Here is a 57,671-nt window from a genome sequence, read left to right as displayed (position 1 = left end):
TGCAATCCCTGGACTGTCGGTAACAATGGCTGTGTCTATTCTGATTTCATTTACTTTTTCCTGGGATCTGAATAATGCTCTTTGTCTGATGGTCGGTGTGTACATGGGGGGCGTTTATGGTGGTTCCCGTACGGCGATTCTCCTTAATATCCCCGGAGCTCCCTCTGCGATAGCAACTTCGCTGGATGGCTACCCGCTCGCTCAGAAAGGGGAAGCCGGTAATGCCATCGGTCTTTCGACTGTTATGTCGGTAATTGGCGGGTTTGTCGGTATTATTGTGCTGTCGTTTGCTGCGCCGGCAATCAGTTCCATTGCTATTAAACTCCAGCCTCGTGACTATCTGATGATTGGTGTATTAGGGCTGATGCTAATCAGTTCAATGTCATACGGCCACTTTTCAAAGGGGTTATTTACTGGTGCATTAGGTGTTGTTGTCGGGACGGTCGGTCTTGATCCGATGACTGCTGAAGAACGTTTCACATTTGGTGTCGTTGAGTTGTGGGAAGGTATCAGCCCGGTTGCTGTTATGATTGGGATGTTCGGCCTGTCTGAAGTTTTGGTTCAGTTACACTTTATGGATAAACCAGTCGTGAAGCAAAGTCTGTCAAAGATTGTGCCTGACTGGGCAGATGTAAGGCGATATCTGCCTCTTAGTATTAAATCTTCTATTTTAGGTGTCATAGTCGGGGCTTTACCGGGAACCGGAGGAGATATTGCCTCATTGATGGCTTACGATTATGCCAAGAGAACGACTAAAAATCCGAAGGTGCCTTTTGGGCAGGGGGCAAAAGAAGGTCTTATAGCTCCGGAATCAGCGAATAATGCTGCAGTTGGTGGTGCGTACATACCTATGTTAACACTGGGAATCCCCGGTGATGCAGTGACAGCCGTGTTTATTGGGGCTTTATTTATTCACGGACTGAATCCCGGTCCATTACTGATGACGGATAATCCGGATATTTTCTGGTTTACCGTCGGTAACTTAGCTCTGGCGAATGTGTTTGTATTAATTTTTGGCCTGACGGGTGTGAAAGTGTTCAGTAAGCTTGTCAGTTGCCCGAAAGGAATATTAATACCATTGATTCTGATACTTTCTGTCGTAGGCGCTTATGCCATTAATAACTCAATTGCTGATGTTTGGTGGATGCTTGGATTTGGCGTCATTGGTTATTTTATGAGAATGTATCACTATCCGGTTGCGCCTGTTATTTTGGGGGTGATCCTAAGTGACCTGATGGATCAAAACTGGCGTAGAGCGATGCTGATTGAGCAGAACGATGTTAGTAGCCTTCTTCATAGCATCATTATTAATCCTATATCTGCCAGTTTGTTTGGGTTGATCGTTTTTATATTATTAACACAGACCCGTCTATGGAAAGCCATTAAAAAAAAGTTTTCGGGTAATGCAGATATAGTGAAAGCCAGAGAATAAAAGAGAAGGCTATTCTTGAAATTAATGAGGTAAGCTCAGTCATTTAAAGTGTGACTGGGCTTTTTTTATATCAGATATTATGTCCCTAAATAGTTTCTGATGCTCTTGTCTGTCAAAGAAAATTCAATCCCGCGATTACTGATGAATTGTGCATTTTTATTGAATAAAAACACAGCTGTATATCTTTTTTAACTAATTGAAAAAATAGCAAAAAATTTATTCTCTCCGTCATTCTAATAAATAGAGTTGTTCAAATTTTATTGTCCTTAGCTAGACAGAATAGCCAATGACATGTAAAATGAATAATAAGTCGAGATTGAATATATATTCAGACCTTTAAGGTGAATTAATCAATAGTCTGAACGATGAGGGTAAAAGTAAATTATGGGTAGTATTGGCTGCTCATTAGACTCGAAAGAGGGATCAATTATGAATCCATATATTTCTTCAATAGAAGAGCTTGAAAAGCATGCAAAATCTATTCGTAGACGAATTGTTGCCTTGAATTCTAATAGCCCTGCTGGCGGACATACAGGGGCCGATTTGTCACAAGTTGAAATTGTCACATCATTATATTTTCGTATTCTCAATTGTGCACCAAATCGCCTTGATGATCCTGAACGTGATATCTATATCCAGTCTAAAGGACATGCCGCAGGAGGATATTATTGTTGTTTAGCTGAGTCTGGTTATATTCCGGAGGACTGGCTACCTACTTACCAGCATGCCGATTCAAAATTACCGGGCCATCCTGTCAGGCAAAAAACCCCGGGGGTTGAACTGAATACCGGCGCATTAGGGCATGGACTACCTGTTGCTGTAGGCATAGCGCTGGCGGCAAAAAAATCTGGAAGTAAACGGAAAGTCTATGTTGTTACTGGTGATGGTGAATTGGCGGAAGGAAGTAATTGGGAAGCCGCACTTGTTGCCGCTCATTATAAGTTAGATAACTTAGTTATTATTAATGATAGGAATCAGCTTCAGTTAGCAGGTTTTACAAAAGACATAATGAAAACCGATCCATTGGATAAAAAATGGGAAGCATTTGGCATGCAGGTAACTCAGTGTGATGGCAACAGTATCGAATCGGTTGTTACAACATTGGAGAGTTTGAAGCAAGAAGGTAAACCTAACGTGGTTATTGCCAATACTATAAAAGGTGCGGGTATTTCGTTTATTCAAGGGCGTCCTGAATGGCATCACCGGGTGCCTAAAGGTGAGGAAGTGACTAGAGCATTGGAGGAATTGAGAGATGAGTAAAGCAGAACATTTAGCCAATGTTATGGTTGAAACTTTTATCGAAGCCGTTGAAAAAGGATTGGATGTCGTTCCTTGTGTTGCTGATTCAACATCAACAGCAAAGATAAAACCTTTTATAGAGAAATTTCCTGACAGGTTGGTTAATGTTGGGATTGCAGAACAGGTTTTAGTTGGAACCGCTGCGGGTTTAGCTCTGGGAGGGAAAATTGCCGTTACCTGCAATGCCGCGCCATTTCTTATATCCAGAGCTAATGAGCAGGTTAAAGTTGACGTTTGTTACAACAATACAAATGTAAAAATGTTTGGTTTGAATTCAGGGGCCAGTTACGGGCCTTTAGCCAGTACTCATCATAGTATCGATGATATTAGCATTATGAGAGGATTTGGAAATGTTGAAATTTTCGCACCATCTTCTCCGTTAGAATGCAAACAAATTATTGAGTATGCTTTAGAAAAGCAAGGTCCTGTTTATATAAGATTAGATGGTAAAGCTCTTCCTGAATTGCACGATACTTGTTACCAATTTGAGCCTGGTGCTGTAGATGTCTTGCGCGAAGGTGAGTATGTGGCATTACTCGCGATGGGCTCAACGGTTCACGAAATTGTTGAAGCAGCGGACAAGCTATCTGAGCTAGGGATTATGGCAAAGGTGATTAACATACCTTCTATCAGACCTCTTGACAGAGACATGTTATCTAAGCAAATTCAAAGCTCTGAAATTGTGGTAACAGTTGAAGAACATAACATTAATGGGGGGCTTGGTTCTGTTGTAGCGGAAGTAATGGCAGAAAATGGTATGACCGGCAGACTAAAACGGCTAGGTATACTGGATGGTCAATATGCACTAGCTGCTGATAGAGCCAGTATGAGAAAGCACCATGGTATTGATAGTGATGGTATTGTCCAATATGTCGAATTGAATATGAATTAATCTGTTTTTAATTTACATGTGTGGGTTTGTTATTCATTTTCTGATGATAGAACTCTTCAGTAAGCCGGATTAAGAATCCGGCCTTTTTCTGGAAATGAAAAAAGATTGCTAAAACAGTATTTGTAATCAAATGCTATCTTTACTTATTTTTATATATATTATATAGGAAACACTTTTTGTGTATAATTCAGAAACGTTTATAGGTAAAAAATCTTTGGAATAATATGTCTCGACAAGATGAACAAAGACTTTTAGTTAAAATTGCCACACTTTATTATCTTGAGGGGTACAAACAGTCAGATATAGCGAAAACTATGTCACTGTCTCAATCTTTTGTGTCTAGGGCTATTAACAGAAGCATCAAAGAAGGTGTGGTAAAAATAAGTGTAGTCCAGCCTGAAAATATGTTTATTAATTTAGAGAAAGCGATACAAAAGAAATATGTCATTGATCAGGCCATTGTTGTTGATTCCGATGAACATCAGGATGAAGCTATGGTTAAAAGGGCTATTGGTTCTGCTGCCGCTCATTATCTGGAAACTCGCCTTCGAGCCAATGATTTAATTGGTATCTCCTCCTGGAGTAGTACGATAAGAGCAATGGTCGACCAAATGTATTCACAAAAGCTGAAGGCAAGTGGTGTTATTCAGCTTTTAGGTGGAGTAGGTGCAAATGGTAATGTTCAGGCAACTATTTTAACGCAGACACTGGCTGAGCTATTAAATTGCCCATCGTGGTTGTTGCCATCCCAGAGTATCGAACGTTCTGTTGATGACAAAAAACGTTTGTTGTCGAGCAATGAAGTGACGGATGTAATAAAAAAATTCGATGATGTAAATATGGCTATTGTTGGTATTGGGCACCTTTTACCCTCTCAGTTTCTTCGTAATTCCGGTAATTATTATGATCAGGAAATGCTGGATACGTTGGCAAAAAGAGGGGCTGTCGGAGATTTGTGTCTTCATTATTTCGATCAAAAAGGGAAGCCAGTATTAAGAGAAGATGAAGATCCGGTTATAGGAATGGCTTTAGAAAAAATAAGAAATTGTCCTCAGGTTGTTGCTTTGGCAGGAGGAGGAGATAAAGTTGAGGCCATAAAAGGAGCATTATGCGGGCAGTATATTGATGTTTTAATTACCGATCGGGTAACCGCCAAACAATTGCTATAGATATTTGAATGATTTGATGAAGAACGGGTATCTTAGTGCTGGCTTCTGAAAGCGATTTAATTGCATGCAATCAAGGTGATTTTTAATCTTTATATCCGGGATGATAGGAGCCTTGATTATTATCTTGTTTAAACAAGTATTGGAGATGAAACACGACAATTACTAATTTTGTTAACTTAATTATCTAAAATTTCCCCTCAAAATTGAACTCGTCTTTTCTGTTTATTATTAATATCTGTGAATGATGCAACGTATTGAAAATGTATATTAAAATTAGGTTAAATGTAAAATAAATGTGAATATTCAATTTTCAACAGATTGATTTTGATAAGCAGGCAATCAGAGTATTTACCATAAAAATAGCATTCTTTTAGAACTTAATTTCCGCAAATAAATAAATGATGAACATATTTTCTGTGAAAATCCTCATGGATCAACATTTGATAACAGTGGTATACATTGTTATCAAATTTTTTAAGTAACACGGATTTTTAACATTTTACGTATTCCAACCTACGATTTTTGAATTTCCACTATTGACAAGAAACCGTATAGGTGACAAAAATTAACCAATATGAATATTGTTTCGATATGGAATATATATTCAATAATCATAAACAGTAAAAATTGATATTTCGGAGAACCAGATGAAAACTGCAATTACGACAGGAATCGATGCTCCCACTACAAATAGTCTTAAAAAGTCTGTGTTAGGTAATACATTAAAATCGATACAAGGACCTTTTGTAGGTTTAATACTATTATGTGTGGGTTTTGCCATTGCTTCCGAATACTTTTTTACCTTAAGAAACTTATTGAACATCCTGGACCAGGTCACTGTGCTCGGAATTGTTTCAATTGGGATGACGGCAGTTATTATTATTGGTGGTATCGACTTATCAGTAGGCTCTGTCCTTGCGTTATCGATGATGATGACGGGGTGGCTGGAACGGTTTATGGATGTGTCTTTGCCCGTTGCTGTGATTTTAGGGATGCTGACCGGTCTGCTATGCGGTTTGGTTTCTGGGGCACTGGTTATATGGGCTAAACTTCCTGCGTTTATTGCAACTCTCGCTATGATGTCAGTTGCTCGTGGTTTAGCAAATATATTGACTGATGGTCGGCAGGTCGTCGGATATCCTGATTGGTTTACCAGTTTGTCAACTGTGCGTTACTTTGGTGTGATATCTACAACAATGTTGATATTTGTACTTTTGGCAATTGTCTCTGCATTTTATTTACGCTATAGGGCGAATGGCCGAAATTTGTATGCTATCGGAGGAAGTGCGGAGGTAGCAAGATTATCTGGTATTTCAGTGAATAAGATTACTCTGGTTGTTTATAGTGTATCAGGTCTATTAGCGGGCATTGCAGGAATGACATTAGCTGCCCGTTTAGATTCGTCTCAGCCAAGTGCTGGGCTGGGATTGGAATTAGACACAATCGCTGCTGTTGTAATTGGTGGCGCAAGTCTGATAGGTGGTATAGGCAGTATTGCCGGAACCATCGTTGGTGTTTTAATTATCGGCGTTTTAAGAAACGGTTTAAACCTTATTGGTGTGTCACCTTTTTTTCAGATGGTGATCATTGGAGTGGTTATAGCTGTCGCTGTTGCTTTTGACACCATGAGAAGAAAAACAAAATAACAATTGATAAAAACTACCCTACAGTGACCGATTAAAAGGTTGCATAAACTCATTTTTTAAGTGTTGTAATGAGCTGAAAAATATGAGTACAAATGGAGATAGAACGATGAACAAACGAAAGTTATTTTCAGTATTCGCTTTTATTATGGCTTCTCTTGTTTCGATTCAAGCAAATGCCAAATCATATACCATTGGTGTCGCAGTCGCTAATTTGCAAGCCGATTTTTTCAATCAAATAAAGCAGTCTGTCGAAGCTGAAACACTAAGGCTGGGAGATAAGATGGTTGCAGTTGATGCTCATGGTGATAGTGCAACTCAAGTAAATCAGATTCAGGATCTTATTACCAGAAAAGTTGATGCGATTATTTATATACCAGCAGGTGCAACGGCTGCGAGTGTTCCAATTAAAGCGGCCCATAAAGCGGGTATTCCGGTTATTGCTGTTGACCGAAATCCTGAAGGTACCCCAGGAGATACCTTTGTTGCTACCGACTCTGTTGCGGCTGCCCATATACTTGCCAACTATGTGGCTAAAATAACTAATGGGAAAGGAAATATAGGGCTGATTCAGGGCCAGATTGGTACGACTCCACAGATTGAACGTGAAAAAGGTTTTAATCAGGGTTTAGCTAACTTTCCTAATTTAAAAATTGTAGAACATCAGGCCAGCACTATGTGGATGCAGGATGAAGGCTTCAAAATTGGTCAGGATATGTTATTGCGAAATCCTTCGATTAATGTCTTTTTCGGTGAAGCGGACGCATTAGCGTTAGGTGGTGCTCAAGCTGCAAAAGTTGCAAACCAGAAAGTGGTAACCGTTGGGTTTGATGGTGATCCTGCTGGTTTGAGGGCTGTTAGAGATGGGGTTTTAGCCGCCACAATTACTCAACAAACCCAATATATGGGAAGATTGGCTGTTCGTTCGGCTATTGATTTGATTGAAGGTCGTTATGTACCTGCGGAACAAAAAACAGCAGGAATTCTGACAACTAAAGAAAATGTTGAACAATTTATTAAGTCACACCCTTAAAAATAAATAGGTAACGTATATGTTATATTCAACAACAGATACCAAACCTACTTACCCCGGACATTCAGGCTCAGTGATGGGCCTGAAGTTAAATAATATTGGGAAAAAGTTTGGTAAAACAAGAGTTCTTCAGGGGATTACTCTGGATGTTAGACCTGGTGAAGTGTTAGCTCTGTTGGGAGAAAACGGAGCTGGTAAATCGACATTATCAAATATTATTTCGGGGGTCATAACCAGTTCAGAAGGTGATATGTTGTGGAAAGGGGAACCCTATTCTCCCTTGACACCCAGTGAAGGGCTTGAATCTGGTATTCGATTGATTCACCAGGAAATACGGTTACTGCCTGATCTGAGTATTGCTGAGAATATTTTTGTTGGTAAGCAGCCAATGAAAGGAGGTTTGCTCGATACCGATACAATGTATGAAAAGACAATGGAACAGCTTGAACGATTGGGCCTACATGTTCCGCCAAACACCTTGGTTAGAGAATTGTCAATTGCAGCACAACAGCAGGTTGAGATAGCAAAAGCGCTGGCTCATCATGCTGAGTTACTGATTCTTGATGAGCCCACGGCAGCTTTGGGTGGCGAAGAAGTTGAACGCTTATTTGAGCAAATCGAACAACTTAAAATGCAGGGTGTTGGCTTCATATACATTTCCCATCGCTTAGACGAAATTGCTAAAATTGCAGATAGAATTGCGGTTATCCGTGATGGAAATCTGATTTCAGTGCACGACTCAGGGATTGTTCCAGTGAAAGAGCTGGTTTCTGAAATGGTCGGAAGAAATGTTGAACGGATGTTTCCACCATTACCCGAACCTCAAAATAAAGAAGTATTGAGAGTTGAATCACTTACATCAAAATTGGGTAAATTCAGAGATATCTCGTTTAGCGTAAATGAAGGTGAAATTTTTGGTATTTCCGGAATTGTTGGGGCGGGTCGCTCAGAGCTGGTAAGAGCGATATTTGGTGCAGATCCTATAGAATCCGGCGATATCTATATCGATGGTAGTAAAGTTAATATTACCCATCCTAAGAAGGCCATCGATGCTGGGTTAGTGTTGGTTCCTGAGGATAGAAAGCAACAAGGTCTTATTGTTGAACAATCCATTGGTGATAATGTTTTATATGGTAACTTTGACTTACTGGATAAGCATGGTTGGGCGTTTCCTTCTGTGTGTATGAAATACTCCCGGGAAGCGATACAAAAAGTCAGGACAAAAGGCCAAACAGAGGATGCGATTTCAAGTCTATCAGGAGGCAATCAACAAAAAGTTCTGATTGGGAAATGGATCGCTCGTAGTCCCAAGATATTTATTCTGGACGAGCCAACAAGAGGTATTGATGTTGGGGCCAGAGCGGCTATATACGAAGTGATTTCGGATTTAGCGAAAATTGGTATGGCAGTAGTTGTCGTTAGCTCTGATTTAGACGAAGTTATAGGGTTATCCAACCGGGTTATGGTTTTGGCTCATGGGGAAAATCAGGGAATATTGAATGCTGAAGATGCGAATCAGATTTCTATAATGGAATTAGCTACACAATAAATAGATATGCCATGTCTTATTAAATATTACTTTACAGTAAGGCGTGGCTTTTTATTATGATTTTATATTTAGCTTAAATATTATTTAAATTTGTTAGTAAGTAGTAATTTAGTTTCTTGGTTCTTGCTTGTGATTTATTAATTAAAGTTAATCTTATTAATTAATAATAAGATGGTTGTTTTTATATAATATATTTAAATGGTAAAATAAAAAGTCAGTTCGTTATCATAATTAAACAAACTGACGTTTATTATATATACCCAAGCAACCTGAAGATGCGGTGTTCAGTGAGATTTGTCCGGGCTTGAAACAAGGCGCTCCTTCTTTATAACGAAAGAGGGAAAACATAGTCGTTCTACGTTGAGAATCAGTAACGCTGGAGCAAGCCCGAACAGACTCACCCGCAGGTCATCAGCCGAAACGCACATTTCTGCGTCAGGCGAATTTGACAGGTGTTTACATGCCTTCATTCTCCTTCCTTGAACTGCACCTTTCGGCTGACGCTGAATCATGCATCTTCAGGTCGTTTGGGTATAAAAGTTGGGGAAGAATATTTAGGACATTATCAGGCCGCCGTCGACATTAATTGTTTGTCCTGTGATATAGCTTGCATCTTCTGAAGCAAGAAAGCGAACCAATCCAGCAACATCTTTAGGTTGACCCGGGCGTTTCATCGGAATACCTTCACACCACTCAGCCATTAGTTCACCTTTCTTATATTGTTTTTCTGGAGTGCTGAGAATTTCACCCCAAACCCGATCATTATAATCCCACATGTTTGTTTCAATGATACCGGGACAGAAAGCATTAACATTTATATTGAAAGGAGCTAACTCATGAGCCAAGCTTTGAGTAATGCCTATCACCCCCATTTTACTTGCTGCGTAATGAGGAGTATAGATAAAGCCATTTCTTCCTTGTCCTGAGGAGGTATTGATAAGACGTCCTTTGCTTTGTTTCATCATATATTTGGCTGCCTCACGACAGCAAAGCCACACACCAGTAGTATTAACTTGCATGACCCTGTCAAATTCTTCCCGAGGCATTTTATCGAGGTATTCGATAGTGATGATACCGGCATTTTGAACTGATACATCTAATTGTCCAAATTCATCGTAAGTTTTTGCATATAAGTCAATAACTTGTTCTTCATTAGTTACATCTACCTGAAAACCAAGAATGCTACCGGTAGAATTTTCGTTAATTGTTTTTGCTGTATCTAAAACCGCTTTGTCATAGTCAGCCAATACAACATTTGCTCCTTCACTTGCAAAACGCGAAGCAATAGCCGCACCTATCCCATGAGCCGCACCAGTAACTAAAATCGCTTTTCCATTAAATTCATTGTTCATATCTGATTTCCCATTTCTCTACTGATGATAGATTTTTGTATTGATATCAATCAGCGTTAATAATAATTTTGAATATTTATTCGATATCGATTTTTTATTTTTAAATTGTAAAATAAGATAGAAAGATCACTACCGCGTGGATATTTATTTGTGTGTAAACTCACAAGTTTATTGAGGGAATATAGATTTAACTCACATTTTTAATTCTCAAAAAATAAAATTTTCTTTTTAAGAAGATTTTTTATTTTTATATAATAATTTAATATAACGATTTTTTGATTAATTTGTTATTGCTTAAACGTCGATATTAATTTTATCTATTGGTATTTGAGCAATTATAAAAATATTTTGTTTTTAATTTCCCCTCAAATGTGAGTATACGCTCAAAAATTGTACTCTAAACTGGTTGTCTTTGATTGCTTATTGTACACTCTGGAATAAGAATTCGTTTATGAATATATATTCAAACTCAGATTAAGTTCAGGGGTCTAGCATGGATAAAGATATAATTATTGCATTAGATGAAGGTACGAGTAACGCAAAAGCGATGGCGATAGATTTTGAAGGTAATATCATTACAAGTCATTCTTTGCCTTTATCAATATTGACGCCCAATGAAGGATGGGTTGAACAAGATGCTCGTTTACTTATTAATGCTTCTTATTCTGTTATTTCAAAAGTGATCTCAGATATTGAGCCGGAAAGAATTGCTGGATTGGCCATAAGTGTTCAACGAGAAACTGCCGTTGGATGGTATCGTTCTAATGGAGAACCGTTAAATGCTGCAATTACATGGCAATGCTCAAGAACCGCTGAATTTTGCGAAAGCCTAAGAAGAGATAATCTATCTGAAAAAATTAGAAGCATCACCGGATTACCTGTTGCACCTTTATTTTCTGCTTCAAAATTCAAATGGCTTTTAGAATCAGTACCAAATGGTGTCGAACTGGCGAAAAATGGTGATATCTGCCTTGGAACGGTTGATTCATGGTTACTATGGAATCTAACCGGTGGGAAAGAATTCTCATGCGATTACTCTAATGCATCCAGAACCCAATTGCTAAATATTCACACTCATCATTGGGATACAGAATTAATTAAAGTTTTTGGTATTCCAGAAAGTTCTTTGCCCGGTATTAAGCCATCAAGTGGTATTTTTGGCTATACAAACGGAAATGAGAACATTCCTGATGGTATTCCTATTTTGTCAATGATCGGTGATTCTCATGCTGCATTGTTTGGGCATCGATTTGGTGAAATGGGATGTGTGAAAGCCACTTATGGAACCGGATCATCGGTTATGGCACCAGTCACAAATGTTTGTTCAAATATTAAGTCGCTTGCTAGTACGATTGCCTGGCACGATGGGCATTCCGTTATTTATGGCTTAGAAGGAAATATTCCTCATACTGGTGATGGCGTTGCTTGGATGACTGAAGTTACAGGTTTAGATTCCATTTCAAAACAAGAGCTTAGTGAACAGTTGAATTCATTACCTGCCAGTGTTGAAAGCACTTTGGGCGTTTATTTTATTCCTGCTCTGACCGGTCTGGGGGCTCCATGGTGGGATGATAGCGCCAGAGGTGTGATTACAGGATTAAGCAGGGGAGTAGAACGTGCACATCTGATCAGAGCTTCACTGGAGGCGATTACCTACCAGATTGCCGATGTAATCACAGCGATGAAGCAACATTCTGACTTTGAATTTATAAGCTTAATGGTTGATGGTGGACCAACTAAAAATGATTGGTTAATGCAGTATCAGGCTGACTTACTGGGTGTTAGTGTCCTACGTAGTAATGTTACTGAGTTGTCTGCTATCGGAGCGGCACTTTTAGCATTAAAAGCCATATCCGAACAACAATTTGAAATTGCCAGAAATTCTGTCTCAAATCATTTTGAGTTTAAACCGAATATGGAAAGACATGAACGCTTACAAAAACGTTGGGCGGAATGGCGTTCTGTTTTGAAAAATACGCTTAGTAAATGACAAAAATAGGTAAATTCATATTCATTATTCGTCAAATTAATAATCCGTAAAACGTATGAAAATAATATTAACCATTTAAATTTAAAAGGTTTAAATAAGGATAGGAGTTGTGTAATGATATCGAAAACGTTTGCTCAGGATATTTTTAGTTTAAAAGACCGGGTTGCTTTTGTGACTGGGTCCGGAAGTGGTATTGGCCAGGTTGTTGCTTGTTCCTTAGCGACAGCCGGTGCAAAAGTTGTATGTTTTGATCTCCGTGATGATGGAGGGTTGACGAAAACAGTGGAAACAATTCAAAGTCTAAATGGAGAAGCGATACCATTTACCGGGGACGTGAGAAATTTTTCTGATCTAAAAGAAGGAGTAGCGAAAGCTAAGAGTGTGTTTGGTCGTTTAGATGTGGCGGTTAATGCTGCTGGTATTGCTAACGCAAATCCGGCTTTGGAAATGCCGGAAGACCAATGGCAACAGTTGATGGATATAAACTTGACTGGAGTCTGGAATTCATGCCGGGCAGAAGCCGAAGTTATGCTTGAAACGGGCGGAGGTTCAATTGTCAATATTGGTTCTATGTCGGGCATGATTATTAACCGGGGCTTGGATCAGGCGCATTACAACAGTGCGAAAGCAGGAGTTATTCATTTATCTAAAAGCCTGGCAATGGAATGGGCCAGTAAAAATATCCGGGTAAATACGATAAGTCCCGGATATACGGCAACTCCTATGAATACAAGACCGGAGATGGTTCATCAAACGAAAGAATTTGAAGATCAAACACCGATGCACAGAATGGCTGCACCTAAAGAAATGGCCGGGCCTGCAATCTTCCTCGCCAGTGATGCAGCTTCTTTTTGTACAGGAGTAAATCTGGTTGCTGATGGTGGATTTGTCTGCTGGTAAATTTATTTTATTTGTAAATAACATATATTTTGCCATATAAAATTCGATTTGATACGGATTTTATATGGTTTTATTTTATATGAGGAAGTCTACGAACTGCTTTTTTATATAATCATTATTCAAAATGTCTGATAAGTTGAAGCAAGAATTCAGGGGTAAAGGTTTCAATTTTCATAGCTTGATAGTTCCTTCTTTATGCAGTCATTAGATTTTTGAACTATGCATCATATCTTAATTCTTATACGGGAATAGTCACCAATTGTGATAGTGCTCAGATTTTGTTCAGTTAGTGCTGGACAGTTTTTTTATTCATTACTAAATTTACTAATGAATAAATAACGTAACGTGAATATATATTCAGGGTGACAATAATGAAAAATAAATTTCTATCGTTCAGTGCACTGATTGCCATGTCCGTATTTTCAGGATTATCCTTTGCAGACAATGGCTTAATAGCAATTATAACACCTTCTCATGATAACCCATTCTTTAAAGCTGAAGCTATGGGGGCAAAAGAGAAAGCTGAAGAATTAGGGTATACGACATTGGTTGCTTCACACGATGATGATGCCAATAAGCAGGATCAACTTATATCAACTGCTATAGCCAGGAAAGCGAAGGCCATTATTATTGATAATGCTGGTTCTGATGTAACGATAGGTGCTGTTGAGAAGGCCAAAAAAGCAGGCGTTCCTTCCTTCTTAATTGATCGGGAGATCAACAAAACTGGTGTCGCTATTTCTCAAATTGTTTCTAATAACTATCAGGGTGCTCAGTTAGGTGCTGAAAAATTTGTCGAACTGATGAATGGCAAAGGCAAATATGTTGAATTGCTTGGTATTGAATCTGACACCAATGCCCACGTCCGGTCTCAGGGTTACCACGATGTTATTGATGATTACACCGATATGAAAATGGTAGCTCAGCAAACCGCCAACTGGAGCCAGACGGAAGCCTTTACCCGTATGGAATCTATCCTGCAAACTCATCCCGACATCAAAGGCGTTATTTCCGGGAATGATACAATGGCTTTAGGAGCAGAAGCGGCTCTGAAAGCGGCTGGACGGTCAGATATTGTTGTCGTCGGATTTGATGGTAGTGATTATGTCCGGGATTCAATTATCGCTAATAGCAATATTAAAGCGACAGTATTACAACCTGCATGGGAACAGGCTCAAATGGCGGTAGAGCAAGCGGATAAATACATTAAAACAGGCAGTACCGGCGTTGATGAAAAACAACTTATCGATTGTATTTTAATTGATAAAAATAATGCTAAAAAACTCGATACCTTTGCACTTCAGTAATTGATTGGAGCTGAGCTTTAAGCTCAGCTCCTGTGAGACACATTATGTGAATGAAAGGAAACCAGTAATGAAACCATATTATTTTTCTAATTTACTGCTGAGTGTTTTTGTGGGACTCATTCTGACCGGATGTGATGTTGTTAAACTTGATGATAATGGTAACCCTATTATTCCAATGACTGCCGAAGAAGCACATTCGATAAAAAACATGTCACCTAAGCAACTCGCGGACAGATTCTGGGGGGATATCATTAAGGAAGCAAACGGTCATTCGAAGAATTTAGACAGCGTCAGTGACCGTAAAAGCCAGTTCGTTTCTTTTCAGGGAATTGTAAACTCTGTTGACGATAGCAGTATGAGAGCAACGATGGATGTTGTATCGGGACAGAAAAATATTGTCTTGCAGATTGGCCCCATTGTCAGGGGAAATTCCGTCAGAGATGCATCAAGTTTTATTAATTTTGATGATTTCAAAAACCAGGTGCAATTTGCCCGGCTATCAAAGGAATTAAATAAGAAAGCTATGGCTAACTTTACCCGACCTGATTCTTCATGGAAGGGCTCAAAAGTCGATGTACTTGCGGCTGTGACGTATAAAGGAAATTCCATTACTGACGTGATTCCACTGAAAATAACCAAAAGGTGATGGTGATGAATGAAGATGACAGAAACATTATCATTAAGGCAAAGAATATCTCGATGATTTTCCCTGGTACAAAGGCTCTTGATGATGTTTCATACAATGTTTATCAGGGGGCTGTTAATGTCATTATTGGGGAGAATGGTGCAGGGAAATCAACGTTAATGAAAATTTTGGCCGGCGTTCAGCAGCCAACAGAAGGTCAGTTATTTATTCGTGATGAACCTGTCATTATCGATAGCACGAGAAGCGCTGCAGAGTACGGCATTGGTATGGTTCATCAGGAGCTTAATCTTTCAGAAAACTTAACTGTTGCCGAAAATGTATTTCTTGGTCGCGAAATTCAGGCAGGGATGTCACCTATTGATAATGAATCTCAAAATGAGGCAACACGGAAACTACTGAAGAGACTGAAACAGGATATTGATCCTAATGAGCTGATATCAAATCTGAAAGTCGGTCAAAAGCAACTTATCGAAATTGCGAAAGCACTTTCAGGTGATGTGGATGTATTAATTCTAGATGAGCCCACATCAGCCCTGAGTAAAACAGAAGTTGAAATCTTATTTGATGTTATCAGAGATTTGACGTCTCAGGGGGTCTCTATTATTTATATTTCTCATCGTCTTGAAGAGCTAATGGAGATAGGTACATACATTACTATTTTGCGAGATGGTAAATTCCAGTGTGAGGCATCAGTAAAAGATATTGACGTGCCATGGATTGTAAGAGAAATGCTGGGTAGTGATCCGGTAACCGATTTTTTGCCAGAAGAAAGGCATTACGGTTTGAAAATGTTGGAAGCGGAGGGCATTTCTTATATTACAGAATCAGAAGTCAAAGCCGTAGATGATGTTTCTTTTTGTGTCCGGGAAGGGGAAATTGTTGGTATCTATGGATTAATGGGAGCCGGAAGGACCGAGCTGTTTGAATGTTTGGTCGGTAAAGCTACGTATTCCGGTCGGTTTTCACTAAATGGAAAAATTATTCAGTCTACAACGAAAACGCCTGACAGAATTAAAATGGGGATTGGTCTGGTACCCGAAGATCGAAAACAATCGGGTATATTCCCTGTCAGTTCAGTGGCTTCAAATTTAACCATATCCAGTCTTTGGAAACGTTTAAAGGGGTGGGTTATTTCTCCCGAAAGTGAGAAGCAGGCAGTTGACGATGCCATTCAAAATTTATCCATTAAAGTTTCGAGTCCGAATGTTGAGATCCAGGCCCTGAGTGGCGGCAATCAACAGAAGGTTGTCATAGGACGCTCTTTGCTAACAGGACCAAAAGTTTTGTTGCTGGATGAGCCAACCCGGGGTATCGATGTCGGTGCCAAGGGGGATGTGTTTGAAATGATGGTTAAGTTATCTGAACAAGGTATAGGAATACTGTTTTCTACTTCTGATCTTAAAGAAATCATGGCGGTATCAGATCGAATTCTGGTGATGTCAAATGGAAAGTTAACTGCCGATGTGGCTAGGAAAAATACATCAGAAGAAGAGTTGGTTTTAGCCAGTGCTAAAGGGTTTTAATTATGAAAACAAAAGTGATTGAGAATACTATGCCGGAAGCGCAGGTAAACACTGCCAGTGTTGGTTTGCTGTTGCTAAAACTCAGAACGTTTATTGCGTTATTTATCATATTAGGTTTTTTTTCTTTTATGGTAGATGGGTTTCTGGCTCCAGCCAGTTTAATCATCATGGTTAAACACATCTCTATTAATGCATTTCTGGCGCTCGGAATTACCTTCGTTATTATTACGGCAGGAATCGATTTATCTATCGGTGCTACTTTAGGTTTCTGTGGTATGGTGGCTGGATTTATGATAGCCAAAGGGATTGTTCTTCCGTTTTTGGGCATTGCTATTTTCCCCAGTGTATGGGTCATTATTCCGGTAGTATTGGTCATTGGAGCTCTCATAGGGGCAGCAAATGGCTTCATTATCACCCGGTATAATGTTGCTCCGTTCATATGCACACTGGGCAGCATGTATGTTATTCGTGGTGCTGCGATGTTGTTATCAGATGGAGAGACGTTTCCCGGACTTCAGGGGAATCCTCAACTGGGAAATACGGGCTTTGATTTAATTGGCTCTGGTACATTTCTTGGTGTCCCCTATGCGATTTGGTTAATGTTTATCGTTGCAGGAGTAATTGCTTATGTGGCTAAGAAATTACCATTCGGGCGTCATGTTTATGCAATTGGCGATAACGAGAAAGCTGCAGAGCTATCCGGTGTAAAAGTTCAAAATGTCAAAATATGGGTCTATACCATTTCGGGCTTATGTGCAGCTATTGCAGGAATTGTTGTGACGTCACAACTTGTAGCAAGTCATCCGGCAACCGGGACGGCATTTGAAATGAATGCGATTGCTGCAGTTGTTCTTGGAGGGACCTCTTTGGCAGGCGGTCGTGGTACAGTCACCGGGACGTTAATCGGGGCATTCGTCATTGGTATTTTAGCCGATGGGCTTGTCATGATGGGTGTCAGCGAGTTCTGGCAAATGGTTATTAAAGGGATTGTTATTATTGTTGCTGTCATTATCGATCAAATGCAGAGTAGAATGCAGTATAAAGCCGCAATAACATCTCAAAAATCAGTTAGTTAGAGGTGTTCAGATAATAGATTTTTAAAGAGTAGTAGGGTTATAGAAATAATTTTTTTGATTTAAATGAATATATATTCGTATTTGAATATATTGGAGGTTTGTATGAATCCTTATCGTTTATCGATCAATGAGCTGAGAGAAAAAGCCAATGATATTCGTAAAAGAATTGTGGTTTTAAATTCCGAAAGCCCGGCGGGTGGTCATACGGGAGCCGATTTGTCTCAGGTCGAAGTGCTTACATCTTTATATTTCCGGGTTTTGGATTGTTCTCCAGACCGACTTGATGATCCGGAAAGAGATGTATACATCCAGTCAAAAGGACATGGTGCCGGAGGATATTATTGTTGCCTTGCTGAGGCAGGATACATTCCGGAAGACTGGTTGCCATCGTATCAGCATTCAAACTCTAAACTGCCGGGTCACCCGGTCAGACAGAAGACGCCTGGAGTTGAGTTGAACACCGGGGCTTTGGGGCATGGTTTGCCGGTTGCCGTCGGACTGGCAATAGCTGCAAAGAAAAATGGTAGTAAGCGGAAAATATACGTGTTGACCGGCGATGGTGAACTTGCCGAGGGAAGTAACTGGGAAGCGGCGCTGGTTGCAGCGCATTATCATCTGGATAACCTGATTATTATTAATGATAAAAATCAACTTCAGCTTGCCGGTTTTACAAAAGACATTATGAATACCGATCCGCTGGATGAAAAATGGAAAGCGTTTGGTCTGGAGGTATCTCAGTGCAACGGTAACGATGTCATGTCGGTTGTGAATACATTAGAGACGTTAACATTTAATGGTAAACCAAATGTTGTGATCGCAAACACAATAAAAGGAGCTGGAATTTCATTTATTCAGGGACGTCCGGAATGGCATCACAGAGTTCCGAAAGGGGACGAAGTAACATTAGCGTTGGAGGAACTGAATCATGAGTAATACCGAGCATTTTGCAAATATTATGGTTGAGCGTTTCATTTCAGCAGTGAACCGGGGCATTGATTTAGTTCCTGTTGTGGCGGATTCGACATCAACGGCTAAGATTGCTCCGTTTATCAAAGAATTTCCCGGCCGTTTAGTCAATGTGGGTATTGCCGAACAGACTATGGTGGGAACTGCAGCCGGATTAGCGCTGGGCGGGAAAGTTGCAGTGACCTGCAATGCGGCACCTTTTCTTATCTCCCGTTCGAATGAGCAGGTGAAAGTCGATGTGTGTTACAACAACACCAATGTTAAGTTGTTTGGTCTGAATTCCGGAGCCAGTTATGGTCCTCTGGCAAGTACACACCACAGCATTGATGATATTTCCGTGGTTCGCGGATTTGGTAATATCGAAATATATGCTCCGGCAACACCTATGCAATGTCGTCAGATCATTGATTATGCGATAGAAAAAGAAGGACCAGTGTATATACGTATGGACGGTAAAGCACTTCCTGAACTATTTAATGATGATTATACCTTTGTTCCTGGCGATATAGATTTTATAACAGAAGGAGCTGATATTGTTTTAATTGGAATGGGGTCAACAACGTATGAAGTTGTTTCGGCGGCAGAGCAACTGAAGTCTCGTGGTATTAGTGCCAAGGTACTATCTATTGCTTCGTTTCGTCCGTTGGATCGAGATAAATTAGCTGAATATCTGTCTGGTATGTCATACGTAATTACAGCTGAAGAACATAATGTCAATGGCGGTCTTGGTACAGTTATATCAGAAGTGATTGCTGAGTATGGACTTTCAACCCATCTGAAACGTCTTGGTATTGATGATGGGGGGTATGCATTAGCTGCAGACCGGAAATCCATGCGGGCACATCATGAAATTGATTCGGCTGGTATTGTCGATAATGCTCTTAGGTTATTACTAAGGGATAAGTAATCGTCTCGGCCTGAAATACCTAAGCAACGGATGCAGAGATGAGCAACCTGTTTTCCGCAGAGTGACAGCTATTTTGCCGAATGAAAAGGTAACCTACAAATACAAGAAAAGTATCGTTTATGAGAACAAGCTAAAATTAGTCAGTTTTCAATCCAATAACAATGAGGATGAATGATGAACAGGACAATGGAGCAAACAACACTAGCGGTTCTATTTGGAAACCGGAATTTTTTCCCAAGCTATTTATTGGAGGAAGCTAGGGCTGAAGTATTATCTTTGTTTGAATCAAAAAATATAAAGCCGGTAATGTTAAGTGAGTCTGATACGCAATATGGTGGTGTCGAAACTTATAAGGATGCAAAACTTGCGGCAGAATTGTTAAAAAAACATAAAGAGGAAATTGATGGTATCTTAATTGTATTGCCGAATTTTGGTGATGAAAAAGCGTTAGCAGATTCGATTCGTTTATCTGGTATTCAGGTACCGGTTTTAGTTCAGGCGGTATCGGATGATCTTGATAAAATGGGGTTGGCAACAAGAAGGGATAGTTTTTGTGGAAAAATTTCTCTTTGTAACAACCTTAGACAATATGGAATCCCATATTCATTGACAACACAACATGTCTGTGAACTTTCTGGTGATGTTTTTGAGAAAGATTTAGATAAGTTTGAGTCGGTATGTCGGGTTGTCAATAAAATGAAAGGCTGCAGGGTTGGTGCAATTGGAGCAAGACCTGCAAGTTTCAATACGGTTCGTTATAGTGAAAAAATGCTTGAACGCATGGGAGTGACAGTAGAAACCATCGATCTGTCGGAAATTTTTGCCAGCGTGGACAGTTTGGAAGACGGTGACCTTAGAATTGAAGATAAAATGGCATTATTAAAAGCTAATGCCGACACTGCCGAAATTGGAGACGATAAACTGTTAACCATGGCAAAATTGTTTGTCGTGATAAGTCAGTGGATCATTGATAATGATATTAATACAACCGCAATTCAATGTTGGACATCACTTCAAAAAACGTTAGGTGTTAATGTTTGTTCTATTATGAGTGTGATGTCCGGTCAGTTAATACCAAGTGCCTGTGAAGTTGATGTCATGGGAGCACTTTCTATGTATGCTTTGTCAATGGCTTCTCTGAAACCAGCCTCAATTGCTGATTGGAATAACAATTTTGGAGATGACAGAGATAAATGTGTTCTTTTTCATTGCGGTAACTTTGCTACAAATGAATTGGAAAATCCTTTTATGAGCACCGCTGATATTATTGGAACAACCGTTGGTTGTGGTAATACATGCGGTGCAATTAATGGTCGTATGAAAGCCGGGCCGTTAACGTATTTCCGCCTGTCTACTGATGATTTTTCCGGTCAGGTCAAAGCTTATGTCGGGCAGGGAAAATTTGTTGATGATGAACTGGATACCGTTGGGTGTCGTGCTGTTGTTCAGGTTGATCAACTAGAAGGTTTGCTCGCCTATATTTGTGAAAATGGTTTTGAACACCATGTTGCAATGAACCATTCTTCGTCAGGCGATATTTTGCAGGAAGCCTTCACAAAGTATTTGAATGTTGAATGTTATCAGCATAGCTAATCGTTATTTTATAATAACGTCGTAGGGAATCTACAAGCCAATCTATATGGATTGGCTTTTTTATGATTAATTTCTGAATATATTTATAAATAAGTGTTAAGCCAATGACTTAATTGTAAGTCAATGTCTGTTTCTTTTTTTGAGCATGAAAAGAAGAATGATAAAAATGGTATCTAATCAAACCGGAATGCATCCAAAGCCAGTATTTCAAACTCCATACCTTGATGAATTCTTTCTCCTTTCGCTGCATTGCTTGCTCCCCATGCAGCCATTAATGGTAAGAAATGATCCTGGCTAGGGTGATTAAACTGAGTAAAGGGCGCCTCGTCTAAATAATGAAACATGGCATTTTTATCTTGTTGTAGCAATTTGTTATTGATCCAATCTGTAAAGGCTGTAACTTTGGTTACCCGGTCTTTATCAGGTACTGGATTAAATACTTCTCTCAGATTATGGCTGATGCCCCCTGAACCAATAATCAGAATATTGTTGTCACGAAAGTCAGATAAGATTTCACCATATCGATAATTCACTTCTGCACCAAGCAAGCTGTTGATGGATACCTGTACTACCGGAATATCGGCATCCGGGTACATTAGGATGAGTGGAATCCAGACTCCGTGGTCCCATCCTTGTTCATCCGATAAAATGGGCTTCAAACCGTAAGACTCAAAGCGATTGGCGATTTTTTTTGCCAGCTCCGGAGAACCAGATGCAGGATATTTAATATCGTATAGTTCTTGTGGAAAACCATAAAAGTCATGAATGGTTTTCGGTGCTAATCCGCTGGTTATGACAATATCTTTTCGAAGATCAAAGTGCGCGGAAAACACAATGATAGCATCCGGTTTTTCGATGGTTTTGTCCAGACCGGCAATAAAATTGGAAGTCGCGCTGTTTTCAACGGCCATCATTGGTGAGCCGTGAGAGATAAAAAAGCTGGGCTGTGTTCTTGTGTTCATAATTCTATCTCCGGGCCAACAGGAACAATTCCGGTTGGATTTAATGCTTTAGCTGAATAATATCCTTGTTTTATATGGTCAATGTTGACCGTTCGATCGATGCCTTCAAGTCTGTAGATGCGTTTCATATACTGATTCAAATGAGGCATATCAGAAACCCGGTTTCGATTGCACTTAAAAATACCGTGATAGGCCACATCAAACCGGATCAGTGTGACAAATGTCCGGATGTCAGTCTCTGTCATACGGTCTCCAAACAAGAAATCCCGGCCATCGCTTAGCTGTTGTTCGAGCTTATCCATGGTAGCGAATACGCTCTGGTAGGCTTCTTCATAAGCAAACTGAGAGGTCGCAAACCCTGCCTTATAGACGCCATTATTGAAGTTGTGATAAATGTCTTCATTCCAGCTATCGATTTGCGCGCTGAGATCCGCGGGATACAGGTTTAGCGATGAATCTGTCAGGTGATCGAATGCCGAGTTTAACATTCTGATAATATCGGCGGATTCATTGTTGACAACGACTCCCTGCTTCTTATCCCACAGAACTGGTACAGTTGCTCTGCCAGTGAATTGAGGATCGGCATGAGTGTACAATTCGTGCATGTAGTGGAATCCATTCAGTACATCATCATCGCTGCCGGGATATCCGCCGAACTCCCATCCCTGATCGCTGAGTTTAGGGTTAACAACGGATATGGAAATGTAGTTTGTCAGTTGTTTCAGTTCTCTGACCATCAGCGTTCTTGATGCCCATGGGCAGATAAAACCAACGTAAAGATGATAGCGATCTTTTTCCGCTTTGAATCCCCCGGTTCCGGTCGGACCGGCCGAACCATCTTTGGTGATCCAGTTACGAAAGCTTGATGTCTGGCGAATGAATCGCCCCTGTTCGTCTTTTTTCTGTACTGGTTGCCAGTCTTCTGTCCAAACGCCATTTACTAACATCGCTTCCTTCCTCTTTTGTTGATTAAATCTGTGTGAATCTGCCCATGAATGTTTTACTGGTTTTTTACCGGTTCTGTGCGCTTAACTTAGTGAATAGCCATTGGTCAATGGAGTAACGGCCTGCGCCCTGAAACAATAAGGTTGTGGTGACAGCAAGCAGAGTTAATGCGTATTCAAAGCCATCGTTTGCCAGGAATAATCCATTTGGATAATGGTGTGTAAATGCCATCAGCATTGTGAATGCAGTAACCAAAGCTGCCGGCCGGGTAAACAATCCCAGAACAAGAGCCAGTCCGCCAAAGAATTCAGCACTGCCAGCCAGCAACGCCATCAGGAAACCAGGGTGGAAGCCTATGCTGTCCATCCATTGTCCGGTGCCGGTCAGTCCGTATCCACCAAACCAGGCAAAAAGTTTCTGAGAACCGTGGGCGGCGAGAGTCAGTCCCACAGGTACTCGTAAAATTAATGAAGATGCGCCTGATTTAGAGTCCAGTAATTTGGTGATGATTGAATTAGCCATAATGATTTCTCCTGCTTGAATATCGTGTGTTTTTATTCGATGTGTTAACTATATTCGTAAATAATTAATTGATAAATGACGCTTCTGTGTAATAATTATCAACATTATGTTTATAATGAGGTAAAGATGGATAAGCTTGATACCATGAGAGCATTTACCGTTGTCGTGCAGGAGAACTCATTCTCGAAAGCCGCTGCAAAGCTGGATATTTCTCCTCAACTGGTTAGTAAATATGTATCGAATCTGGAAGACAGCTTACAGACAAGATTGCTTAACAGGACAACGAGAAGAATCAATGTTACTGAAGCAGGGCAGGCTTATTATGAAAGGTGTCTGCAAATTTTAGTCGATATCGATGAAATGGAAAATTCACTGGCTAATTTACACCAGAATGTGTCCGGTCGTCTTTCGGTCAGTGCTCCTATGTCATTCGGGATAACGCACCTGCCCAGATTGCTGACAGCTTTTCACAAAGAGTATCCGGATGTTTCGGTTGATATCAATCTTACCGATAAAAAGATCGATCTAGTGGAAGAAGGGGTAGATGTCGCTTTGCGGATTGGTCGATTGACCGACTCATCTCTTATTGCTAAGAAGATTACCACAATTAATCTCTGTATTTGTGCGGCACCCGATTATCTTGCACGGTACGGAGAGCCTAAAACCCCGGAAGAGTTAATCCAACACCGGTATTTACGTTATACCTATGCTGACATTTCTGCTTTGTTGTCCGGACTGGAACAGGGGAAAGGAGTTTTAAATCAAAAAGGGTATCTATCATCAAACAATGGCGATATTTTGGTGAATGCGGCGATAGAAGGAGAGGGCATTGCTATTCAGCCGACTTTTATTGCGGGAAATGCCATTGAAAAAGGACAGTTAGTCCGTATTTTAAAAGAATTCGAGCCTCAACCATTAGGGTTATATGCTGTCTACGTTAACCGGAAATTTCTGGCCGGAAAAGTTCGGAGTTTTATTGATTTTGTCGATGGGTTTTATCAGGACATTCCATATTGGGATGAGGCAATAGCAGAAATCAAGTAGGTTATCTCCCACCGATGGGTATCATCAGTGGGAGAACGATATCAGGATGTAAGCTGGGCTTTTTGTGAGACGACCACTTTTCTTTTTTCCGAAAAAACCGTTAGCAGCCGCTGTAATCCGATAAAGCTGAAAAGCAGAATTCCGATGATGATTTTTGTCCACCATGAACTCAGGGTACCGTCAAAGGTAATGTAGGTTTGAATGACACCCTGAATCAACACACCGAATAAACTGCCAAATACGGTTCCGACGCCACCGGACAGCAATGTTCCCCCAATAACAACAGCAGCGATAGCATCCAGTTCAACTCCGACTGCTGCTAATGGGTAACCTGCTGATGTGTATATGGCAAAAACAATTCCGGCGACGGTTGCCAGCAGACTGGATAACATATAAATCCCGACAGTCGTCTGTTTAACCGGTATGCCCATCAGTTCAGCGGATTGGTAATTTCCACCAATAGCATAAACGTTGTTGCCAAACCGGGTACGGTGGGCCAGCATCATGCCAATTGCAACAACACAGAGCATAATGACAGCAATCAGGCTGAGCCTCCCGCCACCGGTTAACTTCCAGGATGCTCTTGATAAGTCGTAAAAAACCGGATTATCAATGGGAAGAGATTGTTCTGAAATCAAAAAGCTTGCACCACGCAAGAAGAACATGCCGGCCAGTGTCACGATAAAAGCGGGAATTTTCAGTGTATGGATGATCCATCCCATCAGAGCCCCGAAGGATGCGCCGAAACAAAGCGCGAATATGACCGCAAGATAGGGAGACAGGTGGTAATCACCGATCAGTTTAGCCAGAAAAATCCCGGTAAAAGCAATGACTGAACCGACTGACAGATCAATGCCACCGGATAAAATAACAAAAGTCATTCCAACCGCGACAATACCAAGAAAAGCATTATCAGTCAGAATATTACAGATAATTCTTGTGGAAAAAAAAGTGGGATATTCCATTGCACAGAATAGGTAGCTGACCACGAAAACCATCATAGTAATAAATAAGGGAAGGTGACGTTTAATCATGATGAACACCTCGGTTTAATTTTTGTAAAAGAGCAGGAGATTGCATAATGAGAACGGTTAACACGACAATTGCTTTTACAATCTGGTTCCATTGTGGCTGATAACCGGACAAAAGAATACCTGTGTTGACTCCCTGAATGATGAGCGTTCCGACAATAGCGAGGAAAATGTTAAAACGTCCGCCCATTAGCGAGGTACCGCCAATAACAACAGCCAGAATGGCATCCATTTCAAGCCAGAGTCCTGCATTGTTAGCGTCTGCGCCTTTAATATCCGCTGCAACAATAATACCTGCTATAGCAGCCATAATCCCACTGATGACATAGGTACTCATCACGATTACGGTGGTATTTACACCGGCATTCTTTGCTGCCCGGATATTGATTCCAATGGATTCTATAAATAATCCTAATGCGGTTTTTTTTGTTATTAACCAGACACATATAGCCATGAGAATCGTGATAATGACCGGGGTTGGGAAGAGAAGAAGGGAACCGCTGCCAATCCATGAAATAGCATCATTGCTGAAGGTGACAATTTGCCCTTCGGTAATTAACTGGGCGACGCCTCTGCCGGCAACCATTAGTATAAGTGTGGCGACAAACGGTTGTATTTTTAGCACCGCCACAAGCAGACCATTCCAGAGTCCGCAGGCTACCCCGGATGCCAGAGAAAGAAGGAGCACCATTTCAACCGAATGACCGCTTCGGATTAGACTGGCCATAGTGGCCCCGGAAATGGCCATCACCGCACCAACGGAAAGGTCGATTCCACCAGTAGCAATTACCAGCGCCATTCCGATACTGAGCAGAGCGACCGGAGCACACCGGTTTAAAATGTCAATCAGGCTGCCAAATAAACGGCCGTCCTGTAACTGGATGGAAAAAAAGTTGTCAGCAACCAGGCTGTTAACTAATAAAACGACAACTAAGGCCAGTAATTGAGGTGAACCGGTTGGAAGTTTAAACCGGGTTTGGGAGCCAGGTGTTTTTTTAGGAAGTATAGAGGTATTCATTATCGCCTCCTTATACTGCAATGGCGTTCATGATGGCGGGGACAGACAGTTCCTCTGAGGAAATTTCTGCTATTTGCTTACGGTCTTTAAGCACAATAACCCGGTCGGCATAACCGACCAGCTCTTCAAGTTCAGAAGAAATAACCAATAAGGCCAGTCCATCAGCACAGAGAGATTCAATCAGCCGGATGATTTCTGAGTGTGCACCGACATCAATTCCCCGGGTTGGCTCGTCTAAAATCAAGAAACGCGGTTCGGTCAGTAACCACCGGGCCAGGAGTACTTTCTGCTGGTTACCTCCGGATAAGAATCCTAAAGGTTGTTCGATGTCAGGCGTTTTTATTCCCAATTGTTTAACGAAGCGTTCGGCCAGTTTATTTTGCTCTTTTCTGGAAATCGGACGATACCAGCCCTTCTGGGCCTGAAGGGCGAGAATAATATTTTCTCTGACCGTTGCACTGGAAATAATGCCATCTGTTTTTCTGTCTTCCGGACAAAAGCCAAATCCTAATAGTGAAGCTTGTTGCGCAGAATGGATTTTTACTGGTTTTTCTTCTATTTCGCAGGTTCCGGAGTCATTCGGTGACATACCAAAAATTACCTGAGCAGTTTCTGTTCTACCGGATCCAAGCAGGCCCGCCAGTCCGATAATTTCTCCGGGATAAATATTCATATCAAACGAATTAATTGTGCCGCGTTTGCCGAAATTTTTAAGTTTAATCAGAGGCTTTGATGAGTCACGGGTTTTACTGGTGCGTTTTAATGCGTTACTGTCAAGTTCGCGGCCTAGCATCATTTTAACGAGTTCAATCTGGCTGGTTTCCGCGGTAATGCAGGTTCCGACCAATTCACCGTTTCTTAGCACAGTTATCCTATCCGATATTTCGTAAACCTGATCTAAAAAGTGAGTAATGAAAATGAGGCTGATTCCCTTGCCCCGGAGATCGTTCATTATTTTGAATAACAGTTGTACTTCGTTAGCATCAAGGCTGGCTGTCGGTTCATCAAGGATAAGTACTTTTGCCGAGAGAGATACGGCTCTGGCAATAGCGATAATCTGTTGCATGGCAACAGAATATTGATTTAACGGAAGCGTTACGTCGATATCAAATCCGAAGGACGCCATGATGTTTTTTGCTTCTCTGGTCATTGTTTTTCGATCAGTGAAACCAAATTTGCGTATTTCCCTGCCAATAAACAAATTATCGACAACTGACATGTTGGGTAACAGGTTGACTTCCTGATATACCGTTCCAATACCCAATTCCTGAGCGTGGGCGGTATTCCGGGGATTGATTTCTGTGCCTTCCAGATAAATTTTTCCGGCATCTTTTTGATATACGCCGGTAAGTACTTTGATAAGCGTTGATTTTCCAGCGCCATTTTCACCAAGCAGAGCCATGATTTCTCCCTGCTGCAATGAAAAATCAACGTCGTTCAGGGCTTTTACACCGGGGAAATGTTTACCTATTCCCTGAGCATTAAGGATAGGAGCGGGGGTTGATAGCGACATGACAATGCCTCCTGCAAATTAATGGACCACTTAACTCTGTCCCTCTCCATCCCTTGACGGGATGGAGAATGGCAATTTGTCAGAAAGAGGTCTAGTACCCCATATCTTTTTTACGTTCCAACTGCTCTTTCGCGTTTACTGGTTCAAATAGCAGAGATTTCGTAATGATTTGTTTAGGAGGAATCACGCCTTTATCTTTATATGCGATTAACGCGTCAAATGCAGGGCCTGCCATATTCGGTGTCAATTCCACAGAAGCGTTTGCTTCTCCAGCCAGCATAGCCTTGAAAATATCAGGGACGCCATCAATAGATACAATTTTGATGTCTTTCCCTGGATTTAATCCTGCTTCTTTTATGGCCTGAATGGCACCGATTGCCATGTCGTCATTATGTGAGTAAACCGCACAGATGTTTTTCCCGTTGTCTTCCGCTTTTATGAAGCTTTCCATGACTTCTTTACCTTTACTCCGGGTAAATTCTCCAGACTGAGTCCGGATAATTTTCAGATTGGGATTTTTCTTAACGACGTCTAAAAATCCTTCTCTCCGGTCCAGAGCAACACTGGCCCCAACGGTTCCCTGAAGTTCTACAACGTTACAAGGAGCTCCGTGCTCTTCTTTTACCAGCCATTTTGCTGCGACTTCACCCTCGTAAATATTGTTGGCTGTAACTGCTGTCATATAAAGCGATTTATCTTTAACACTGATGTTTCTGTCGAGTAGAAATACCGGAATATCCGCGTCTTTCGCTTCTTCTAATACCGGACCCCAGCCAGTTTGTACTACCGGAGCAATAAAAATGGCATCGACACCCTGAGCAATAAAAGAGCGTACTGCTTTAATCTGGTTCTCCTGTTTTTGTTGAGCGTCGGAAATTTTGAGTTTAATACCTCTTTTCTCTGCTTCGATTTTTGACACACTGGTTTCAGCTGCCCGCCAACCGGATTCCGAACCGATTTGGGAGAAACCAACCGTAAGAGTGTGCGCATAAAGAGCAGAGGAAAGCAGGAGCGAGCTGATAGCCGCTGTCAGCGTAAGTTGTTTTATCATAATAATTACCTTTTGCTTCGTTCACGTTGTAGGGCCGGTCTTTAAACGACCGTTATTTGTTGTCGTTATGTCGTAAACAAAGAATATGTGCTTTGATCTGCTTAGCTGACGATGAAGTTCACAATAGAAGATGAGTAGCTCATTTATCCATGCCATTAGCTAAATTCCCCATGAAGAGAAATTAATTCTGATAAATCAATAAGTGTTGATAAATTGGTAATGGAAACAATAAAAAACGCCTGATGACTCAGGCGATATGATACGTTATGGGTTTACGTAAGTGGGAGGGGCTATACGGCAACATCATAGTAAACAGGAATGTTAGTCAACGCTGTAACTTCATCGATGTACTGCTGTATTTTCTCCGGAAACCGGATGCCTTTGATAACGGTTAAGTTTCTGAGCATTGGATAGAAATTGATATCGTCATAGCTCAGCTGATTATTTTTTTCTGATGGCAGTGTCAGCCAGTCGATTTGAGTCAGCGCGAGATTCATTTCGGAAAGTAGCGAGTCGGTTTTGGATATAGCTTCGTTAAAACTCATACCAATCAGCGCGGATTTATTTTTTTCATACCAGGCTTTTGCATCATCGCTGCCAAACTCCGGAAGGACGATTTTTAACCAGCGAGGGTAAACCAGTGGTCCTTCAACGCTCTTTACGGATTTTTTCCATTCCTCAATCTGTGCTTGTTTTGTCGAAGGGGTAATCGATGGGTTGTCATCGAAGTTATCCATAAAATCAACGATATCAAGACTTTCAGCCATGTAAGAACCGTCAGGCTTTTGCAAAATAGGAACCATATTCGCACCGACTTTTTCAATACGAGCCTCAACATCATGATTTTGTAAATAAACCAGCTCGATATCGATTTTTTTCAGGTTGGCCGTCATCATTGCTTTAATACAGAAAGGGCAGTGCTCAAAAACAAACAGTTTCATTATTTCTCCTTTATAGCACAGGGCTTGCTGTGGAAGTGCCATTTAATCATTTCTGCTATGGAACGTTGATAACATTATCTGGTTATCTTGCTGTGAAAACAAGAACGGACAGAATCCAGATAGAAAATAATGTGTTTGTCGATCGAATGTAAATGTAAGAAATGACTAAAAGTAATGTGTTGATGACAATGAAATAAAAATTTCATTTGTATTTTTAATACAATTTTTGTTGCAGTTTGTGTGATCGAGATCTAAAATAAACGCATAAATGAAATTTAATTACAAAAAAATAATGAGGAGTGTGACCATGTTCACTAAATTTGAGTATAGTATTTTCAATTTTGATAGTCCGTTCTACCAAACTGGTTTAGAAGTTTCTCAGCGTCCTGTTTCAGGTAAAAAAGACAAAGTTATATTAAAAGAGAAAACTTCTTTTTTGTCTGTTGTGAGCAAACTATTTTTGCGTCCGAAATTAGTTTAAGCCCGCGATTTATGTTGGGGTAGAATTTTCCTAGTTTGAAGAATATCGAAACCCGAAAGATAATATTTGATTGGCCTGATACTTTTTGTGACATGTTAGTGTCATGTTGATGGCCAATTTATTGAACGAGTTTATTATGAGTATTGCTTAGTTTTATATTCTTGTGAGCTGAGTAATAGTGTCATGTATCCCAACCCCATCCCTGCTATTTCCTGATTATTAGCAATCCTATTTTGGTGACAGGGCCGCATTCCTTAATTTACCAAATCTGTTCTCTTCATCCGTCTGATAAACTCAAGGTTAGGTATCACATAAGTATCCTAGTTGTTATAGTAGTTTGTATTGTCTCTGATCTGAAGCATAAGGATATGATATGAGAATTGTCATTGCACCTGATTCCTATAAAGAAAGTCTGACCGCTATGGAAGTTGCGAATGCGATTGAGAAAGGGATTACAGAAATTATCCCTTCAGCTCAATGTATTAAGGTACCGATGGCGGATGGTGGTGAAGGCACTGTTCAGGCGATCATTGATGCGACTCACGGTGAAATAAATGAAACAAAGGTTAGGGATCCTCTTGGCAGAAGTGTCACTGCACTCTGGGGTATTTCGGGTGATAAAACGACAGCCATCATTGAAATGGCTGCGGCTTCAGGAATTCATCTGGTCTCAGAAGAGGAGAGAAATCCTTTATTAACGTCCAGTTACGGTACGGGAGAGTTAATTAAAGCGGCCCTGGACAAGGGGGTTAAACACATTATTTTAGGAATTGGGGGAAGTGCAACAAATGATGCTGGTTGTGGCATGTTGCAGGCATTAGGGGGACGTTTACTTAATCGTGAGGGTAATTCTATTTTGCCTGGTGGCAGTGCAATAAGTGAATTGTCTGATATTGATCTGACCGCGATGGATCCCCGTTTGGAGGAGGTCACACTTGATGTTGCCTGTGATGTTGATAATCCGCTGTGTGGTCCTGAAGGCGCCTCTGCTGTTTTCGGGCCACAAAAAGGGGCGACACCGGAAATGATCAGCAGGTTAGATGATAATCTGAGGCATTTTTCGGATGTAGTGAAAAGAACAACCGGTGCTGACATTTTGAATATTCCCGGTTCAGGCGCTGCTGGTGGCTTGGGTGGTTGTTTAGTCGGTTTGTGTGGTGCGACGCTTAAAGCTGGCGTCGATATCATCATTGAAGCGGTATCTTTAGAGAAGGCGATGGATGGAGCTGATCTTGTTATTACCGGTGAAGGCCGGATTGATAGTCAGAGCATTCATGGTAAAACGCCGGTCGGTGTAGCGAAAGCAGCAAAAAAATACCATCTTCCGGTGATCGGCATTGCAGGGGCTCTTTCTTACGATAGTGATGTTGTCCGCCAGTATGGCATAGATGCGGTCTTCAGTGTTGTCCCCCGTGCGGTTTCGTTAGAGCAAGCCCTGAAAGACGCGGATAGTAATGTTCAGATGTGTGCAAGGAATATTGCTGCACTGATATCATTAGGGACAGTTGTCCGGTAAATAATTTACCTGCTTAACGTTTGATTTTTTTGTAAAAATGTGAATGAGCCGTATTGATGTTTGGCTATTTGTGTTATCAGTCAAACATTGATATTTCTCATCGTCTATTCTGTCAGTATTGAATTTACTTACTTTATTTTCGTTTCCATTTCTTTACTTTCCCTGAATAGGAATGAGCCTAATGGATTGTGTACTGTCAGACTCTGAGATTCAAACATTACTTTTTAAAGAAGCACCCTATGGAGATATCACCACATCTTTGTTGGTTGGTTACTGTTCTGCAAAAGTCGTTTATGAAGCGGCCTGCGATATGACACTTTGTGGTGTCGAGGAAGCTGCCCGCCTTGCCATGTTAAAAGATTTACAGGTCGAGGTTCACTGTCGCTCAGGCGATAATATTAAAAAGGGGACGAAAATACTGACCATGTCCGGAGGTAGTGATGATCTTTTTATGGCCTGGAAGGTAGCTCAGAGTTTGATGGAGTGGATGAGCGGCATGGCGTCCTATACTTCTGAGTTAGTTCTTGCTGCGGATGGTATTCCCATAGCCTGCAGCCGTAAGCAAATACCTTTTACAAAAGCACTTTCCGTAAAAGCGATTCGTTCTGGTGGTGCGATTATGCACCGATTAGGCTTTTCTGATAGCTTATTAATTTTTTCTGAACATCGTCAATTCCTTGAACGTACGGAAGAAGAAATTATTGAGTTTCTTTCCAATTCCGCGCCCGAGTACAGAACTGCTGTTGAAGTCAGTTCCATTGATGATGCTAAACGTTGGATCCGCAGCGGTGCAGAGATTATTCAGTTAAATCAGTTTTCACCTTATGATGTAGCTGTGTGCAGACAGTGTATCCATTGGGAAAAACATAAAACCAAACTGGCCGTTTACAGTGATGTTACTCTGAGAAATGTCAGCGATTATGTGTCAGCGGGAGCGGATATTCTCGTTACTGCGGCACCTTATTATGCACAACCAAAGAAAATTTCGACTTTATTTTTAACGGATTAAATTCATCATTCGGCAATGAAGGTTCATAGCAATCATTAGTATCTGTTGGTAAACTTCTGCCTATTATGTTTTTGATGGAATTTAAACGGATATGTTTAGAAAAAATAGTGTGCGTCATTTTATGCGCCGTGTTCCAATGATGTGTTTAACTCTGTTCTTGATTTCTGGTTGTACACAACAGCCAGAAATTAAAAAAGTCGATGGTTTTGCTCAGGGTACGACATACCATATCAGTTGGTGGTCAGATAAGCCGGTTTCGATTGAGCAGGTCAATAAGCAATTTTCTAAAGAGCTGGCAATCATTGATCGTGAATTTTCGACATACCGCGATGATTCTTACATTTCAAAATTTAATAAAAGTCAATCTACAGACTGGCAGCCCGCCTCGGACGATTTTATCGATTTGCTGCATATTGCTCAGATGGTGAATAAGAAAACAGACGGATGTTATGACCCGACTGTGGGACCTTTGTTTAATTTATGGGGATTCAAAAAAGATGTATTGCATGTCCCCAGTGATGAGCAAATTTCCGCCGTTCGATCTGAGCTGGGATTGGATAAAATTCAGATTGATGAAAAAGGTAAACGAATTCGTAAAACTCAACCTGGTGTTCAGCTTGATTTTTCATCGATGGGTGAAGGATATACGATAGGTAAACTGAGTAAGATTTTGGAAGATGATGGGATTTCTGATTATCTGGTTGAATTCGGTGGCGATATGAAGATTCGGGGACATAAACCCGGTGGGCAGAAATGGCGAATTGCCATTGAGAAGCCCATCTCTCAAAAAGAGGGAAGGCAGCCATATCAGCTAGTGACCATCAATGAAGAAAATGGGGTTACTTTGGATACGTCCGGAACATACCATCATTCATTTGATGAAAATGGTAAAGAATATCCTCACATTCTTGATTTGCGTACCGGTGCACCGGTAAGTCATAACCTTGTGTCAGCTTCTGTTTTTGGTAGTGTTCCTGCCGTTAGTGATGCATGGGCAACTGCTATGCTATGTCTGGGACCGAAAGAAGGCGCTGAAGTGGCGAATAAAGAGCAGTTGGAAGTTTTCTTTATTCAGAAAGAAGGCGACCAATTTAAGAATTTTGAGAGCTTAGCATTAAAAAATTCCCCTCGGGTGGCATTTGATCATAAATAGCCCGTTATCACTCTCCATATGCGATTTATATGGAGAGTTTTCCCACGATTTCCGGTTATAAATTTTTCGTTTTTATCGTGACTATTCGGCATGAGCCAACAATAAATCACTGTTAGTTAGTGTTAAAATACTATTTTCACTGATTATTACAGAGGATTTATGGCTAACCCGGAACACGTGGAAACGCTCGATATTTTGGATAAAACTGGCGTTGTAATGTATCGGACCGGAATCAGTATCTTTGCGATTTCGTTGTTCGCGTTTTCAATTGAATTGTTTGGGCAAGCTGGGCTATTTCCTGTTCCAGAAGTACTTGGACACCTTATTTTGTCTGGGTTGGCGTTAGGGGTGGCACTAAGTGCGGGAAATATTCATGTGTACAGCAAACCTGTCAGATACGCGATTTCCTGGCCTGGCTGGGTGGGGCTTATCATATTGTTTGTTGACATCCATCAAACAGTGGTTTGGCTTGCTCTTGGTTTTTTCTTTATTACCTTTTCAGGAATTGCGCTGAAAGAATCGTTTTGTTTTAAAGTGATAGGATTAAAACTGGTACCATTATTTTTAGCCAGCAGTGTTTTTCTTATGTTTTTCAAATTTTTGTGGATAACCGGTTTGTTGCTTTTACTTGCCAGCGGAATACTGGCTTATCTATCAAAAGCGAAATGGCAGATGCCTTTACATTTTGATATCGGTGATAAATCAAGGTATCAGGTATGAGTTTTCTGATGCCTTGAGTTTTTATATGTGTTTCTTTTGAAGCAAAACGTTTTTAGGTTTAAGTCAGGATGAGATTGAGGTAGCATTATTTGGCAAATGCTAAATTTGATGTGAAGGTAATCTGGAATGAACATTAATAATGTAAAGCTTGTCTATTTTTCTCCGACAGGAACCAATGAAGCAATACTAAAAAGTATTGCCGGTGGACTGGCTGTTGATGACGTTGAAACGGTTAATTTGACCAGAGAAAGTTCTCTGGAACATGAAACATTAGAGTTTAATGAGGATGTTGTTATTCTTGCTGCTCCTGTATATGCGGGAAGAATTCCTCTGACAGCAATTGAAAGGTTCATGAAAATAAAAGCTAATCATTCCTTGGCTATTGTGGTTGTTGTGTATGGCAACCGTGCTTATGATGATGCGCTACTGGAATTGAAAGATTTGGCGGTTGATGTGGGCTTTCGTGTTATTGCCGGAGCGGCTTTTATTGGTGAACACTCTTTTTCATCCGGGGAATTCCCTGTTGCTGATAATCGACCTGATGACCAGGATATCCGGGAAGCAATAAATTTTGGTTACCGAATCAAAGAAAAGATATTAACTCTGGATACTATCCGGGATGCTAAAGAATTTGAAGTCCCTGGCCATTATCCCTATCAAGAAAGATCCCCATCGATGCATATTTCTCCGGTGAGTAATGAAAACTGTGAAGGCTGTGGTTTGTGTGTTGAGCTTTGCCCTACCAGTGCAATTTATATCGATGATGTTGCAATATCAGACAGTGAAATGTGTATTTTGTGCAGTGCCTGTATAAAAGGCTGCCCTGAAAAGGCAAGATTCTGGGAAAGTGACAATATTCTGGAAAAAGCCCGTTATTTAACAGAGAACTGTAGTGAACGGAAAGAGCCGGAAGTGTTTGGGCTGTAAAACGTCATAGCCCCAAAGGGTCATGACGTTTTCCGGTTAGTTGTCCAAACTATCGTTAACTGAAAGAGACGGTTTTAAGAAATTTGGCCGGTTGTTTCTCTACCAATATATTTCCTTTTCGGACGGACCAGAGGATGTCGGCTTGTTCTCTGATGACTGAAATGTCGTCTGTACCCTGAAGAATAATAAAGTTAGCGGGTTTACCAATTCCTATCCCATACTCTTCGGAAATATTCATTACTCTTGCTCCATTTTCCGTTATAAAGTCTAAGGCATTGGTAAAATCATCGTATCCCATCATATGACAGGTATGCAGAGCGAAATCAACCTGACGAAGCAATTTACCATTACCTAAGCTATACCAGGGATCCTGAATAGAATCTTGAGCAAGAGCAACATTGATACCGGATTCACGAAGCTCTTTTATTCTTGTAATGCCGCGTCTTTTCGGAAAACAATCAAATCTTCCCTGAAGGTGAGTATTTTCTGTTGGGCAGGAAACAAACTGAATGCCGGACATTTTTAACAGACGGAATAATTTTGAACAGTAAGCATTATTGTATGAATGCATTGCAACAGTATGACTAGCCGTCACTTTTTCTTTCATTCCTGTTTCCAGTGCAGTTGTTGCCAGAACCTCCAGAAAATGTGAATTTTCATCGTCGATTTCGTCACAATGAACATCAACCAATTTATTATGCTGCTTTGCCAGCTCCATCACCCATTTTACGGATTCCACGCCATACTCACGGGTAAATTCATAATGAGGTATGGCTCCAATCACATCAGCTTCATGTTCCAGCGCTTCGATCATTAGCTTTTTCCCTTCGGGAAAAGAAAAAATACCTTCCTGTGGAAAGGCAACGATCTGAATGTCCAGATATGGAGACAGTTTCTTTTTTAAAGCTGTTATTGCTTTTAAAGCAGTTAAGGTTTGGTCGGTAACATCGACATGAGCTCTGATGTACTGAATACCGTTATTAATCAGAAGCTCGGCCGCTTTTAAAACTCTGGACTGTACATCTTCTGTGCTTAGCATTCCTTTTCTGTCTGCCCAACATTCGATTCCTTCAAAGAGAGTACCACTGTGATTCCAGCGAGGCTCGCTAGCGGTAAAGATTGCATCGAGGTGGATATGAGGCTCAACAAAAGGAGCACATAATAATTGCTCATTTGCGTCTATGTCTGAAGGTTCTTTAAGCGGGTGAGGTTGTTTTTCTATTTGAGTAAATATTCCATTGCTGCAGTGAAGAGTGAAAAGCTCCTGATGGTGGCGCAGGCGGGCATTTATGATTTTCATAAGGCTCCCTCTATGACATTAATTCTATAATGGTTTATATTCACTTGTGTTAATAGTAGTCTATTCCTGTTTTATTTCGGTTTATCTGGATCGAAATTATCCTGAACGGTGGATGAATGTGATCAAGATGCCTGATTATCTGAGAGGAATATCAATAGGTGTGTTGGGATTTAAGTGCTTATTGGTTTTCTGAATGATATTTTTTAATGAAGTTATCTATTGAAATCGGTCGTTCGAAGAAAAAACCCTGATAATACCGAATTTGCTTACCACGCAAGTAATCAAGTTGAGTTTGAGTCTCGATGCCTTCAGCAACAAGGGGAACTTGGATTCTCTTTGCAAGATCAATGATATTATCCAAAATATTGGTATTTGAATTATTATCATCGATCGTATTAATGTAACTTTTATCTATTTTAATAAAATTAACATTTACCTGGTGGATATATTTTAATGAGCAATGACCAGTACCGAAATCATCTAATGCGATAAGAAAATTTTGTTTCTGAAGCCGATCAATATAATTCATATAGAGTTTATTATTTGTAAGCTCCATCCTTTCCGTTAGTTCAAGAATAGGTTCAATATTATTTTTTAATAATTTGTTTTTTATTAATATACAGTCATTGAAAAGATCATCGTTTTCAAACTGAGCTGGACAAATATTAATGGACAAAAATAGCTTTTTATTAAAATGGTGTTGTTGAAGCTTTTTAATTGTTTTATTTATTAATTGATTTGTTATTTCAATAATTTGTCCATTATTTTCTGCAATTTCGATAAATTCTGATGGAGAGATTATTCCTTTTTTAGGGTGAACCCAGCGAGCCAGAAGTTCTGCGCCTGTTAAGTTTCCATCGATATCAAATGACGGTTGAAGATAGGGCTCGAATTGTTTTCGTTTAATTCCTTTTTTAATTCGAAAATATGCTAGGTTATAGTTTTCAAAGTTCTTATATAGTGGTGAGCCGGCAAAGGTAATTAAAGCCATCCACATAAGTAAGAGAATACCATAATTAGCAAAAATATAATGCAGTGTATCCGAGTAGGTAATTTTATACGATGTGCCGAATAAATCGGCCTGAAGAATGTGATCTGGTTTTTCTGTGTCTTTTTGGTGAAAAATACCTGATGAAGTAAACACAATATCATCAAAGTGAAGGGATAAATGAAAATTAGATGGAGTAGTTAATGCTTGTTTAAAAAAATCTGGATGGTATGCAAAGGTTGTTGCGATGGATCTTGACATAGGAATCCGGAGTAACAGGACACCACGTTGCATAGTTAGCTCTCTGTTTTTGAATGGTGTTTTATCAGTATAAAAAAGTTGATTTTCTGAATTAAGTGGTCTCCAATTCTTCATTTTTATTTTTTTATTTTTTGAAATAGTACTGCAGGTGATTGTTCCGCCATCACTCAGGGTAATACTTCTTATATAAGGGTTTTGGTATAGAAAAGGTTCAGAAACCTTCAGGAATTCTTGGCAATCACCACCTGTGATAGTTTTGGACAACGTGTGATTATAAAATATTTCAGTTTGATTAAAAAGATTGATGGTTGTCTCTTGCAGTTTTATTGCTGCTGTATTTGCTGCTGTTTCCAGACGAAAAAATCCAAAAACAGATATGGTCAAAATACCGAAAAGATGAAGGGAAAATATGAATAATCTCTTCTTCTTCATAAAAATATCTCTTTGCAAATAGAATAGTATTAAGTTATCACAAACATCAGGGTAGAATCATCATATTTCTTTACAAATAGTTATATCATTTGGATTGTTATGCGTATTTTGAGAACTTGTACTAATGAAAAGAAAAAACGATATCATCTCAACCTTAATTTTAGAATAAAATTAAGTTAGGCTAAAAAATAAAAAGAGTACTTTTAGGGTACTCTTTTAAGTATATATCCACGATCCGGAAAACTTATTTTGTTGTCGTCGCTTGTTCTTGTTCAGTCGCTTCTTGATCCAGATGAGAAGAGTCCTGAGGTGGTAAGTCTTGTTGCTGTAACTTTTCTTTACGTAATGTTCGGTGTAATAACTGGCTGTATATAGGCTGGCCACCTAATAATTGCGCAAAAATAACGGCACCCAATCCGGTAATGATTAACGGTAAAATGAGATAATAGTTATTTGTCATTTCAATAACCAGTAGAATACCGGTAATCGGTGCTCTTACTGTTGCGGCAAATAATGCCCCCATGCCCGCGATTGCAAACATACCGGGATCGATACCAAGATGAGGGAACATGCTGTTTGCTGTTGCGCCGAAGGCGTAGCCGAAGAGGGTTCCAAGTGCCAGCATTGGAGCAAAAATACCGCCCGGTGCGCCAGACCCGAAACACAGCATGGTTGTCAGAATTCTTCCAAGGAATAGCAGTAACAGAAAATTGGCGGAATACGCACCGGTCGTTAATGTTGGGATTAAGTGTATACCACCACCAGTTAATTCTGGAACGTGAAGCAGCGTTAAACCAAAGAAGCCGCCAAGAAGAGTTCCTGTAATCAGATAGCGCTTGCGGTTATTTTTGTGAATTTTTGCAAAGATATCTTGGAATATGGTGACTAGCTTATTAAAGAAAACCCCGAAAATACCAAAGAAAATCCCCAGAACCAGAAAAAGCCATAAAGAATTGATGGCGGGAGCCTGATACTGAGGCATATCAATTACTGCATCCTGGCTCTTTATAATGCGGAAAACAATATCAGAAGAAATTGCAGCAATAATAACGGCTTTAATTGAAATAAGAGAATAACGAAACTGTGGGCGCATTTCTTCAATGATAAACATGATGCCAGCAAGAGGAGCATTAAAGGCAGCGGTAAGGCCACCAGCTGCGCCACAAGCTAACAAAGAATGACGGGCATCATCATCTTTTACCCGGAAAATATCGGAAACCATACGTCCAATAGCGCCACCCATTTGAACCGTCGGACCTTCCCGTCCGAGTACCATTCCTGATCCCAGAGACCCCATTCCACCGAAAAATTTGACAGGTAACACCCGCCACCAGCGTACCGGGCGCATACCATCCATAGCGCCTTCTATTTCCGGAATTCCTGAACCAGCTGCTTCGGGAGCGAATCGATGAACAAGATAGTAACCAATAAATGCCAGACCGGCACTGATAAGAAACGCGGCCAGCCAGAGGGGAAAGTGGCTGCTAATTTCGCTTTTCAGCCATTCGGTTCTTGTGTCTGAGATAAAATGAACAGCCAGTTCGAAATACGTTCCGACAAACCCAGCCAAAACGCCGACAATAACCGATAAAATGAGCACTGATACAGGAGTTTTGTCTTTAGAGAGAAACTGGTTAATTGAGTCTTTTGGGACTCTGGCAAGGAGGGCTGTACGAAATCTCTCTTTTGTAGACATTTTAAATCAATACCTCTTCGAAAATGAGTAATGGGGATCAACGAGCGTGCAATTATACCTGTCCGAAACAGCAGCTGAACTGGTAATGTTGCAATGTTGATTTTCATATTTGGGAGGTAGGTATTATATCGAATTTTTGAAGTGTGAGCGATACCCAAAAATAATACATTTTTATGGCACATACAGAATTTTGTTCCATTATTAACATGTAAGGCAAAGTTAATGGACCAAATGGAGGTTGAAAGCGTCTTACATACAATTTGGATTCTGATACAGACAAAGAAGTTCAAATGACAGTCCCCGCCTATGACCGTCAGATACTGATAACGGTTCGCAAGCTCACGATATGAGTAACGGGGAAAATAAAAGGCGTGCTTAACGGTGCGCCTTTTTCGTTGCTCCCATACAGAAAACATTCTTTTATATGATAAATTCTGTTTTTTTCTGGTGGAATGATTAAAATAGCCACTTGGGTATATAAAGGGAGTAAGAAAATGCCACAGAAGATACCAGCCAATATCATCACTGGCTTTTTGGGTGTCGGGAAGACTACTGCGATTCTTTCACTTCTTAATAACAAGCCGGAAAATGAGAAATGGGCCGTTTTGGTCAATGAATTCGGTGAAATAGGTATTGATGGGGCGATGTTGTCCGGGCAGGGGGCTGTGGTAAAAGAAGTACCGGGTGGATGCATGTGCTGTGCAGCCGGTGTGCCTACTTCTGTTGCTATTACTGCATTGCTTCGCCAGCAGCCCGACCGCCTGATTATTGAACCAACCGGATTAGGGCATCCTAAAGAGATTATTGCTCTTCTGCTTTCCGCACAATATTCTCCTTATATCGATTTAAAAGCGACCATTACACTGACGGACCCACGTTATTTGAGTAATGAGAAGTATCTGTCTAATCAGAATTTTCAGGATCAGCTGAATTGTGCAGATGTTGTTATCGGTAATAAAGTAGATTTGTGTACTGCTCAGGACATTGATACTTTTAACAGCTGGCTGACTGAACAAACACCGGCAAAAGTGTTTCATAAACTGGTTAGGCAAGGGCAGATCCCTCCGGAAATTCTTGAACTTTCTCGCCGAAATGAAGAATGGAATGAAGAAGATAAACATCACCACCATCATGCAGAGGAAGAGCCTCAGTTTATGTTGGAACCGGGTAAGGCTTATACCCGAAGAGAGAATACCGGACAGGGCTATTATAGTTGCGGTTGGTTGTTTGGTGCTGAATACACGTTTGAGTTTGATGCGTTGTTTTCTCTATTTCAGGAGTTAACGGCTGAGCGGGTTAAGGCGGTTGTGAATACCGATCGTGGATGCTATGCGTTTAATAAAGCAAACGGAGTATTATCTATTAACGAGCTATCTTTAGATGGTTTCGAATCCAGAATCGAAGTCATAGACTCTCAGTTGATGCCCTGGGAAGAACTGAATGAAATTTTAGTTACTTTATCAGGCGTAAAATATACCTGATTCATATGAACTAATTAGTAGGTAGCGGGTTGTCAGATAGTCATCGCCAATTTTGGCAAAAGAAGGCAAATTTCCCGCTATTCTCATCTCTTTCAATCACAAATAGAAGATGATTATTACTTATTGGTATTGACTAATCCAGTGATTAACAATGTTGTCAAATCCTTTTTTAATAGGGCGGCCATTGTTTGTCTTGTCATTAATAAATGTGTCATCATGGGTTTTCTTATAAGCGGATAATCCCTGAGAATTTGCCCAGTAATATAATCCCCAGTTCTCTAAATTCCACTCTTCATCATATGGATTACATTCGTAGTCAATGTAATATAATTTTTTGTCGGCATAGATGAAATTATCAGGGAAATAGTCAATATTGATCTTTGATGCTTTCAATTTTTTTGATATTATAAATACTTGTCTTAGACTTGCATCATTGAGCCTATTATTAACGATACTATCTGTTATCAGCTCTCCATCAATGTACTCTTTGACTAAATAATTATCTTTAATGTTAATATTATATAACTTTGGAATTGATATTTTTAATTTATTTAGTAAATTATAAGCATTCAGTTCAAGTTTTACTTTGGACTCCGAACCAAATGAATAATATGAACACAATTCATTGTGCATAAACTTAATAACATACTTCTTATTGGCATTACTAGCCAGATATGAGTAACCTGATTTCCCTTTACCTAATTTTTTAATTATTTTTAAACATCCTATTTTTGTAGTAATATACTTACCTTCTGCATTTTTGATATTCATATCTATACTATCTCAAATTTATATACATATTAGATTATATTCTTATGTTATGGAATTTATTGACTTTTTTTATAAAGTATGCCTGAATAAAAGGTATTCCTAATGATTTTGCTTCTTCTAATAGTGCATTTGCTTTATTAATATTTCCTTTCTCTACGGCTGTTTTTATTGAGTTTTTATAGTATTGAGCTGCTTCTTTACTGTTCATATACTTTCCTTAACATTTCTGATTGAGTTCGAACTGTTAACACTATCTTTGAAATGTGATTTTTATATTTAATAATATATAAGTGTAAATAAGCAGTGAGTATTTTTCTTCATCTTATACATAAAAATTTGTGGATGAAGTAATGGTATTATAAATAAAGTTGAGGGGATGAGATGTGGTGATAGTTATATTTTGATCACGTTTTATAGGCTTGTTTTGTGAAAATAATACAAAAAAAATAATTTTATGTGATATGGATATTATTTTGGCTACTACTCATGCTTTTGTCACAAAAATTTTATTTTAAATTAATTGATTTTAATGTGAAATTCTGATGAGTACGGCTTATTGAGTTCCTCCGAACTCATCAGAGTATTTCATTAATGGATAGAAAAGCTAATATTTCATTAAGCGAAGTAGGTTCTCGGCTGTCTTAATAGCATCTTTCCTATTTTCCAGATTGAGTTTTTGGTATAAATTTCTAATGTGAGTTTTTATTGTTGTTCCAGCGACATTAAGCGTTTGTGCAATTTGTTCGTTGCTGAATCCAGAGTATATGAGTCCTAGTACTTGCCATTCGCGTTGTGTCAAAGGGCTTGTTCGTACTAACTCTGGCACTTTAGGGTGGTTGATTAATTTCTCTATAAATTCTTCGTCAAAGTGCGTGGAACGACTGCGTTGCTTGTGTGATATTTCTTTTAAAAGATACCTTGCACGGTGTTTTTCCAGATCCGATAAAACTTGTTTTTGTATGACTCTCTCCAGAACCGGAAAGATATGCCCACCATCAACAAGAAAATCCCCCACCATACCAGTCTGATTTGTCATAATAAGCGCTTCCTGTAAGGATTTTTCGGCTTTTTCTTTGTCATCTTTTAGATTCGCCAGAATTGTCTCAATCACTAAATTTCGGTTGATGTCAGTGACAAGGTTCAATTGTTTCGCTTCTTTTTGAAGAAAGGTTAAACTTTCCTGAGCCTCCTCTAGCTGATTAGTATAAATTTGGGCTCTTACAATATTTCTCCATTGCAGTTGTAAAAAATGATTGGTCGCTTTAGCTGGTTTGTATGCATTCTCTAACCATACTGAAATGGAAGCGATGTCATCACACGTATACCAGTACAATAACCGGGAAAAAGAAGCGTTGGCCGTCCAGTCAATATGATAGGTCGATTGATGTAACAGTTTTTCAATCTGGTTGATAAATTTCGATGCTTTATCCTGTTCTCCTCTGCAAATAGATATCCTGGCCAATATTGAATAACTGTGCAGATGCTTGCTTGTATCAAGGTTTCCAAGAACTTGTATTCCTTTATAGGCCAATCTTTCGGCTTCTTCCAGAGAATTCCAACCCCATAGGATCTGTGCACGAAGTCTTAATAAAAATTCATGAAGGGGAACTTGATGAAGTTTATGTTCGTCTATCAGTTTGAATGCTGTTTCATGCAATTCAAATGCCGCCTGTACATACCCTTGTGCCTGTAAAATTTCACTTTGTTGAAGCAGTGCCCATAATTCCTGATGATAAACCTGATGCTGACGAGCCAGCTTTTCAGTTTGTTGCATCAATGACAACGCACGGCTAAGGTTACCCTGTACATGGTTTACCTCCCCGACAATTGATGTAGCAACAATCCGGCTTCTGAAATTGGTGTTGTCGAGCTGACTCAACGCCAGCTCTGCCAGCTCCAGCGCATGATCAGGATTATTTTTATTAATGGCAACCTGAGCTTGAAGGGCATTGATTTGGCCTTGTTCATAGGTATTAATTACTACATTTCTCTGCTTCATTTCTGCTTCAGCCGTCTTTAGCATGTCCTCTACGGCGGTATAACGGTGTTGGCTTTGCGCCAGCCATGCCTGAAGCAAAGGAAGCTTCATATGCGAATACAAATGATCTTTATCCAGTGAAGTGATAGCGGATTCCAGAGTAGACAGTTCACCCTGATTGAACATAGTCCAACCGCGACTTAACAGTAACTGGCTGATTAAGTCACTATTTTGGGCTTTTTGAGCGTGTTTCAAGGCCTGACTGGGTAGATTGAGTTTCAGCCATGCCCTGGCCGCCTGAGACTGAAGCTGAGATTCGGTTTCCGGTAACTTTATATGGCGTTCATGAGCAAGAAACTCCGCAAACAAATGGTGGAAGCGATACCAATTGTTTTCTCCTTCTAGCTGATGAATAAAAAGCCCGTATCGATTCAGCATTTCAAGAAGATTGAGAGCATCATTCCTCTGCGTCAATTCCGAGACTAAAACTTCATTAAATGTTTCCAGGACTGAGCATTGCAGCAGAAATAGCTGGGTGTCTTTGTCAATATAGGCAAATACTTCTTCAATCAGATATTCCCAAAGGTGGTCATGATTAAACTGTAAGACAGATTGTTTGGATTGAGCAAGAGAACGGTTCAAATGCTTTGTTTGTAAAGCAATAAGTTGAAGAGCTGCAGGCCATCCCTCAACATAAGTTCTGAGTTCCCGAACGGTTTCCGGATCGAATTCACCAGCAATGATCTGACTAAAAAAACGCCTTGTTTCATCTTCATCAAAAGCGAGCATTTCACTATCGATTTCTATAAGTGAATTCCGGATACGGAGGTTTGCGATACCAAGTGGAGGATTAGACCTGCTGGTGACAACTACCGTAATATTTTGGGGCATGTGCTTAATAAAAAACCGAACGGTTTCATGAATTTGTTCGTCATCGATTGAATGATAGTCATCAAGAACTACATAACAATCCTGAGATATACCGTCAATTTCGTTAAAGAGTTCAGCAAATAAAGACGACATGGATGAATACTGATTACGCTCAGCCAGAGTGACACTATTCGGGCACCCATTGTTTGTCGCAATATTGATAGCCTGGATGAAGTAATTGATAAAACGAAAACAATCGTTATCTTCATTATCAATATTGTACCAACCGACAGATGAGACATCTGCTAGCCATTGGGAGACCATGGTCGTTTTACCATAACCGGCCGGAGAATGGAATAAAGCCAATTTGTAATTAGCAGCCGATGCTAATACATTAAGGACCTTAGGCCTGGATATAGCATTATGTAAGCGACTTGGACGAGTTAATTTAGAAGGTATAAGCATAATACAAATACTATATTTCTATTAATGAATTTAATAATTGTGCTACTTGTTTTTGTTTGATTTCAATATAAGAATGAATATTTTTGTCGAATGTCTCATTAATATTGATATTAAGCAATTTATTTTGCTTATCATCCTATATTTATGAAATTTATGTTGACTGCATTAACAAATATAAGAATGTCTTTTCCTGAACCTTACTTTATTAATACTTCTGTTTAAATATATTCTACGCCCTGCTTACTCCTACCAAAATTCAATTCAACGGGATGATGTTTCATTGCTAAAGACTGTGCAGGATAAGCATGATGAATTAAAAAACGGTGAGATAGTAATGAAAGGATCACAAATTAATAACTTTGATTCGGAAGCTTTTAAGGAAAAAGTAAAGCTTCATATGAATTCAACGTATGCACATAGTTTAGACATGGCAACACCCAAAGCATGGTATCTGGCCATGGCAAGGGCGCTGTCAGACATGACAACTCTTAATTTAGTTAATACTGAAAACGATGAACGTATAAATAGCACGAAAAGCTTGAACTATTTGTCATTAGAATTTTTGATTGGTCGTTTGACCGGGAACAATCTGATTAATATGGGATTATATTCTCAGGTGAGAACTGCCATGGATGAACTTGGACAGAGCCTGACTGATCTTTTGGAAGAAGAACGCGACCCTTCTTTAGGTAATGGTGGGCTGGGGCGATTGGCGGCATGTTTTATGGATTCTTGTGCCGCGCAGGAGTTTCCAACCGTTGGTTATGGTTTACATTATGAATACGGGCTTTTTAAACAATCAATTATTAATATGCGTCAGTATGAAAGTCCTGATCGATGGAAAGGGGAAGAAGGATACCCATGGGAGCGTCAGAGACTCGATCTCAGTCAGACTGTCGGTTTTTTTGGGCAGGTGGTTACAGAAATAGAGAACGGGTGTCAGAAACGGGTATGGAAACCAGCTATGACGGTTAAAGCGGTCGCATGGGATATACCTATCGTTGGTTATAGAAGTGATACGGTTTATCCACTTCGACTATGGGAGTGCCGGGCTCCGGAACCATTTTCTCTAGACAAATTCAATGATGGTTTCTATGTCAATGCTGAGTTGGATGCGATTGAAGCAAGTCGTCTGACGAAAGTTCTTTATCCCAATGATAATCATGAAAAGGGTAAAGAACTAAGACTGATGCAGCAGTATTTTCATAGTGCAGCCTCAGTTGCTGATATTTTACGACGGCATGAAAGTTCCGGCCATTCTCTGGAATCTTTACCAGATTATGAAACGATACAGTTAAATGATACTCATCCAACCATTTCTATCCCCGAATTAATGAGAATTTTAATTGATGAGAGGGATATGACTTGGGATAAGGCCTGGTGCATTTGTAGAAAAGTATTTGCTTATACCAATCACACACTGATGCCAGAAGCTCTGGAAACATGGGGTCAGGCATTGATTGAGAAATTATTACCCCGTCACATGGAATTGATTGCGGAAATTAACCAATATCTTCTGAACGAAGTGAATCAGCTTTGGCCCGGAGATAAAGAAAAGCAGGACGCTATGGCGGTCATTTCGTCTGATAAGAAGCCACTTGTCCGAATGGCGAATTTATGTGTGGCTGGGACTTATGCTGTTAATGGCGTGGCGGCAATGCATACGGAATTGCTTAAAACCGAGTTGTTTTCTGATTTTAATAAGCTTTATCCTGAACATATTAAAAATGTCACTAATGGTATAAGTCCCCGCCGGTGGTTAACCTTCTGTAATCCCAAACTGGCTGATTTAATCACGGATAAAATTGGTGACGTCTGGCAGACAAATCTGGAAAGTTTATCCGATTTAGTTCCATTTGCTGATGATACCGGATTCCAATCTGATTATATGGCTATCAAACGGGCAAATAAATTACGTTTGGCTGAGTGGGTAAAATCGCATTTAAATCTGCAAATAAACCCGGAAGCAATATTTGATGTTCAAATCAAAAGGCTTCATGAATACAAAAGGCAGCATCTGAACCTTTTACATATCCTCTCTTTGTATTATCGAATTCTTAATGACCCACAGTTTGATATGCATCCAAGAGTCGTTTTTTTTGCAGCGAAAGCGGCTCCGGGATATAAGTTAGCAAAAGAAATTATTTTTGCGATTAATCAGGTGGCAGATACGATTAATCAGGACCCTAGAGTCAATCATAAACTCAAAGTGGTATTTATTCCTGATTACCGGGTTAGTCTTGCTGAAATCATTATTCCTGCTGCCGATATTTCCGAACAAATCTCCACTGCGGGTAAAGAAGCATCAGGTACCGGGAATATGAAGCTGGCTCTAAATGGAGCATTAACCATTGGTACAATGGATGGAGCAAATGTTGAAATCAGGGAAGAAGTTGGTGACGAAAATATCTTTATCTTTGGGCTAAATGTCAATGAAGTGAACGCGTTATTAAAAACAGATTATCAGCCGGAGAAATACTACCAATCCGATCCATTACTTAAAGCGTGTCTGGATTTACTGAATTCGGATACATTCACTCCCGGACACCCAACTCGTTTAAAACCAGTATACGATACATTACTATCTGGTGGAGACCCTTATTTGTGTTTGGCTGATTTTTCATCGTATGTTGAGATGCAGCAAAAAGCTGAAGAGCAATATAAAGACAAGGCAGGGTGGGCACATAAAGCGATTCTTAATACGGCACTCGTTGGTAAATTCAGCTCGGATCGTTCTATCCGGGATTATGTTGAGAACATTTGGCATCTAAAAGCGGTTAACCGCTGATTTAGCCTTTTTCATAGCCGGAACTTTTTTACGGCTATGAAATGATTGTTTAGTTCTTAGGGTCTGTTGATCTTTGGTGATGGTTTTTGCAGCGAGTTGATGGTGATTTAGGCAAAGAGGGGCATGTGAAGTGTAGTCATCTACATGAATCATGACCCAACGCTGAATAAATCACCATCAAACGCTGCCCGAAGGGTCCATCTGAACTGGCTTTGCTCTTTGTTGCAGGCCATTTGCTTAGAATAACTAAGCTACATGCCCTGCGCCGCGATCAAAACCCGTTCAGAGTGAACAAAAATCGACCACAAAAGGTCAACAGACCCTAGATAGTTAATGCCTTTGGAGCGAAAAATGATAACAAAATCAGTGCTACACCAGGTTGCTGAAAAGGCCGGTATTTTAAACAGCTATGTTGATGCATGGGGAAAAAAAGTTTCAGTATCAGATGAAATATTATGTCAGTTATTAACCATCATGGGGCATGATACTACGACCGACTCAGGTCTTATTCATTCAATGACCGACCAATGCGCCCCCGTTTCTGTGGACCCTGTGACAGTCGTGAAAGGAAGCGATAACCCAGTAAATATAAAAATTGTTTTGGGTAAACAATCCCTGATTGATTTTACTTGGCATCTAAATACAGAACAAGGTGATAGGATCGAAGGTCGTATTATCTCCGATATTTTATATGATAACCGCAGTACGGATGGTACTGTGATCATACGTATTCAAAAATTACCTCATGGATATCATCAGCTCTTCATTTCGGATCGTGACCGTCAAGATGTTTCTTCAGGCATGATTATTGTTACGCCTTTGTCGTGCTATAAGCAACCGGAATTACTCGGCGGTAAAAAATTGTGGGGGATCAGTACTCAGTTATATTCGCTTAAGAGCAGAGCAAACTGGGGAATTGGTGATTTCGGTGACTTAAAGCAGTTAGTTGTTGAAGCCGCTGAAAAGGGGGCCGATTATGTGGGCGTTAACCCTATGCATGCTTTATTTCCCTCCTGGCCGGAAAACGCAAGCCCTTACAGCCCTTCTTCCCGCTATTGGTTAAACATATTATACATTGATGTTTGCTCGGTACCTGAGTTTGTATTGAGCCATCAGGCACAGGCACTGGTTGGAGAAATGGAATTTCAGAGTAGGCTGAAAGCTTTGAGAGATTTAAAGTGGGTCGATTATACCGAAGTTCTTTCGACCAAATTGACAGTGTTATCTCTATTATACAAAGAATTTAAATCGCGTCATTTGGACAATAATACCGACCGGGCTAAAGTGTTTCTTCAATTCGTTGACCAGGGCGGTGAGAGTTTGAGAAACATGGCCTTATTTGATGTATTGTGTGTATCGTTGAAAAAACATGATGCTCTGGGATGGGCTTCTTTTCCTCCGGAGTTTCAGAATTGCAATAGTGATGAAGTGTTCCGGTTTGCCCAAGAGAACGATGATTCCATTCAGTTCAATATGTACTTACAATGGATTGCGGATAACCAATTTCATGAAGTTCAGGAAATGGCCAAAGATAAAGGCATGGCAATTGGTGTTTACCGTGACTTGGCTGTTGGTGTTAGTAAATATGGAGCCGATACCTGGGTGGATGAACAGATTTTGGTCAAGGAAGCCAGTATTGGTGCGCCTCCGGATATATTAGGTCCATTAGGGCAAAATTGGGGGTTACCGCCATTTTCTCCTCAGAAATTAAGAGAAAACAGGTATAAGCCATTTATTGAACTCCTTCGGGCAAATATGAAACATTGTGGAGCATTGAGAATTGATCATGTCCTTGGGCTATTGCGTTTATGGTGGATACCGGAAGGTAATAAGGCAAAAGAAGGTGCATATGTAACTTACCGTATTGAGGAATTACTGGGGATACTGGCTTTAGAATCACACAGAAATCAGTGTACTATTATTGGTGAAGATTTGGGAACTGTCCCCGCTGAAATGACGAGTATTTTGGCTGAGTATGGTATTTATTCCTATAAAGTATTCTTTTTTGAACGAAATAAAAACGGAGTGTATCGCCTGCCGGCAAATTATCCATCACAATCAATGGCGACAATATGCACACACGATATGCCGACATTGAGTGGCTTCTGGGAAGGCAGCGATTTGTATTTGGGCCAAAAGCTCGGGTTGTATCCGGATGCCGGACTTTTTAAGAGATTGCTGAATGATCGTGAGCGAATCAGAAAAGGACTTTTAAACCTGTTGAGAGACAGCGATTCTGAAGCGGTCTTATCGGATACTGATGAGTCTGGCAGTGTGTCTATGTCCCCAAATTTAAGTGAATTTATTCAGACTTATGCAGCTTCATGTAATTCAGAATTTTTTAGTATGCAGATTGAAGATTGGTTAAATATGAGTGATCCGGTAAATGTGCCCGGGACGGTTGATCAATACCCTAACTGGCGAAGAAAATTATGTGCAGATGTCGAAGATGTTTTCTATATCCCTTCTGTATGTCGCCTGACAGAAAGAGTCAATAAAGTTCGAGCAAACCTCAAATTATAATCTTGTTTTCATTTCTAAAAATCATCGTTTGTTAACACAGCGATGATTTTTTATCATTTGATAGTACCTCAATAGTGTGGTGCTGTGGCCAACCGACTACCATAAAATCAATTCTCAGAGAGAGGCAATGGGGTTAATGGATGGTTGAATATCTATCTAGATAAATAAAGAGGTTAAAGGTAATCGATACTGGATAGGTAAAAAGCGGGTCAGGGATTAAAATTCAATAATTTGACCCGAATATCGCTAGTGTATTAATTGGTTTTCATTTTAACAAGGAGGGACTCTCGGTTATTCGTATTCAACTGAATCGAAATCAACACCATTTTCCGGATAAAGACGACGACAGGCTTCACCAGTGCTGTGAAATAAATGGCATCGGTTAGGTTCTATACCTATTGAGTAATGTTCGCCTGGGTTGACGTCCAGTGTATCCGCAGCCCGGTAGATCACATTCGCATCGGCATTATCCAAAGTAAGGTAAACCTGAGTCTCGTTACCTAATTTTTCTACAATCTGTACTTTTCCCGAAATAGTCACAGATGAGCTGTCAGCACTAATCAGGTGTTCCGGTCTGATACCCAGAGACATTCGGGAACCTTTGGTAATTTTTTCCCCTTTTACCGGGATCCAAAATGCAGATCCGTTAGATAATTGCACCATGACTTTTTCTTCCTCTACTTCTTCAATATGAACAGACATAAAATTCATTTTGGGAGAACCTATAAAGCCAGCAACAAAACGGTTTTTGGGGTAGTGGTAAAGCTCTAGCGGCTGTCCGACCTGAGAAATGGAACCTCCATCGAGAACAACAATTTTGTCTGCCATTGTCATTGCCTCAACTTGATCATGGGTAACATAAATCATTGTGCAGCCCAGTTGCCTTTGCAATTTAGTAATTTCGCTGCGCATATTTACCCTTAATGCAGCATCGAGATTGGATAGGGGCTCATCGAGCAGAAATACGTTAGGTCGTGACACTAACGTCCGTCCTATTGCAACACGTTGTCTTTGGCCACCAGACAGTGCTTTAGGCTGACGTTCCAGTAAATGTCCGAGCTGAAGGATTTCGGCCGCTTCTGTGACTCTTTTATGAATTTCTTTCTTATCTGCTTTTGCCAGTTTGAGTCCGAAAGACATATTGTCATAGAGATTTAAATGAGGATATAAAGCGTAAGACTGAAACACCATTCCCACACCTCTCTTTGATGGTTCGATGTCATTCACCCGCTGTTCTCCGATATAAAGATCACCAGATGTAATATCCTCTAAACCTGCAATGCAACGAAGTAGAGTTGATTTGCCGCATCCTGATGGTCCGACGAAGACAACAAATTCGCCATCTTTGATCTCTAAGTTGATATTTTCAGAAATCATTTGGTCACCGTAAGCTTTACATACATTTTTCAATGTGACATTTGCCATGCAGCTGGTCCTCAATTCTTTAAATTAATTTTTGTGACTTTTATCTTATTCGAATGATTCTTACATTAATATATAAAATGAGATTGAGATAAAACGAATAAATATAAATCAATTTTTTCTACGTGGTAAATTTAATAGCAACTGAAAATAAAGAATGTGCCATTTCTTAATAATATCATTATGAAAAGAATGGATGAAATATGCATCCTCCTTTCTGGTTATTTTCTGGGGGGATAGTTAAGTATGAGTACAAATAATGAGAGTAATATCATGGCTATAAATCATTTAATGATGAAATATACAGTGGCATTTTTTGTGATTTTAAATGTTACCTTGTATAAAAAAACAATAAGTGAGCGGATATACTGACATTAATGTTGATGAATATCACGAAAATGATTTTTTACTGTAGGGGCGTAGATATAAGGATGAGGAGGAAATGGAAATTATTTTCCATTATAGGGGCATGTTGTTTTATGAAGATGCTTTGTTTGCCTAAACCAAGGATGTAAGTTGATTAGTTAAATTCCCCTTCTGAACTGAAAAGCGTTCTCTTTAACAGCATGTCAGATGGATTTCCGATCCGTTTCGGACTAGCCCTACGTATGTAATTATTTTAAAAATAAGGATACTAAAATGAAGAAACCTTTAAAAACCATCTCGTTATGCACAATGGTTGCTCTTGGCGTAATGAGTGCTGTCAGTTCGGCAAATGCAAAAATTCAAGAAGGTCAGCTCACAATCTGGATTAATGGTGATAAGGGATATAATGGCTTAGCTGAAGTTGGTAAGAAATTTGAAGAAGAAACAGGAATCCCGGTTACTGTTCTTCATCCGGATGGATTACAGGATAAATTCCCTCAAACGGCATCAACCGGCGATGGTCCGGATATCGTTTTCTGGGCGCATGACCGCTTTGGTGGTTATGCCGAGGCAGGGTTGCTTACTGAGATTCATCCTTCTAAGGCTTTAAAAAGTAAAATGGTTGATTTTGCATGGGATGCTGTCAAATATAAAGGCAAATACATTGGGTATCCGATCGCTGTTGAGTCTCTTTCTTTAATCTACAATAAAGATTTAGTGCCTAATCCACCCAAAAACTGGGAAGATATTGCAAAAATTGACGCCAAACTCAAAAAACAAAATAAAAAAGCCATTATGTGGAATTTGAAAGAACCGTATTTTACCTGGCCTCTACTAGCGGCTGATGGGGGATACGCATTCAAATATTCTAAACAGACAGGCTACGATGTAAAAAATATCGGAGTCGATAACTCTGGTGTAAAAAAAGCAGCAACTTTCCTGAAAGGACTGGTAGACAAAGGCGTTATTTCGCCTGATATGGATTATGCCGTATCCGAATCTTCCTTTAATAAGGGTCAGGTTGCTATGACAATCAATGGTCCCTGGAGCTGGGGAAACATTGAAAAGTCAGGAATTCATTATGGCGTAACAGTATTGCCGAAATTTAACGGTCAATCCTCGAAACCGTTTGTTGGTGTCTTGTCAGCCGGTATTAGCACTGCATCTCCAAATAAAGATCTGGCTGTTGAATTTATTGAAAACTATTTACTGACAGATCAGGGGTTAAAAGAAGTCAATGATGATAAGCCTCTTGGTGCGGTCGCATTAAAATCTTTCCAAAAACAACTTGCACAAGATCCAAGAATTGCAGCAACAATGGCTAACGCGCTTCATGGTGAAATCATGCCAAATATTCCACAGATGAATGCATTTTGGAGTTCTGTTAAAAATGCAATTATCAATGTGGTTGATGGACGTCAGTCTGTTGACTCAGCATTCGCAGACGCGAAAAAACAGATTGCTCATTAATTTATAAGAGAATCGTTTCAGGTTGCTTCTTTTTGCTTTTCCAAATGGGTGAAGTGACCTGAAACAAAAAATTGGTATTGATTTTACAAAGACAAATTAGGACTGAGATTTTATGCAGTTAGCTCAGAGAATGGACAATAATTCTTTTGGGTCCTTCCTTAAGAATAAAATGAAAGTGATAAAATGGATTGTGCTGATCGCTATCGGCATTCTTAACGGGTATGCATCTATTTTGATGTATTCTCGGGGAGAAATTGCATTTGCACTATTGACTATAGTCATGACCGCTCTTGCATTGTACATTTTCGGAAGTGCGAAAACCTATGTGCATCGCTATATTTATCCAGGTCTGGCAGGGATGATTTTATTTATTCTATTCCCCCTTATGTATACTGTCGGACTTTCTTTTACGAACTATAGCGCTAAGAACCAGTTGACCTTACCAAGAGTCCAGTCGGTATTACTTGAGCAAACGTTTCAAAGTGGAAAAGATTATTCCTTTGATCTTTACCAATATCAAAATGGATATCGGATCGTAGTTCGTGATAATGATAACTACCTGTCAACGCCGGTTTTTTTCTTCGATAAAGTTTCAGATACTTTGCCTTTATCCAAATTAGATTCTCTGAATGGTATGAAAAAAGAGCCTTTAAAATCGATCATTCTTTACCGCCATGTTCTTGGAAAACTGAATTTAGTTAAGTCGGAGAAAGAAACGATAAGAATGAATGGCTTGAGGAAATTTTCAGCCATTATGCCGTTGTATACGCTTAAAAAAGATGGTGCTACATTAATTAATAATAAATTAAATCAATTACTTAAACCAAACATGAAAACGGGCTTTTACCAACCTGTTAATTCTGATGGTCAGTTTTTCGGCGATCCGGTATCACCGGGATTTATTGTTAAGATCGGAACACGGAATTTTGAACGTGTCTGGAAAGATGATGGAATCAAAGAACCATTTATCAGTATTTTCATATGGACCATCGTGTTTTCTGCTGCCACAGTAGTTTTAACCCTAATCATCGGGCTGGTGCTGGCCAGTGTTGTTCAGTGGGAAGAATTAAGAGGACGTGCTATTTACCGGGTGTTGCTTATCCTGCCGTATGCGGTTCCTGCTTTTATATCAATATTAATCTTTAAGGGGTTATTTAATCAGAGTTTTGGTGAAATCAATATGGTTCTGAGTGCTTTGTTCGGAATTAAACCTGGTTGGTTTTCAGATCCACTGATGGCCCGGATCATGGTTATTACGGTTAATACCTGGCTGGGATTTCCTTATATGATGATATTATGCATGGGTTTATTAAAAGCCATTCCCAATGACTTATATGAAGCGTCAGCCATTGATGGTGCCGGGCCGTTTTACAACTTTACAAAAATAACTGTGCCACTGATGATTAAACCATTGACGCCATTATTGATTGCTAGTTTTGCTTTTAACTTCAATAATTTTGTCATGATCTATCTGCTAACGTCCGGAGGACCGAATATGATAGGAACCACTGAACCAGCAGGATATACCGATTTACTGGTGAGTTATACCTATCGAATTGCATTTGAAGGCAGTGGAGGCCGTGATTTCGGATTAGCCAGTGCTATCGCGACATTGATTTTCTTATTGGTAGGGGCTCTGGCTCTGATAAACCTTCGCTTTGCCCGTGTAGAACAAGACTGAGGAGAACCACAATGGCTATGGTACAAGGAAAAAATTTGAAGTATCGCGTGTGGGCGGCTCATCTGGGATTATGGGCATTTTTATCCCTGATTATTTTCCCCCTGTTAATGATTGTTGCGATATCTTTCCGTGAAGGTAATTTCTCAACAGGAAGCCTGATTCCGGAACACCCTTCTCTGGAGCATTGGAAACTTGCATTTGGTTTTCCGGTGGTTAATGCCGATGGTACGGTAACCCCACCGCCATTTCCGGTTCTGACCTGGTTATGGAATTCGATAAAAGTGGCATCGATTGCATCGGTATTGATCGTGGCCTTGTCTACCACATCTGCCTATGCGTTTGCCCGGCTTAAATTCGGTGGGAAAAGCATTATTCTAAAAGCCATGATGATTTTCCAGATGTTTCCGGCAGTACTGGCCTTGGTGGCAATTTATGCATTGTTCGACAAATTAGGGCAATATGTGCCGTTTCTCGGACTGAATACACATGGTGGACTTATCTTTTCCTATTTGGGTGGCATTGCATTGCATGTCTGGACGATTAAAGGGTATTTCGAAACGATTGATAATTCATTGGAAGAAGCTGCTGCACTCGATGGCGCAACGCCCTGGCAGGCATTTCGTCTGGTATTACTGCCATTATCTGTGCCAATTCTGGCGGTAGTGTTTATCTTGTCATTTATTATGGTCGTCGGAGAAGTACCGGTAGCTTCACTTCTTTTATCTGATATTAACAAATACACGCTGGCTGTTGGGATGCAGCAATATTTGTACCCTCAAAACTACTTATGGGGTGATTTTGCTGCTGCTGCTGTTTTATCTGCCTTGCCAATTACCGTTGTTTTTTTACTGGCTCAGCGCTGGCTTGTCGGAGGGCTGACCGCTGGTGGTGTAAAAGGGTAAACGTGAGTTGGTATTTCTTGTCCGTTTGTTTTTCATTACTTTGCGCTGCATATAAAGCAGCGTTTTTTTTATCTGTTACTGCAGAAATTATCTGGGGGCGTACCTCTGAGGAGGATGCAACCATTCCGATAGTTGAGTATTTTATCTAAAAACTATAATTGATAATA

46 protein-coding genes (1 of these 46 only partly in view) are annotated in these 57,671 nt (G+C 40.1%); 29 read left to right on the top strand and 17 right to left on the bottom strand.

All coding sequences use genetic code 11. The annotated features are described in order from the left end of the window. From LRQ06_RS19275 to LRQ06_RS19245, 7 genes are all read left to right on the top strand, one after another. Positions 1-1,432: the 3' portion of a tripartite tricarboxylate transporter permease gene (locus LRQ06_RS19275; protein ID WP_232768671.1), read on the top strand. The gene continues 92 nt to the left of window position 1, outside the view; the window shows 1,432 of its 1,524 coding nt (coding positions 93-1,524); its start codon lies off the left edge, out of view; it ends in the stop codon at positions 1,430-1,432. A 429-nt stretch (positions 1,433-1,861) separates the two neighbouring features. Then, the gene (locus LRQ06_RS19270) at positions 1,862-2,692 is read left to right on the top strand and encodes a transketolase (RefSeq protein ID WP_232768670.1); all 831 of its coding nucleotides are present in this window, start codon (positions 1,862-1,864) and stop codon (positions 2,690-2,692) included. Next, complete coding sequence (locus LRQ06_RS19265; protein ID WP_232768669.1) at positions 2,685-3,623, top strand: transketolase family protein; 939 nt, start codon at positions 2,685-2,687, stop codon at positions 3,621-3,623. The genes LRQ06_RS19270 and LRQ06_RS19265 overlap by 8 nt, the downstream gene beginning before the upstream one ends. 224 nt (positions 3,624-3,847) lie before the next feature. Next, entirely contained in the window at positions 3,848-4,792 is a 945-nt protein-coding gene (locus tag LRQ06_RS19260) for a sugar-binding transcriptional regulator (RefSeq protein ID WP_232768668.1), read from the top strand. Between the two features lie 647 nt (positions 4,793-5,439). Further along, complete coding sequence (locus LRQ06_RS19255; protein ID WP_232768667.1) at positions 5,440-6,438, top strand: ABC transporter permease; 999 nt, start codon at positions 5,440-5,442, stop codon at positions 6,436-6,438. Between the two features lie 106 nt (positions 6,439-6,544). Continuing rightward, positions 6,545-7,468 carry a substrate-binding domain-containing protein gene (locus tag LRQ06_RS19250; RefSeq protein ID WP_232768666.1) on the top strand — a complete coding sequence of 308 codons (924 nt, stop codon included), beginning with the start codon at positions 6,545-6,547 and terminating at the stop codon, positions 7,466-7,468. Between the two features lie 19 nt (positions 7,469-7,487). Next, positions 7,488-9,017: a sugar ABC transporter ATP-binding protein gene (locus LRQ06_RS19245; protein ID WP_232768665.1), complete on the top strand. Its 1,530-nt coding sequence runs from the start codon at positions 7,488-7,490 to the stop codon at positions 9,015-9,017. Between the two features lie 284 nt (positions 9,018-9,301). Here the strand turns inward: LRQ06_RS19245 and LRQ06_RS19240 are convergent, their stop codons facing one another. Beyond that, entirely contained in the window at positions 9,302-9,487 is a 186-nt protein-coding gene (locus LRQ06_RS19240; protein ID WP_232768664.1) for a hypothetical protein, read from the bottom strand. A gap of 84 nt (positions 9,488-9,571) precedes the next feature. Further along, positions 9,572-10,369, bottom strand: a complete 798-nt coding sequence (locus LRQ06_RS19235) for a glucose 1-dehydrogenase (protein WP_232768663.1) — start codon at positions 10,367-10,369, stop codon at positions 9,572-9,574. Positions 10,370-10,862: 493 nt separating this feature from the next. On the opposite strand from LRQ06_RS19235, the gene LRQ06_RS19230 reads away from it, so the two are divergent. From LRQ06_RS19230 to LRQ06_RS19190, 9 genes are all read left to right on the top strand, one after another. Continuing rightward, positions 10,863-12,359, top strand: a complete 1,497-nt coding sequence (locus LRQ06_RS19230; protein ID WP_232768662.1) for an FGGY family carbohydrate kinase — start codon at positions 10,863-10,865, stop codon at positions 12,357-12,359. A 114-nt stretch (positions 12,360-12,473) separates the two neighbouring features. Beyond that, positions 12,474-13,259 carry an SDR family oxidoreductase gene (locus tag LRQ06_RS19225; RefSeq protein ID WP_232768661.1) on the top strand — a complete coding sequence of 262 codons (786 nt, stop codon included), beginning with the start codon at positions 12,474-12,476 and terminating at the stop codon, positions 13,257-13,259. A gap of 371 nt (positions 13,260-13,630) precedes the next feature. Next, entirely contained in the window at positions 13,631-14,566 is a 936-nt protein-coding gene (locus tag LRQ06_RS19220; protein WP_232768660.1) for a D-ribose ABC transporter substrate-binding protein, read from the top strand. A gap of 67 nt (positions 14,567-14,633) precedes the next feature. Beyond that, entirely contained in the window at positions 14,634-15,212 is a 579-nt protein-coding gene (locus LRQ06_RS19215; RefSeq protein ID WP_232768659.1) for a DUF2291 family protein, read from the top strand. 5 nt (positions 15,213-15,217) lie between these two features. Beyond that, positions 15,218-16,735 (top strand): sugar ABC transporter ATP-binding protein, encoded by a 1,518-nt coding sequence (locus tag LRQ06_RS19210; RefSeq protein WP_232768658.1) that lies wholly within the window; start codon positions 15,218-15,220, stop codon positions 16,733-16,735. Positions 16,736-16,737: 2 nt separating this feature from the next. Next, a complete protein-coding gene (locus tag LRQ06_RS19205) occupies positions 16,738-17,811 on the top strand; it encodes an ABC transporter permease (RefSeq protein WP_232768657.1) in 1,074 nt (357 codons plus the stop codon). 102 nt (positions 17,812-17,913) lie between these two features. Next, positions 17,914-18,744 carry a transketolase gene (locus LRQ06_RS19200; protein ID WP_232768656.1) on the top strand — a complete coding sequence of 277 codons (831 nt, stop codon included), beginning with the start codon at positions 17,914-17,916 and terminating at the stop codon, positions 18,742-18,744. Then, on the top strand, positions 18,737-19,684 hold the full coding sequence (locus tag LRQ06_RS19195) for a transketolase family protein (RefSeq protein WP_232768655.1): 948 nt from the start codon (positions 18,737-18,739) through the stop codon (positions 19,682-19,684). The genes LRQ06_RS19200 and LRQ06_RS19195 overlap by 8 nt, the downstream gene beginning before the upstream one ends. Before the next feature lie 171 nt (positions 19,685-19,855). Beyond that, complete coding sequence (locus tag LRQ06_RS19190; protein ID WP_232768654.1) at positions 19,856-21,277, top strand: L-fucose/L-arabinose isomerase family protein; 1,422 nt, start codon at positions 19,856-19,858, stop codon at positions 21,275-21,277. A gap of 173 nt (positions 21,278-21,450) precedes the next feature. On the opposite strand, the gene LRQ06_RS19185 is transcribed toward LRQ06_RS19190, so the two are convergent. The 3 genes from LRQ06_RS19185 to LRQ06_RS19175 all read right to left on the bottom strand — a co-directional run bounded on the left by LRQ06_RS19185 (position 21,451) and on the right by LRQ06_RS19175 (position 23,706). Then, positions 21,451-22,239: a DODA-type extradiol aromatic ring-opening family dioxygenase gene (locus LRQ06_RS19185; RefSeq protein ID WP_232768653.1), complete on the bottom strand. Its 789-nt coding sequence runs from the start codon at positions 22,237-22,239 to the stop codon at positions 21,451-21,453. Beyond that, a complete protein-coding gene (locus LRQ06_RS19180; RefSeq protein ID WP_232768652.1) occupies positions 22,236-23,186 on the bottom strand; it encodes a glutathione S-transferase family protein in 951 nt (316 codons plus the stop codon). The genes LRQ06_RS19185 and LRQ06_RS19180 overlap by 4 nt, the downstream gene beginning before the upstream one ends. A 64-nt stretch (positions 23,187-23,250) precedes the next feature. Beyond that, positions 23,251-23,706: a DoxX family protein gene (locus LRQ06_RS19175; RefSeq protein WP_232768651.1), complete on the bottom strand. Its 456-nt coding sequence runs from the start codon at positions 23,704-23,706 to the stop codon at positions 23,251-23,253. A 126-nt stretch (positions 23,707-23,832) separates the two neighbouring features. On the opposite strand from LRQ06_RS19175, the gene LRQ06_RS19170 reads away from it, so the two are divergent. Beyond that, positions 23,833-24,750 (top strand): LysR family transcriptional regulator, encoded by a 918-nt coding sequence (locus LRQ06_RS19170; protein ID WP_232768650.1) that lies wholly within the window; start codon positions 23,833-23,835, stop codon positions 24,748-24,750. Positions 24,751-24,791: 41 nt separating this feature from the next. On the opposite strand, the gene yjfF is transcribed toward LRQ06_RS19170, so the two are convergent. The 5 genes from yjfF to grxB form a co-directional block, all read right to left on the bottom strand. Then, on the bottom strand, positions 24,792-25,784 hold the full coding sequence (gene yjfF / locus LRQ06_RS19165) for a galactofuranose ABC transporter, permease protein YjfF (protein WP_232768649.1): 993 nt from the start codon (positions 25,782-25,784) through the stop codon (positions 24,792-24,794). Continuing rightward, a complete protein-coding gene (gene ytfT, locus LRQ06_RS19160) occupies positions 25,777-26,799 on the bottom strand; it encodes a galactofuranose ABC transporter, ATP-binding protein YtfT (RefSeq protein WP_232768648.1) in 1,023 nt (340 codons plus the stop codon). Before ytfT ends, yjfF begins: the two co-directional genes overlap by 8 nt. A gap of 10 nt (positions 26,800-26,809) precedes the next feature. Next, the gene (gene ytfR, locus LRQ06_RS19155) at positions 26,810-28,312 is read right to left on the bottom strand and encodes a galactofuranose ABC transporter, ATP-binding protein YtfR (protein WP_232768647.1); all 1,503 of its coding nucleotides are present in this window, start codon (positions 28,310-28,312) and stop codon (positions 26,810-26,812) included. A gap of 91 nt (positions 28,313-28,403) precedes the next feature. Beyond that, complete coding sequence (gene ytfQ / locus LRQ06_RS19150; protein WP_232768646.1) at positions 28,404-29,363, bottom strand: galactofuranose ABC transporter, galactofuranose-binding protein YtfQ; 960 nt, start codon at positions 29,361-29,363, stop codon at positions 28,404-28,406. A gap of 290 nt (positions 29,364-29,653) precedes the next feature. Next, entirely contained in the window at positions 29,654-30,304 is a 651-nt protein-coding gene (gene grxB / locus LRQ06_RS19145) for a glutaredoxin 2 (protein WP_232768645.1), read from the bottom strand. Between the two features lie 307 nt (positions 30,305-30,611). On the opposite strand from grxB, the gene LRQ06_RS19140 reads away from it, so the two are divergent. The 6 genes from LRQ06_RS19140 to LRQ06_RS19115 all read left to right on the top strand — a co-directional run bounded on the left by LRQ06_RS19140 (position 30,612) and on the right by LRQ06_RS19115 (position 36,110). Continuing rightward, positions 30,612-30,785, top strand: a complete 174-nt coding sequence (locus LRQ06_RS19140) for a hypothetical protein (RefSeq protein WP_232768644.1) — start codon at positions 30,612-30,614, stop codon at positions 30,783-30,785. 373 nt (positions 30,786-31,158) lie between these two features. Further along, positions 31,159-32,301: a glycerate kinase gene (locus LRQ06_RS19135; protein WP_232768643.1), complete on the top strand. Its 1,143-nt coding sequence runs from the start codon at positions 31,159-31,161 to the stop codon at positions 32,299-32,301. Positions 32,302-32,482: 181 nt separating this feature from the next. Next, a complete protein-coding gene (gene modD, locus LRQ06_RS19130; RefSeq protein ID WP_232768642.1) occupies positions 32,483-33,310 on the top strand; it encodes a ModD protein in 828 nt (275 codons plus the stop codon). Positions 33,311-33,401: 91 nt separating this feature from the next. Further along, positions 33,402-34,463: an FAD:protein FMN transferase gene (locus tag LRQ06_RS19125; protein WP_232768641.1), complete on the top strand. Its 1,062-nt coding sequence runs from the start codon at positions 33,402-33,404 to the stop codon at positions 34,461-34,463. 159 nt (positions 34,464-34,622) lie between these two features. Further along, a complete protein-coding gene (locus LRQ06_RS19120) occupies positions 34,623-35,183 on the top strand; it encodes a DUF2301 domain-containing membrane protein (RefSeq protein ID WP_232768640.1) in 561 nt (186 codons plus the stop codon). A 126-nt stretch (positions 35,184-35,309) separates the two neighbouring features. Further along, entirely contained in the window at positions 35,310-36,110 is an 801-nt protein-coding gene (locus LRQ06_RS19115) for an EFR1 family ferrodoxin (RefSeq protein ID WP_232768639.1), read from the top strand. A 55-nt stretch (positions 36,111-36,165) separates the two neighbouring features. Here the strand turns inward: LRQ06_RS19115 and codA are convergent, their stop codons facing one another. The 3 genes from codA to clcA all read right to left on the bottom strand — a co-directional run bounded on the left by codA (position 36,166) and on the right by clcA (position 40,787). Continuing rightward, the gene (gene codA, locus LRQ06_RS19110) at positions 36,166-37,410 is read right to left on the bottom strand and encodes a cytosine deaminase (RefSeq protein ID WP_232768638.1); all 1,245 of its coding nucleotides are present in this window, start codon (positions 37,408-37,410) and stop codon (positions 36,166-36,168) included. Between the two features lie 178 nt (positions 37,411-37,588). Further along, positions 37,589-39,091, bottom strand: coding sequence for an EAL domain-containing protein (locus LRQ06_RS19105; RefSeq protein ID WP_232768637.1), 1,503 nt, complete (start codon positions 39,089-39,091; stop codon positions 37,589-37,591). A 244-nt stretch (positions 39,092-39,335) separates the two neighbouring features. Next, positions 39,336-40,787 carry a H(+)/Cl(-) exchange transporter ClcA gene (clcA, locus tag LRQ06_RS19100; protein WP_232768636.1) on the bottom strand — a complete coding sequence of 484 codons (1,452 nt, stop codon included), beginning with the start codon at positions 40,785-40,787 and terminating at the stop codon, positions 39,336-39,338. Positions 40,788-41,281: 494 nt separating this feature from the next. On the opposite strand from clcA, the gene LRQ06_RS19095 reads away from it, so the two are divergent. After that, complete coding sequence (locus tag LRQ06_RS19095; protein WP_232768635.1) at positions 41,282-42,268, top strand: CobW family GTP-binding protein; 987 nt, start codon at positions 41,282-41,284, stop codon at positions 42,266-42,268. A gap of 120 nt (positions 42,269-42,388) precedes the next feature. Here the strand turns inward: LRQ06_RS19095 and LRQ06_RS19090 are convergent, their stop codons facing one another. The 3 genes from LRQ06_RS19090 to malT all read right to left on the bottom strand — a co-directional run bounded on the left by LRQ06_RS19090 (position 42,389) and on the right by malT (position 46,352). Beyond that, entirely contained in the window at positions 42,389-43,039 is a 651-nt protein-coding gene (locus LRQ06_RS19090) for a BUD32 family EKC/KEOPS complex subunit (RefSeq protein WP_232768634.1), read from the bottom strand. 34 nt (positions 43,040-43,073) lie between these two features. Further along, complete coding sequence (locus tag LRQ06_RS19085; protein ID WP_232768633.1) at positions 43,074-43,247, bottom strand: hypothetical protein; 174 nt, start codon at positions 43,245-43,247, stop codon at positions 43,074-43,076. Between the two features lie 396 nt (positions 43,248-43,643). Then, positions 43,644-46,352 (bottom strand): HTH-type transcriptional regulator MalT, encoded by a 2,709-nt coding sequence (malT, locus tag LRQ06_RS19080; RefSeq protein WP_232768632.1) that lies wholly within the window; start codon positions 46,350-46,352, stop codon positions 43,644-43,646. A 334-nt stretch (positions 46,353-46,686) separates the two neighbouring features. On the opposite strand from malT, the gene LRQ06_RS19075 reads away from it, so the two are divergent. Both LRQ06_RS19075 and malQ read left to right on the top strand, forming a co-directional pair. Further along, positions 46,687-49,140, top strand: coding sequence for a glycogen/starch/alpha-glucan phosphorylase (locus LRQ06_RS19075; protein WP_232768631.1), 2,454 nt, complete (start codon positions 46,687-46,689; stop codon positions 49,138-49,140). A gap of 351 nt (positions 49,141-49,491) precedes the next feature. Next, positions 49,492-51,663: a 4-alpha-glucanotransferase gene (gene malQ, locus LRQ06_RS19070; protein ID WP_232768630.1), complete on the top strand. Its 2,172-nt coding sequence runs from the start codon at positions 49,492-49,494 to the stop codon at positions 51,661-51,663. A 291-nt stretch (positions 51,664-51,954) separates the two neighbouring features. Here malQ and malK read toward each other — a convergent pair whose 3' ends face one another. Beyond that, positions 51,955-53,088 (bottom strand): maltose/maltodextrin ABC transporter ATP-binding protein MalK, encoded by a 1,134-nt coding sequence (gene malK, locus LRQ06_RS19065; RefSeq protein WP_232768629.1) that lies wholly within the window; start codon positions 53,086-53,088, stop codon positions 51,955-51,957. 636 nt (positions 53,089-53,724) lie between these two features. Here malK and malE point away from each other — a divergent pair. From malE to malG, 3 genes are all read left to right on the top strand, one after another. Beyond that, entirely contained in the window at positions 53,725-54,921 is a 1,197-nt protein-coding gene (malE, locus tag LRQ06_RS19060) for a maltose/maltodextrin ABC transporter substrate-binding protein MalE (protein ID WP_232768628.1), read from the top strand. A 130-nt stretch (positions 54,922-55,051) separates the two neighbouring features. Next, the gene (malF, locus tag LRQ06_RS19055; protein ID WP_373054864.1) at positions 55,052-56,602 is read left to right on the top strand and encodes a maltose ABC transporter permease MalF; all 1,551 of its coding nucleotides are present in this window, start codon (positions 55,052-55,054) and stop codon (positions 56,600-56,602) included. An 11-nt stretch (positions 56,603-56,613) separates the two neighbouring features. Beyond that, on the top strand, positions 56,614-57,504 hold the full coding sequence (gene malG / locus LRQ06_RS19050) for a maltose ABC transporter permease MalG (protein WP_232768626.1): 891 nt from the start codon (positions 56,614-56,616) through the stop codon (positions 57,502-57,504). Positions 57,505-57,671 lie beyond the last annotated feature (167 nt).

This window comes from Vibrio salinus, assembly GCF_021272385.1.
In the GTDB taxonomy this organism is placed as follows: Bacteria; Pseudomonadota; Gammaproteobacteria; order Enterobacterales; family Vibrionaceae; genus Vibrio; species Vibrio salinus.
The sequence above is the reverse complement of the archived record's forward strand: the minus strand, read 5'-3'. Positions and strand labels throughout refer to the sequence as shown.

Coding starts and splice junctions, on each gene's coding strand:
- LRQ06_RS19270 (WP_232768670.1), top strand. CDS start 1,862: ATGAATCCATATATTTCTTCAATAGAAGAGCTTGAAAAGCATGCAAAA.
- LRQ06_RS19265 (WP_232768669.1), top strand. CDS start 2,685: ATGAGTAAAGCAGAACATTTAGCCAATGTTATGGTTGAAACTTTTATC.
- LRQ06_RS19260 (WP_232768668.1), top strand. CDS start 3,848: ATGTCTCGACAAGATGAACAAAGACTTTTAGTTAAAATTGCCACACTT.
- LRQ06_RS19255 (WP_232768667.1), top strand. CDS start 5,440: ATGAAAACTGCAATTACGACAGGAATCGATGCTCCCACTACAAATAGT.
- LRQ06_RS19250 (WP_232768666.1), top strand. CDS start 6,545: ATGAACAAACGAAAGTTATTTTCAGTATTCGCTTTTATTATGGCTTCT.
- LRQ06_RS19245 (WP_232768665.1), top strand. CDS start 7,488: ATGTTATATTCAACAACAGATACCAAACCTACTTACCCCGGACATTCA.
- LRQ06_RS19240 (WP_232768664.1), bottom strand. CDS start 9,487: ATGAAGGCATGTAAACACCTGTCAAATTCGCCTGACGCAGAAATGTGC.
- LRQ06_RS19235 (WP_232768663.1), bottom strand. CDS start 10,369: ATGAACAATGAATTTAATGGAAAAGCGATTTTAGTTACTGGTGCGGCT.
- LRQ06_RS19230 (WP_232768662.1), top strand. CDS start 10,863: ATGGATAAAGATATAATTATTGCATTAGATGAAGGTACGAGTAACGCA.
- LRQ06_RS19225 (WP_232768661.1), top strand. CDS start 12,474: ATGATATCGAAAACGTTTGCTCAGGATATTTTTAGTTTAAAAGACCGG.
- LRQ06_RS19220 (WP_232768660.1), top strand. CDS start 13,631: ATGAAAAATAAATTTCTATCGTTCAGTGCACTGATTGCCATGTCCGTA.
- LRQ06_RS19215 (WP_232768659.1), top strand. CDS start 14,634: ATGAAACCATATTATTTTTCTAATTTACTGCTGAGTGTTTTTGTGGGA.
- LRQ06_RS19210 (WP_232768658.1), top strand. CDS start 15,218: ATGAATGAAGATGACAGAAACATTATCATTAAGGCAAAGAATATCTCG.
- LRQ06_RS19205 (WP_232768657.1), top strand. CDS start 16,738: ATGAAAACAAAAGTGATTGAGAATACTATGCCGGAAGCGCAGGTAAAC.
- LRQ06_RS19200 (WP_232768656.1), top strand. CDS start 17,914: ATGAATCCTTATCGTTTATCGATCAATGAGCTGAGAGAAAAAGCCAAT.
- LRQ06_RS19195 (WP_232768655.1), top strand. CDS start 18,737: ATGAGTAATACCGAGCATTTTGCAAATATTATGGTTGAGCGTTTCATT.
- LRQ06_RS19190 (WP_232768654.1), top strand. CDS start 19,856: ATGATGAACAGGACAATGGAGCAAACAACACTAGCGGTTCTATTTGGA.
- LRQ06_RS19185 (WP_232768653.1), bottom strand. CDS start 22,239: ATGAACACAAGAACACAGCCCAGCTTTTTTATCTCTCACGGCTCACCA.
- LRQ06_RS19180 (WP_232768652.1), bottom strand. CDS start 23,186: ATGTTAGTAAATGGCGTTTGGACAGAAGACTGGCAACCAGTACAGAAA.
- LRQ06_RS19175 (WP_232768651.1), bottom strand. CDS start 23,706: ATGGCTAATTCAATCATCACCAAATTACTGGACTCTAAATCAGGCGCA.
- LRQ06_RS19170 (WP_232768650.1), top strand. CDS start 23,833: ATGGATAAGCTTGATACCATGAGAGCATTTACCGTTGTCGTGCAGGAG.
- yjfF (WP_232768649.1), bottom strand. CDS start 25,784: ATGATTAAACGTCACCTTCCCTTATTTATTACTATGATGGTTTTCGTG.
- ytfT (WP_232768648.1), bottom strand. CDS start 26,799: ATGAATACCTCTATACTTCCTAAAAAAACACCTGGCTCCCAAACCCGG.
- ytfR (WP_232768647.1), bottom strand. CDS start 28,312: ATGTCGCTATCAACCCCCGCTCCTATCCTTAATGCTCAGGGAATAGGT.
- ytfQ (WP_232768646.1), bottom strand. CDS start 29,363: ATGATAAAACAACTTACGCTGACAGCGGCTATCAGCTCGCTCCTGCTT.
- grxB (WP_232768645.1), bottom strand. CDS start 30,304: ATGAAACTGTTTGTTTTTGAGCACTGCCCTTTCTGTATTAAAGCAATG.
- LRQ06_RS19140 (WP_232768644.1), top strand. CDS start 30,612: ATGTTCACTAAATTTGAGTATAGTATTTTCAATTTTGATAGTCCGTTC.
- LRQ06_RS19135 (WP_232768643.1), top strand. CDS start 31,159: ATGAGAATTGTCATTGCACCTGATTCCTATAAAGAAAGTCTGACCGCT.
- modD (WP_232768642.1), top strand. CDS start 32,483: ATGGATTGTGTACTGTCAGACTCTGAGATTCAAACATTACTTTTTAAA.
- LRQ06_RS19125 (WP_232768641.1), top strand. CDS start 33,402: ATGTTTAGAAAAAATAGTGTGCGTCATTTTATGCGCCGTGTTCCAATG.
- LRQ06_RS19120 (WP_232768640.1), top strand. CDS start 34,623: ATGGCTAACCCGGAACACGTGGAAACGCTCGATATTTTGGATAAAACT.
- LRQ06_RS19115 (WP_232768639.1), top strand. CDS start 35,310: ATGAACATTAATAATGTAAAGCTTGTCTATTTTTCTCCGACAGGAACC.
- codA (WP_232768638.1), bottom strand. CDS start 37,410: ATGAAAATCATAAATGCCCGCCTGCGCCACCATCAGGAGCTTTTCACT.
- LRQ06_RS19105 (WP_232768637.1), bottom strand. CDS start 39,091: ATGAAGAAGAAGAGATTATTCATATTTTCCCTTCATCTTTTCGGTATT.
- clcA (WP_232768636.1), bottom strand. CDS start 40,787: ATGTCTACAAAAGAGAGATTTCGTACAGCCCTCCTTGCCAGAGTCCCA.
- LRQ06_RS19095 (WP_232768635.1), top strand. CDS start 41,282: ATGCCACAGAAGATACCAGCCAATATCATCACTGGCTTTTTGGGTGTC.
- LRQ06_RS19090 (WP_232768634.1), bottom strand. CDS start 43,039: ATGAATATCAAAAATGCAGAAGGTAAGTATATTACTACAAAAATAGGA.
- LRQ06_RS19085 (WP_232768633.1), bottom strand. CDS start 43,247: ATGAACAGTAAAGAAGCAGCTCAATACTATAAAAACTCAATAAAAACA.
- malT (WP_232768632.1), bottom strand. CDS start 46,352: ATGCTTATACCTTCTAAATTAACTCGTCCAAGTCGCTTACATAATGCT.
- LRQ06_RS19075 (WP_232768631.1), top strand. CDS start 46,687: ATGAAAGGATCACAAATTAATAACTTTGATTCGGAAGCTTTTAAGGAA.
- malQ (WP_232768630.1), top strand. CDS start 49,492: ATGATAACAAAATCAGTGCTACACCAGGTTGCTGAAAAGGCCGGTATT.
- malK (WP_232768629.1), bottom strand. CDS start 53,088: ATGGCAAATGTCACATTGAAAAATGTATGTAAAGCTTACGGTGACCAA.
- malE (WP_232768628.1), top strand. CDS start 53,725: ATGAAGAAACCTTTAAAAACCATCTCGTTATGCACAATGGTTGCTCTT.
- malF (WP_373054864.1), top strand. CDS start 55,052: ATGGACAATAATTCTTTTGGGTCCTTCCTTAAGAATAAAATGAAAGTG.
- malG (WP_232768626.1), top strand. CDS start 56,614: ATGGCTATGGTACAAGGAAAAAATTTGAAGTATCGCGTGTGGGCGGCT.